Genomic DNA, 57,671 nt, shown 5'->3' on the forward strand with positions numbered 1-57,671 from the left:
CGCATCCACCATGTACCTGGTTCCTAATTTTGACGGAAACCTGCTCCATTTTGAAATGGATGTGGAAGGCGGCACTACGAATCCCCTGATCAGCCGTGGTCTGGGAGCCCTGGCCCTCAAGATTTATAATGATACCGCTCCGGCTGACATTCTGGCGGTGGACCCGAAGTTCTTTCAGGACATTGGTCTAAACGTTGGACTTTCACCTACAAGGTCTAACGGTTTTGCGAGCCTTGTAAAGCAGATTTATTTGTACGCCCGAGTCTTTGCTGCTCTGGCCAAGAAGTAGAAGAACGCGATTTATAAAAGTAAAGGATAAAGGAAAATGTCTTTTAGTTTCTTGAATGGAAAGAGCCCCTTTGACGAGGCTGAAGAACGCCTGGAAGCTGGCGAAACCGTTAACGGCAAGCCGAAGATGCCTGTGGCTCCTGTCATGGGTTGGCAGGATGGTGTTACCCTCCTGGTGATTATTGCCTTGGTTATTGGTGGCTACCAGTACTATCAGTATGCCAAGCGCACCAGTGCAGAAGCCTTCGCTACTTGCGAAACTCTTTATACTGCAGCTCAGACCGATGCGTCCAAGTATGTCGAAATGGAAAAGTGCTATGAGGCTACCTGGGATCTGGGTTTTGTAAGCGATACTCTGGAAGTGGTTCGCCAGAACCGCCTGGGCGAAGTGGAAGATATGCGTACTGCCCAGAAGGATTTGCTGGCTAGCGCCAATGCCGCTTTCGACAAGGGCGATACCGCCGCCGCAGTCAAGATCGTGACCGAATACAAGGGTGCTATGCTTCTGTACACGGGCGACCAGTCTGAATGGGATGAAATCGCAAAGTTTGCGACTGCCGCTCCTGCTGCCGAAAAGGTTGCAGAACCCGCCGCAGAAAAGGCTGCTGAACCTGCAGCTGATGCTCAGAAGTAATTCTTGTCAAAAGGTTTGCTGAACTGAAAAACACCGCAATGAAATGCGGTGTTTTTTGATGTCCACAATATTTTTTAGGACCGTCTATTTGAGGTTTTGCCTCAACGTTTTTCCAAGTGTATTTCCCGTTCGGTTTCGTTGAGAATGTCGATGCGGATCACGTGGGTGATGCCCGGGTCATTCTCTTCGAGACGTTCCGGCCATTCAATCAGGCTGACACCTTGTTCCAGGTAGTCGGGATCCAGACCCACTTCGTTCAGGTCGGCACCACCTTCCAGTCGGTAAAGATCGAAATGGAAAATGGGCGGATTGTTGGGGTATTCGTGGAGGATGGTGTAGGTGGGGGAGCATACGGCGCCCTCGAATCCGAGACCCTTGCAGACTCCGCGGCTAATAACCGTCTTGCCTGCACCCAGGTTGCCGAACAGGGCCACCTTGTCGCCTGGTTTCAGGGACTTGCCGAATTCCACGGCCCAAGCATAAGTGGTTTCTTCTGACGTAAACTTCATAATAGTGAACAGTGAAGAGTGAATAGTTTTGAGCGATGAGCAGTGAGTTATGAGTTTTGAGCTGTGAGTTAATAAGCCAGGCGCCTTTGGCGCAGTTATGATAACTCATGGCTCAAAGCTGAATACTCATGGCTGAACAAGGCGCCTTTGGCACGGTTATTAGAAGTTAGTAGGAAGTAGGAAGAGCCGCTGACAAAAAATGCTTACTGCCTACTGTCTACTTTCTAAAAGGAGCCGCAGGCCCCGCCCTCATACCTCGAACCTGAAAGTGAGCTTTGCGAGCGACCTGATACCTGCTACAGCTTGTCCTTGAACTGCTGGTAGGTGAACTTATGGAGCAGGTGGAACTTACCTTGTTCGTCAAACTTGCCTATGCTGGGGTGGCGCACACCGTTGAAGAATGTGGTCTTCACCATGGTATAGTGGATCATGTCTTCGAAGATGATTCGGTCGCCGACCTGCAGGGGTTTGTCGAAGGAGAAGTCGCCCAACTGGTCGCCGGCCAGGCAGGAATTTCCGGTCAGCTTATAGGTGTAGGGCTTTTCGCCGGGGAATGCGGAACCGGTAACGGCAGGGCGGTAGGGCATTTCCAGACAGTCGGGCATATGGGCGCTAATGGAGACGTTCAGTACGGCGATGTCCATTTCGTTGTGGACGATGTCGCCGACTGTGGCTACCAGTTCGCCGGTTTGCCAGCCGACCGCTTCGCCTGGTTCCATGATGACAGTCAGATGGGGGTAACGTCCCATGAAGTCCTTCAGGATGCGGACCAGCTCATCGCGGTGGTAATCCTTGCGGGTGATGTGGTGGCCACCACCGAAGTTGACCCATTTCATCTGGTTCAGATACTTGCCGAAGTGCTGCTCGAATGCCTTCAGTACGCCTTCCAGGGCGTCTGCATCCTGTTCGCAGAGGGCGTGGAAATGGAGACCTTCAATTCCGTCCAGAAGTTCCGGTTTGAACTCGGCTTCGGTGACTCCAAGGCGGCTGAACTTGCCGCAGGGGTTATAAAGGTCGGTTTCTACGGTGGAATACTGGGGATTGACGCGGATGCCTGCAGAAACGCCTGCCTTCAGGGTCTTTTCCTTGAATCGTTGCCACTGGCTGAAGCTGTTAAAGGTAATGTGGCCTGCACAGCTCAAAATTTCGTCGATTTCGTCGTCGTCATACACCGGTGCGAAGACGTGGACTTCCTTTCCCATTTCTTCCTTGGCCAGTTTAGCCTCGTTTAGGCTGCTGGCGGTGGCCCCGGCTAGATATTCGCCGATCAGGGGGAAGGAACGCCAAAAGCTATAACCTTTCAGGGCGCAGATGATTTTTACGCCGGTTTTCTTCTGGATATCGTCCAAAATTTCCATATTTCGGCGGAGACGGGCCTCATCGAGGACAAAACAGGGGGATGGAACTTGAGAATAGTCTAGCATAGGGCCAAAGATAGCCTTTTTTTACACCTTTTTAAACTTTTTTGCTTATGCTTTAACTACATTTAACGGTGATGAGATTTTCTTCTTATAAGCACGTTGTTATTTCGCTGTTGGCTCTGGCTTTTGCCGGAGTGGCAATGGCTCAGTCCGTTCCCTCCAAGGTTGAATCCCAGGTGGTGGCGGCTCCCCGTGGCGCTTCGACTCTTGATGAAATGATCCAGGCAAAACTGGATTCCATGAATCATGCTGTTCCCTCCGTCGGTCCCCGTAACTCTGATAGCCTCGCTAAGGTTCAGGCCGATAGCGTTCGCAGACTGATCAAGGAAGGCAAGTACGTCCAGCGCGCCAAGTACGACAAAAAGAACTTCGACCACTGGAACATCGATACCGTTCTCCAGAAGTCCATGAAGGAAAAGCTGGTGGGCGTGTGGCGCACTCCCATTGTGGCTCACGGTCATGCCTTCCGCGATGCTGAACTCCGTTTCTGCATGAACGATACCTTGATTGGTGTTACCCGTACTTATTCCGATTCCGGTCGTTATCAGATGACTGGTGAATATGTGTTCAAGGCCCGCTACCGCTTTGATTCTGACCGTTCTCTGGTCAGCCGCGAAGTGTTCAGCGACCGTAAGGTGGTCCGTTGGGACTTTATCACCTTCGATATTACCGATGGTGCTCTTGAATACAACCTGAACAAGCTGGAATTCCGTGACCTGAACGATAACTGGCTCAACGCTCTGCAGGGCTTTGATAACGTTCCTCCCGAAGTTTATAATCGCGACGAAAAGGGCTCTGCCGAAATGAAGCGCGAATACGAAAACAGCAAGAAGAAAAAGTAATTGCGGTTTGGGGCCAAGCGCCATGAGCCGAAATTCTTCGAAAATTTCTAGAGCAGTTGTTGGCTTTGTAGTGCTAACACTGCTCTTTCTGTTTTTTGCGGCCCTGACCTTGACCGCCGGTTCAACCTCCATCAGCTGGTCGGACCTGGGGTTCAGGAACGTTCCCTACCAGAATATGGCTGCCCAGATTTTCTGGGAAATCCGCTTCCCTCGACTGGTGGCGGCGGTTCTGTCTGGTGTGGCGTTGGCGGTTTCGGGCCTGGCTTTGCAGACCTTATTCCGTAACCCGCTGGCGGGACCTTTTGTGCTGGGTATTAGCAGCGGGGCTAGTCTGGGTGTTGCCCTTTCACTGTTGGCGGGTCTTAGCTTTGGACACTTTGGCGTGCTGGGGGCTGCGGCGGTGGGCGCTCTCGGTGTGACGTTCCTGGTGATGGCGGTGTCTACCCGCTTTAGAAATTCCACGGTGCTCCTTGTGGTGGGGCTGCTGGTAGGGTACTTCATCGACGCCGTGATTAGCCTCTTGATCGTGAACAGCGATGCGGAATCCTTGCGGGTTTACGTGAGCTGGGGCATGGGAAGTTTTGGACGTCTAACTTATGACGGGGTCTGGATTTTTGCGGCTGCGGTGGCGGTTGGACTTGGGCTGGTGGTGTGTGCCATGCGGTACTTGAATGCCGTGCGCCTGGGGGATGATTTTGCCCGAGGTCTGGGTGTGAATGTACGTTTGGGCCGCGGTCTTGTTCTGCTGGGAACTTCCATCCTGGCGGCATCGGCCACGGCTTTTTGCGGCCCGGTGGCTTTCGTTGGAATCGCGGTCCCTCACCTGGCTTTTATGTTGTTCAAAATCAGCAACCATCGCGTGCTGATTCCTGGGGCGGCCTTGTGCGGTGCTGTGCTTTGCCTGGCCGCAAGCCTCTTCATGACTTTGCCCTTGAATGCGGTTCTTAGCCTGGTGGGCGTTCCCGTGGTGCTGTGGGTGATTATCCGTGGTGGGAGGGGGCGCTGATGGCGGAATTGCTGAAGTGTGAAAATCTTTGCTTTGGGTATGGCGGTTCTGGTTTTGCGGCACCCCTGAATTTTGAACTGCAGCCTGGCGAAGTGGTGGCACTGATGGGCCGCAACGGTTCCGGCAAGAGTACCTTGCTGAAAACTTTGTGCGGTCGGATTCCCGCCCTGGGCGGAACTATAAAGGTTTGCGGGACCTGTCTGAAGTCCCTAAAAACTATGGATCTTGCAAAGCTGATCGCCTATATTTCCATTAGCAAGGCCGCTCCGGATCGGATGACCGTCCGTGAATTCGTGGGGCTCGGCCGCATGCCTTACAGCGGTTTTCTGGATGGCCGTACTGCCGAGGACGTGAAGATTGTGGATGAATCCCTGGAACTTTTGGAACTTTCCGGTTTTGGGGACCGCTATGTTTGCGAACTGAGCGATGGCGAACGGAGCCGCGTGTATTTGGCTATGGCCCTGGCCCAACAGGTGAAGGTCTTGTTGTTGGATGAGCCTAACGCGTTTTTGGATATTCCCTGGAGCCATCAGCTTTTTAGGACTCTGCGCACTATTGCGGCGGAACGTGGCGTGGGAATTTTGGTGTCGACCCATTCCCTGGATTTTGCAGAAAAATATTGCCAGCGCGTGATGGTCGTTGGGGACCGTAGCGTTTCTGTAGAAAATTGGGAAGGGGCGCGAGCCGGGGGCTTGCTGGACTGGACAAAGGGGGAATAGCTTATGGGGAATGCAAATTTTTTGAAGTGCGTTATTCTGGGCTGCTTATTTATTCTGGCGGGGTGCGCCGGGAACAAGGCCCCAGAGGTGTCCGCTGAAGTTCCTGCAGAAAGTTCCGTTTCGCCGGCTCTAAAGGGAATTGAGGAGCCTGCCGGGGAGAAGCATTTCTTCTGGAAAGTTTCCGACGAAAATTCCAGCGTGTGGGTTTTGGGTAGCGTTCATTTTGCGGACTCGACTTTTTATCCGCTGGATTCCGTGATTGAAACGGCCTTTGTCGCTTCAGAGGAACTGGCGGTAGAAATTAATCTGAATGACGATTCCACCAGCAACGAAGTTTCGTCGAAGATGATGCAGGACGGCTTGCTGCCTGCGGGGGTGACCTTGAATTCTGTGCTGCCCCGTAATGTCTGGAATTCCCTGGACAGCCTGTGCGCGGCCTGGAACTTTCCTGTGATGGCCTTGCAGCGTTTGCGCCCCTGGTTTGCGGCCACGACTTTAAGCGCCGTTGCCATTCAGCGGGCTGGCATCCAGGCGGAATACGGAATTGACGTCGTTCTGATGGACCGTGCCGCTACCGATGGGAAGGCCATTGTGGGCTTGGAAACTGCCGAGGATCAGGTGAGTGCCCTTTCTGGAACGGGGAAAGATTCCGATGAATCGCAGTCGGATTCCGCGGGCGTTTACTATCTGAAGACAACCCTGCGTGAAATTGCGGGGCTGGATTCTATGGTGGCGCAAATGATGCGTGCCTGGAAGACTGGCAATGATTCTTTGCTTCGTGTTGTAATGAATGCTGAATTCTGCGACGAAAAATCCGGTAATTGCGAAGGTGATTCCGAGTCCGAAAAGAAAATGAAGGCGGACTTGGAAGAACGAATTTATACCAGTCGCAATGCCAAGATGGCAGGCTCCATTGCACAGTTCCTTGAAGAAGACAGAAATGTATTTGTGGTAATCGGGGCTGCCCACTTGGCCTTGGATGAAGACAACGTGATAGAACTGCTTCGCCGTAAGGGCTTTAGAATCCAGCGATTCTAATTATTTTAAATCTTTCACATCGATGCCGAGGTGGCTCAGACGGTTGTAGAGGGCGGTGCGCAATAGGCCCAGCTGTTCGGCGGTGGCGCGTACAGAACCGTTGTTTTCGCGGATCTTGTTCCTAAGGAATTCCCGTTCCTGGTCCAGTTGCATTTCGCGGAATTCGTCATAGGTTTCGGCTGCGGGAAAATCCTGGATCTTGGGGAAATCCTGGGGTTCGTCCAACTGTAAATCTTCGGGAGAAATGAGGGTGGACGTTGCGAAACAGAGGGCTCGCTGGATGACGTTTTCCAGTTCGCGGATGTTGCCGGGCCAGGGGTGTTTTTGCAGTTTTTCCAGGGCGGCCCTGGAAAGGGTGAACTGCTCGCCGGGGGCCTGATACTGCTGGATGAAATAGTTGGCCAGATCCTCGATATCTTCGCGGCGTTCGCGGAGGGGTGATATCTTGAGGGGGATGACGCTGAGACGGTAGTAAAGGTCTTCGCGGAAAGTCTTGTTGCGGACGGCTTCCTTTAGGTCGCGATTGGTTGCCGCGATGAATCGCACGTCGATATGCTTTGTCTTGTTGGCTCCGATGGGGCGGATTTCCTTGTTCTGCAGCACTCGCAGCAGTTTGACCTGGGTGTGCAACGGCATATCGCCAATTTCGTCTAGGAAGATGGCGCCTCCATCGGCGGCTTCGAAAAGGCCGATGCGTTCGTTCTGGGCGCCGGTAAAGGCTCCGCGGGTGTGGCCGAACAGTTCGCTTTCAAAAAGGTTGTCGGGAATGGCGCTGCAGTTGACCGTTACGAACTTGTCGTAGACGCAGGAGACGGCTCGGGCAATCAGTTCCTTACCGACGCCGGTTTCGCCCTGGATCAGTACGGGGCCGGTGTGGATAATGGCGCGTTCTACAGATTTGCGCAGCTTTTGCATGGCGTCGCTGTTTCCTACCAGATGGCTCATGCGTTCGCTAAAGACTTTGCGGGCGTTGTAGATTTCCTTTAGTTTGGAAATCTTGCTCATCAGATGAAGCTTTATGGCTTCGACAGATAGGATGATATCATACAGTTTATTGGAAAGTTCGCTGTACCTGTCCAGCGATTCCCCATAAACAAGAATCAATGTGTCCGGATTCTTTTCGCGAATTTGGGTCAGAGCCTGTAAGTTGTCGCTAAAGGAATCCAGATCCCAGATGACGAGGGGGCTTAATTTGTCGACGGACTTTAAAAGAAAATCCGCACCCGCGTAGGTGTCGGTAATGTGCAGGTTGACATCGTAATTCACCGTGGAGAAAACGTCCTGGATGAACGAGGACGTCGGAGTCTCCTGGGTGAAAAAATCGATGAGCATGATTTAGCGTAAAGCGTAGAGCTTAAAGTAGAAAGAAACTCGCTTTAAACTCTTACCTTTAACCTTTAACCTTTATCCTTTATCCTTTAAACTTTACTTGCCCAGTTCCTTGCTGCGTTCGGTGCCTGCAACCACAGCCTTCATGACGGTGCTGCGGAATGCGCCTTCTTCCAGGGCGTTGATGCCTGCGATGGTGGTGCCTGCGGGAGAGCAGACCATGGCGCACAAGTCGCTGGGGCTCTTGCCGGACTGCTTCACCAGTTCGACGCTGCCTTCGATGGTGCCGAGGGCCAGCTTCAAGGCGACATCGCGGGTAAGGCCGGCCTTTACGCCACCGCGGGTCAATGCTTCAATGAATTCGAAGACGTATGCGGGAGCACTGCCGGAAAGACCGGTCACTGCGTCCATCAGGCTTTCTGCTACGCGGCAGGTAACGCCGATGTTGCCGAAAATCTTTTCTGCGGTAGCGAGGGTGGTTTCGGTAACGCCGTCGGTAGCGAGACCTACGGAACCCTTGCCCACAGTGAGGGGCAGGTTGGGCATGACGCGGAGAACCTGGTTCTTTGCGCCAAGAACGTCGGTCAGGGCGGCGCGGGTAACGCCAGCCATAATGCTGATGAAGGTCTTTTCGTTTGCGATGGCGTCGGCTGCAGCCTTCCATTCGGCGCTGACCAACTTAAAGATCTGGGGCTTTACGCAAAGGAAGGTGACATCGGCGTTGTTGACGCCTTCTGCGAAGCTTGCTACGCGGACGCAACCCAGTGCAGAAACTTCTGCGGCAGCCTTGTCGCTGGGATCGAAGAAGAAAATGGACTTGGGATCATTTCCGGCCTGGAGAAGGCCGCGGAGAATTGCACCACCCATATTGCCGGTGCCAGCGAAGAAAATTTTATTAACCATAGTTCGTTGTTTTTAAAAAAGTGAAAATTTTCAGTTATAAATTACGAATTATGAATTACGAGACGAATAATCGCGGCTCTGCCGCCTAGCTAATTTTAGTAATTCGTACTTTATAATTCATAATTAGGTAAAAATCAACTTCGTTGATTTTTACCTGACGCTGTCCTTGGCCTTGCGGAGGAATTCCAGCAGGTCGGCATTGCTCTTATACTGCTTCATCCACTTGATTAGCTTGTCCATGATGCCGTTTTCGGTATCGTTCTGCATGCTTTGACGAACGCTCCAGAGGATGTTCTGTTCGTACAGAGAAAGCAGACGGTCTTCCTTACGGGTGCCGGACTTAAAGATATCGATAGCGGGCCAGGTGCGCTTTTCGGCAAGGCGACGGTCCAGAACCAGTTCCATGTTACCTGTGCCCTTGAATTCTTCAAAGATCACTTCGTCCATGCGGCTGCCGGTTTCGATCAGGGCGGTTCCGATAATGGTAAGGGAGCCGTTCTTCTGGATGACTTCACGAACGGGTTCACCTGCGGAGGTGTAAATCATCTGACCGTTGGTGTCCTTCTGGAAATCGCCAAGCTTGTCGGCAATCTTACGGGCTGCACCAAAGAACTTCTTGGGGAACTGCATGGCCATGGCGTCCACACCGCCAGAAAGAATCTTGCCGGAGTGGGGAATCACTACGTTGTTGGCGCGTGCAAAGCGGGTAATGGAGTCCAGAAGCACAACCACATCCTTCTGCTGTTCCACCAGGCGCTTGGCCTTTTCCAGGACCATGGTGGCCACGCGGGCGTGATGGTCAGGAGGTTCGTCGAAAGTGGATGCAACGACTTCTGCCTTCAGGGCGGGGTTCTTTTCTACCAGCTTGCCTACGATTTCGCGCATTTCCGTCACTTCTTCGGGACGTTCGTCAATGAGCAACACCATGATGATGCATTCTGGATGGTTTGCTGCAATGGCGCGGGTCATGTTCTGCAGGAGGATTGTCTTACCGGTACGGGGAGGAGCCAGGATAATGGAACGCTGACCCTTACCGATGGGGCTGAACAAATCCATGACGCGGGTGGTCAATTCGTCCTGGTCCCATTCCAGGTTGATCTTTTCGTTAGGATGGATGGGAGTCAGGTATTCAAATGCTACGCGGCGCTTGATCTTTTCGGGATCGTCAAAGTTGACCTTGTCTACGCGGCGGAGGGCATAGAACTTGTCGCCATCGCGGGGGGGGCGTGCAAGACCTGCAACGGTGTCGCCAACCTTCAGGCCGAAACGGCGAATCAGGTTCTGACTCACATAAACGTCATCGGGACCCTGCTGGTAGTTGAATTCGGTATTGCGGAGGAAACCGTGACCCTGCGGGGTGACTTCCAAAAGGCCTTCGGCGTAAACGATGTTGTTTTCGTTTTCCAGGCTCTGGAGCAGAAGGCCCAGGGACTGCTTGCGGTAACGGCGGAAGTCCAGATTTTCTTTCTGGCTTGCCAGTTCCTGCAAGTCGCTCATGGTCATCTTGCGGTACTTGGCCCAGCAATCGCGAGCCTTGCACCAGGCTTCGGAATCCGGATCCGGCATCGGCACGGTGTCTTCCTGTTCTTCCTGCTGCTGGGGGCGGTTGTTGTTATTGTTGTTGCGGTTGTTCTTGTCGAACTTGTTAAACTTGTTCTTCTTGTCGTACTTGTTGAAGCGTTCTTTCTGCTGGGGTCTCTGCTGACCGTCTGCAGATGCGTTTTCGGAGGTGCCGTCCTGGGCTGCGCTAGGATCTGCGGTGGCCTGAGTTTCTGCCTGCTGACCATCTGCATTCTGTGCGGAATCCGTTGCGGGAGCGGTTTCTGCTGCGGGAACTGCGCTAATTTCTGCGGGAACGGCTGCCGGTTCGTTTTCGGCCTTCGCTGTTTCAACGGGTGCTGTGTCGGCCTGCTTTTCGGCGGAAACTTCCTGAACGTTGTTCTTTTCCTTTATCCGTTCGACTTTCCTGTTTGCTTTTTTCTCATCGTCATTCTTTGCTGCCTTTGCTCGAGGAGCCCGCTTTGCGGGTTTTCCTTCGGGAGCCGGTTCTGCCTGGACGGGGAGTTCAATGCCTTCGCGGAGTTCGGCAGGAACTTCCATGCCTGTGGATTCTTGGTCGGCCAAGTGGGTACTTTTAGTCGTTTTTTTGATGGGAGCCACGATTGTGTCCTATTAAATAAGAATTGACGTATTAAAATGCGACTTTATTCATCTGCAGTATTTGGATTATTCCCAAAATGGACGGATGAATAATTTTCGATATGAAAAATTTGAAAAAAAATATGAATGCGGCCGAATGTCGACCGAACGTCGCTAATTATAATTAATTATATGGGGATTGTCATAAAAAAGGTCAGATTTTATAAAAAAACTTTTTGGGGGTGCCGAAAAAATGGGGGTGTCAACTTAGTGACAATTTGAATAGTTATATTTACCAGCGTGAATTCACTAGAACGTGTATTTGTTGCCCTGGGGTCCAATTTGCCCAATCGTTCCGCTCACCTGAGTGAGGGGCGCGATATGCTCCGCAAGGTGTCTAAGGGTGGCTGGAAAGAAAGCCCGATTTATGAAACTCCGCCGGTTGGTCCGGAGGGGCAGGGTCCCTACCTGAATCAGGTTGTCTCGTTCTGGTATTCGGGAACGTCGGAACGTTTGCTGAATTATCTGAAAGGTTCAGAGTTCATTTTGGGACGTAAGTACCGTGGGCACTGGAATTCCAGGGAAATTGACCTTGACTTGCTCTACTTTGGAAACGAGGTGAGCCGGGGAATTCCTACATTGCCTCACCCGCAGATTGTTAACCGCCAGTTCGTGTTGGTTCCCTTGAATGATATTGCCCCGGAGTGGGTGGATCCCCAGATGGATTCCAAGGTTTCTGACCTTCTGACGAGACTTCTCCTGAAAGAGGAGAAAATTCCTTTCCGCGTAGTCACCTCGGAGGAAGCGTAATATGCTAGTAGAAAAAGGTGTGCATTTCCTGGCCATCGAAGGCGTTATCGGTGTGGGAAAGTCTACTCTCGCGAAGATTATTTCGGAGAGGTGGAATGCCATGTTCATCGAGGAAAATTTTGCCGAAAACCCGTTTTTGGAAAAGTTCTACCAGAACAAGTCGGCTTACGCCTTCCAGACACAATTGTTCTTCTTGCTGGAACGTCACAAGCAATTGCAGAATAGCGCCATGCAGAGCGACATGTTCCATGAACTGCGGGTCAGTGACTACACTTACGAAAAGGATCCGATTTTTGCTGCGCAGAATTTGACGGATAGCGAGTTTACCATGTACGAACAGGTGGCCATGGCCTTGAATAGGGACATTCCCCGCCCTGACCTGGTGGTCTACCTGCAGGCCAGCGTACCTACCTTGCTAAACCGAATTAAGGGTCGTGGTCGCCCCATGGAAAAGACCATCGAGGGGTCATACCTCCAGTCCCTGATGGACCGGTATGATCAGTTCTTTTGGAATTATCCCTATGCTCCGGTGTTGATCATCAATACCGACAATATCGATTTTGTACATAACGAATCCCACCTACAGCTGGTGCTGAATGCTATCGCAGAATGCCCCAGGCAAACGACTTATTTTGTTCCAGAAGGTAAATAATGCAAGTCATCACTTCAATCGATGTTCTACGTAAAACCCTGAAGCCGTTGGCTCAGCAGGGCAAGACTATTGGTCTTGTGCCCACCATGGGCGCTCTGCACGACGGTCACGGAGCCTTGATCAAGGCTTCGGTCAAGGATTGCGACGTAACGGTTGTCAGTGTATTTTTGAATCCCATCCAGTTTGGCAAGAACGAGGACTTGGACAAGTATCCCAAGCGTCTCGAAGCTGACGCCAAGCTGGCCGAATCTATCGGTGCCGACTATGTGTTCGCACCCTCCGTTGCAGAAATGTATCCGGATGGCGATCCTTTGACCATGGTCCGCGACGAAACTTTGGAAAGCATGTATTGCGGTGCCTACCGTCCGGGCCATTTCCGTGGCGTGCTCACCGTGGTTTCCAAGCTGTTCCTGATTTCCGGTGCCCATCACGCCTACTTTGGCGAAAAGGATTATCAGCAGGTGTTCCTGATTGAACGCATGGTGAAGGATCTGAACTTCGATATCCAGATTCACCGTGTGAAAATTGTCCGTGAAGAATCCGGCTTGGCTCTTTCTAGCCGTAACGAATACCTGAGCGAAGAAGAAAAGGCTCGCGCACTGGGTATTAGCGGTGGCTTGAAGCAGGCTAAGGACGCTTTCGATGCTGGTGAACGTAGCGTTGCTAAGCTTCGTGACTTTGTCCTGAAGTCCATCTTGGCCGCTCGCGGTACCGTGCAGTTCGTAGAAGTGGTGAACCAGAAGACTCTGCAGAAGTTCTCTGCAGGAATGCTGGCTCCCGAAGATAAGGTTGTCATCCTGGTTGCTGCCTTCTTCGGCAAGACCCGCCTCATTGATAATATTGAATTGAATTAGTCAGGAATCCGGCTGCGCCGGTAACTCAAACTTTCAAAAAAAAGACCTCGGTTTTAACCGGGGTCTTTTTATGCATAATGGGAATGCACTAAGCCTAGACGTTTACTTCTCTGTTGCTGTAAATACGCCGTCCCATTCTTCGCCTTCGGTGACAGGGGGGTGCTGCTTGTAGGCAATGCAACGTTCGATGTACACGTGGGAGGGGGTGGTCTTGCTTCCCGGGTCGCGGTCTGGGTGGTGGGGCTCCAGTTCTAGACACATATTGAACATCTGCAGGGCGGTGTCCCATTTCATGGCTAGGTAATATTGGCGGGCTTCTTCCCAGAGCTTTACCAATTGCTGCAGTTGGCTTTCGTTTTCGCAACCGACGTGTTCCAGCAGTTCGAAAGTCTTTACAGGCTGACTCTTACCCACAACGCGGATTGTATCCAGCGAACGGTAGATGAATCTGGACTTGTCCAGCTGCTGTTCGGTATCTTCGCTGATTTGAATGTAGGCTCCGTACTGCTTGGCTGCACTTTCTAGACGGGCGGCCAGGTTCACGGCGTCACCCATCATGGTGTAGTTCTTACGCATGGTAGAACCCATATTGCCGGTAACGATGTCGCCGGAATTGATACCGATTCTCATGTGCATGTCATGGACGATCTTTGGCCACTTGTTTCCTTCGCTGGCCCATTTCTTACGGAGCATCTTCAGTTTGCGCTGCATGTCCACGGCTGTATCGCAGGCGCTCTGGGCGTGGTTTTCTAGAGGCATGGGCGCTCCGAAGAATGCGATAATGGCGTCACCTTCATACTTGTCCAGAGTGCCTTCGTTCTGAAGGAGCGTGTCGGTCATGGCGGTCAGGTATTCGTTCAGCAAATCAACTAGTTTTCGCGGGTCGCCAATCTTTTCGGAGAAGGTGGAGAAGCTGGCGATGTCGGTAAAGTAGGCGGTAATGTTAGACTTTTCACCACCGAGGGTGGGCATAATTTCGTTGTTCACCATGGCGTCGATCAGTGCCGGAGAGATGTACTGCTTGAACGCATCGTTGATGAATCGTTTTTCCTTGTTTTCGAAATAGAACTGCACCACCAGCGTGGTAATGTTGATGAGCAGCATGGTCGATAGAGGTCTCGATACACCGATGTAAAGCCCGTGGTCAAAGAAATTGTAGGCGACGTAGGTGTAGATAATCATTGACAGCAAGGAAATCGGCACAGAAATGTTGCTCTTGAAGCAAAGGCCGATTAACAGGCTGAATACGGCAAGAAGCAAGACGATAATCTGCTGCTTGTGTTCGCTGAGGGTAGTGACGTAGTCCCCATCCAGAATGTTCTTGATGATGGTGGCATGGATCAGCACGGCGGGATAGTTTTCTTCGTGGGGGCCGGACACAAAGTCGAATAGGGCCGCCGCGGCAGAACCCAGGATGAAAATTTTTCCCTGGTAAAGTGAGGGGTCGACACGGCCGTTGGATACGTCATAATAGGAAAGGTGCTGGAAGGTCCTCTGGCCCACTGTTGTTTTGTAATGGCCTTTGTAGTTGACCTGGTAACGGCCGAATTTGTCGATTGGAACTCGCTTGACGGGGCCGAAACGCATTTCTTCGCCGGGGGCGAGGTTCTTGATGGCCAGATTTTCTGTAAGCTTGATGTCGCGGATGACTTCGTCGGACAGGATTAGCTGATTGGATTTCCACTTTTTGGTAGACCTGTCATATCGGATGTCCATATCCATGGAAAGGTGAATGGACCTGTTTGCGGGAATCCGCTGAATGGAGTCCTGGAAGTACTGGATTGTCTTGACGATGTATCGGTTGATGATAATGTCGTCGCCTTCTTCGGGGTCGTTTAAAATGAATCGATTTCCGGAATTGTCTTCGTCGTCAAAACTCAGGGTCATGCCGTAGTTCAGGTTTACGGGGGCGTCTTCCTTGACCATGGCCAAGGTTTCTTCTGAGATGTTCAGCAGTTCCTGGGAAAGTCTTTCGTTCAGGTACTGGCCCTCAAAAATTTCGAAGGTCAGCTGGCCCTGGCTATCCTTGCGGGCCACAATCTTGGACGAAATGTCGATAAAGTCCTTGGCAGCCTTTTTCTGGAAATCTGCATCGGCTAGGGCGCTGTGCAACGCCAGGAACATGGGGTAGCTGAAGTTGGGGTAGGTGGTGTGGTATATACCTGCAGAATCGCGGTAGATGCCAAAGGGCTTGCCTAGGTCGATGTATTGCCCCATCTTGATCTGGACGTTTTCGGGTTTTTGACCGAATAGATGGAGGATGGTCATCAGCGACATGGTGGAGTAAACCATGCTGGTGTCGTCGGGATAGAGTTCCGGACTGGGGAAGCGGTACAGCATGGAGACTCGGCGAACAACGCCATCAAGGTCCGGATAGGCGTTCACGGATCCTAGCTTGGTTCCTGCCTGTGCCAGTTCCGGGAAAATATTGTCTAGCAGTTCCTTGGGTTCTACCTGGTCAATTTTGTCAATCTGGTCGTTGCGGAATACCGAACTATATCCAACTTCGTCGGCACGTTCCTTGGAACTGAGGGGGCGCCACTGGGATTCGTGCTTGTAGGATTTGGCGTCATCGAACATGTCGCATACGATGGAGTTGCCGCCAGCCTTGATGGCTGCGACCAGCATGGAATCGTAGTTGAAGAAAGCCCTGATGCTAGGCTTTAGTGAATCCCAGTTGCTTTTGGGGCTAATGTTTGATAGGAGGGTGTTTACCTGTCCTGCCTTCTTGGATCCAAAGTCTGCACTTTTTAGCAAGATATCAAAGCCGATGGCCGAAGCGCCGCCTTCGTTCAGGTGGCGGACCACGTTGGCGTGGATGGAACGGTCCCATTCGTTATAAGGGCCAAGCTTTGCCAGGGAGGGTTCGTCGATATCTACGATGATGATGTTGGGGTCAGAATTGTTTTCCAGGGAAATCTTGTCGTCTACCTGTTCATCTTCTTCGTCCTTGGTATTTGTAACGCCCTTGAAGAATAAATCGTAAAAAATATTTTCAAGGGATTCTGCACCGTTGCGGGTCATGCCCGTAATGTCGTTCTGGGTGCTTCCGAAAATAAGAATGATAAAAACAAAGAAGGCCGATATCAAAAGGCCCGAGGCGACCTTCTTGATTCTCTTGGAAATCTTGATTTGTTTTTGTTCGTTCCTTGAATTTTTCTCTTCCATAGAAATAAAGATAATAAGATGGAAAGGATTGACACTTTTGTGTCATGAAAAGTGAGTATATTTTAGCGGTAAAATTTGCGGAGGCATTTTTGGCTACACAAAGAAAAACTTCTGGCTCTAAGAGGGGTTCCAAGGGGAATAAAAAGGGAAAGTCTAGTTCGACTAATCCGGTCGATGATGGTCAGGGCTTTGGCCTAGTTCTTGGCGGTTGGTTTCTTTTTGCCATAGGCGTTCTGCTTCTTTTGGGTTGCGTAAGTTCTGTCTATAGCGGAACACACGGTAACTGGTTGGGCCCTTATCTAGGCAAGATGATTCCGGATGGGGTGACTTTGCTGTTTGGCAAGGTCTCTGTGCTTTTCTTTACGGTGTCCCTGATTCTGTGGGGGCTTGGTCTTGCCTTTTCGGGAATTCGGGGCCGTTTGATTCGCTATGGACTTGGCCTGACATTGATTTCCCTGGATCTGTCGTTCCTGCTTGCTCTTAAAAACTATGGCCTTGCCCAGGTTTCCGAAGACGTGCTCGCCTTGAGTGGAGGCATACTTGGACAATTTTTTACCCAGAATATCGCCATTCCGGTTTTTGGTGCTGAGTCCTGCATTGCGCCCTTGATTATTCTGGCTGTAACGTTCTTGCTGATCCTTGTGCTTTCTTTTGGACTTCGCCCGAGGCATTTTTATTTCATTGTGCAGGGTACGAAATGGATCCAGAATACTTTCAGGAAAAAGGAACCGCTGGAAGGTGAGGTGGTGGATGCGTCAGGTACCCAGAGCAACATTTCCATGAAAAGGTCGAGGGGCGCTGATTTGGACCGCGCCGTAGATGCCGGGGTTTTGCCCAAGGGCGCCTATATGGACGACAACACGGTTATGCTGCAACCCGATGAATTTAAGATTCGCAGGAAGGGGAAGGTTGTTCCCTTTAGCGGCCGCAACAACTGGCTGGGAACGATGGATGGCGTGGCTCCCGTGCCCGCAACGCCCACCCAGGAAAATCCTGTTGTTCGTAATCCGGTGGAAATTGCTCCGGAACCTCTGCCAGAACCGACCATGAATGTGGCTGGTGAATACAATATGGACGAAGATCCTGAAATTCGCCGACTTGAGGAATATCTGCGTGTCAATGGACGCAATATGAACGCCCTTGAAATCGTAGAGGTGAAGGACCGTATTGCCGCTCTGCGCAGGGCCCGCGAAGTGATTGCCTGGGAAAAGGAACATCGCGGCCGCATGCAGGTAAAGGGTGATGTCCGTCGTGAAGACGGAAAGCCTTCCATGGCTACAGAAGCTATTGTGGATGTTCCTGTTGCTGATCCCGAACCGACAAGAGTGGCGGGCGTTGCTGCCGAAGCGGATGATGCTGCTGAAAAAACTTTGACTCCGTCTTTTGATCCGGAATCGCTGCTTGGTGGTGATGGTGGACGTGATGAAACCTGTGCCCCTGTAGTTTATGGTGCTGACGATGGCGCCGAAGACGATGGCGAGGGCTTTGTTGCGTCTGAAGACTCCTTGGGTGGAACATTGAACGGTTGTAAGGCAGCCCCTATTCCGCAGCCGGATCCCACAGAAGTTTATGACGAATATAAGGTTCCTTCCATTGGCGATATTCTTAATGATCATGAGGCTCAGACTGCGGATTATACCGAAGAAGAGTTGAATGCCATTGGTAAGATGCTGGAAGAAAAACTGGAAAACTTCAAGGTGAAGGGACATGTTATCGGTTGCGAAACGGGCCCCATGATCACTCGTTTTGAAGTGGAACCTGGGCCGGGTGTAAAGGTAAGCCGCTTTACTGCGTTGCAGGAAGATTTGGCCATGCCCCTGCGAGTGACTTCTGTTCGTATTCTCGCTCCCATCCCCGGTAAGGCTGCAGTGGGTATTGAAATTCCCAATCGCAAGTTCCAGACTGTTTTCAGTAAGGATGTTTTTGAAAGCGAAAAATTCAAGCCGTCCCCCGAAAAGATTTTGGTGGCCTTGGGTAAGGATATTACTGGCGAGGCCTTTACCATGGATTTGGCCAAGGCTCCTCATTTGCTGATTGCCGGTCAGACCGGTTCCGGTAAGTCTGTTTGCATTAACGCCCTTATGGCCAGTATGCTCTTCAGTAAGACTCCCGACGAACTCCGCATGATTCTTGTGGACCCGAAGGCGGTGGAATTGAAGATGTACGAAAGCATTCCCCATTTGCTGGCTCCGGTGATTACCAAGCCCGAAATCGCCATTCAGGCATTGCAGTGGCTGTGCTATGAAATGGACCGTCGCACCGAAGTTCTTGCGACAGCCAAGGTTCGTAACATTGGCGGCTTCAATGCCAAGTACGAAGCGGGTGAGCTGCCCGATGATATTCCTGAACAGGACAAGGGTCATCGTATGCCGTTCATTGTCGTTATTATCGATGAAATGGCAGACCTTATGATGGTGGCTGGTAAGGAAATCGAAAAGTCTGTAGCCCGTTTGGCTGCAAAGGCCCGTGCCGTGGGTATCCACCTGGTGCTCGCAACCCAGCGTCCTTCCGTGAAGGTGATTACGGGTATTATCAAGGCGAACTTGCCTACCCGAATTAGCTTTAAGGTGGCATCCCAGATTGACGCCCGTACCGTAATGGATCACGCCGGCGCCGAAAAACTTCTGGGCCGCGGTGATATGCTGTTTAAAGCTGTGAATGATCCGGATCCCGTTCGCGTTCATGGCGCCTTCCTGAGTGACGAGGAAGCCGAAAAGCTGGCGGATGCCTGCTCTAACCAGAATGTGTTCTTCCCGCAGGTGGAATCCTTTGACGTTTCTGAAGGCGTCGATGGAGACGATGATGGGGAAGGCGGCAAGCAACTTGGCAAACTTGACCCGTTGCTCTTTGACGTTGCATGCTGGGCTATTGAAGTGAGCGGTCTTTCCACTTCTGCGGTGCAGCGACACTTTAGTGTTGGCTACAGCCGTGCCGGTAAAATTGTAGATCAGCTTTATGGCCTTGGCGTTTGCGGCCCCAGCAAGGGAAACTCCAAACCCCGTGCGATGCTGGTCGGTATGGACGAACTAATGCAAATGGAACGCTCAGGAACCTTTAGATAAATAGTTACAAAGTACGATTTATGAATTACGAGAAGACAAATGGCGAGCTTTGCTCGCAAAATAAGAGGGCGGCAAAGCCGCGAAAAAAAATCTCGTAATTCGTAACTCATAATTCATACCTCGAACCTCATACCTCGAACCTCATACCTCGAACCTCAAACCTCATAATTATGCGTGAATATGCTCCTTCAAAAATCAATTTGTTTCTGGATGTCATCCGCAAACGCGAAGATGGCTACCATGATCTAGGTACCATTTTTCAGACTGTCGATGCCGGCGATACATTGAACGCCGAACTTCGCAACGATGGCGAGATTGTCCTGACCTACAACAAGCCTCAGGAATATCCGGTTCAGTCCGACTTGGTATTCAAGGCTGCCGTCGCTCTTAAAGCCTATGCGGTGGAACAGGCCGAAACCTCTGCAAAGGCTGCCGCAGAATCCCTGGGCGCCGACCTTTATCTAGAAAAGGTGATGCCCCTTGGGGCTGGCCTTGGCGGTGGTAGTGCCGATGCGGCTGCGGCCCTTCGTGTGCTGAATCGCCTGTGGAATCTGAACTATGCAGCCGAAGTTCTTGAAGGAATCGGTGCAAAACTTGGTGCCGATGTGCCTTTCCTGGTTCGGGGTGGAACCGCCTTTGCCGAAGGCATTGGTGAAAAGTTGACTTTTATCGACCCGCTGCAACTTTCCGAAGGGGAGTACCTGTTGATCTGCACGCCCCTGGATGCTGTCCCTACCAAGGATGCTTACGCCGGGGTGGCAAAGTCTGGTCCGGCTCGTTGGGATTCTTACAAGGCCGAATTCCAGTCTGCCGCTGACGATAAGACTCTCGTCTCCCGTCTTTCCTCTTTCATCTCGTTCAACGCATTTGAAGGATCCGTGTTCCCTCTGCATCCCCTGGTTGCCGAAATGAAGGCTGAATTTAGCCGTCTGGGGGCCAAAACGACACTCATGTCTGGTTCCGGAGCCTCTGTTTTTGGCGTTTTTGCCTCAAAGGAACTGGCTGAAACCGCTGCGGGCGCCATGAAATCCATCTCTAGATATCAAAAAGTGACTCGCTTTTGGGTGCCGACCCTTTAAAAAGTTGTCATTAATACTATATTTGCGCCACCATTGGGATATCGTCAAGTGGTAAGACAACGGATTTTGATTCCGTTATTCGCTGGTTCGAGTCCAGCTATCCCAATGTTTTTTTTAATCATAAACTCGAATGGAGTAAATTATGGAACTCACTAAGCTCGTAGCAACCTCGAGAGTACAGGGCAAGAGCGCTGATAGCAAGCGTCTCCGCAAGGCCGGTCAGATTCCGGCTGTCTATTATGGTAAGGGTCAGGAAGCAGTGAATGTTAGCGTTAGCGCTATCGACGTTCGCAAGGTCCTCGCCCCGGGTAAGCGTTATACGCTTCTCGACCTCGTCATTGATGGCAAGGAAGGCAACGCCGCTGTAGTTTACAACTATCAGAAGGATCCTCTGACTCAGGAAATCATCCACATCGACTTCCTGAAGATCGACGAAACCACCAAGGTTAAGGTTCGCGTTCCCGTTAAGCTGAACGGCCTTCCGGTTGGTGTTAAGACCCAGGGTGGTACCTTTGCTCAGCAGAATCGCTACATCCAGCTGGCTGCTGTTCCCACCAAGATCCCCACTCTGATCGAAATGGATATCTCCAACTATCCGGCTCCCACTACCTTCTACGCCAAGGATCTTCCGCTGACTGAAGGTGTGGAACTGGCTTGCACTCCGCGCGTCGTGATTTTCAACATCACCGCTAAGCGTGGCGCAAAGACTGAAGAAGCTCAGGGCTAATCCCTAGTTTCTACGGTTCTTTACCGAGATTAAAGACGCTCAAGTGAACTTCGGTTCCTTGGGCGTTTTTTTGTAATCAGGTGAAAACTTCCTGGCCTTATTTTTATATTTGAGTCGGATATAAAAAGTCTGACTTTTAAGAAAGGAGAATGAAATGAAAAAGTTTTTTGCTGTTCTGGCTACTGTAGCCTCTGCACTTATGATCTGTGCCTGCGCAAGCAGCGAATCCAAGCCTGATTATGATTCTACCCGTGCTAACGCTCAGTCTGCATATCAGGAATTGGATAACGACGCTGAATAATTATGAAGCAAATCCTGCTTTTGCCGCTGGCCCTGTGGCTTGTCTCCTGTTCCCTTTCGTCTGACGCAAAGACTTCTGCCTCGGATGTTTCCGCGGTCCGAAATTCCGCAAATGTCGCCTACTCCGATTTAGGTCAGACGTCGGGGCAGCCTTCGGCCCAAACTGCGAATCCGTCTGTAAATCCGTCTGCGAATCCGTCTGCAGATCAGGGGCAGGCCGCAATAAACGCACAGTCATCTGGAACGTGCCCTGATGACACGGACCTTCGTGGCGAGGGAATTGATGCCGATTACAATCAGGCTGTGGTTTTGGCTCAGAAGGCCATTGCCGCCCAGATCCAGTCGACAGTATCTGCCGCAACTCACACCAAGGTGTCTTCTACTGAAGATGCTGATGGTCACGAAATCATCAAGTCCAGTTTTGATATGGAGACCAAGGTCCTGGCTCATCTTGAAAATGCCCAGGATGCCAAGGTTGTCTTGAAGCAGCCGCACAATGGTAAGGTGAAGGTCGTTGCCTGCATGTCCCGAAACGATGCCATGAAACCCTTCCGCTTCAAGGCCGGCGTTTTTCAGGATTCCCTCCACTTGTATGCCAAGACTTATGAGGGTGCATCGCATCCCCTTCAGAAAAACAAGACTTACAAGTTGGGCCGTCAGGTGTATATCCGTTATGTAGCCAATCGGGAAATCCTCCGTAGTTTCGGGATGGTTGACGAAGCATCCTCTGCTGCCACCGATGCCGATTACGCCTACATGCACAATGATTTTTCCCAATTCCTTTCCACCTATGCCATGTACTTTGAGGCTCCCGAGAACGATGTGGAACGTTCCATTTTCTCGGTGGTTTCGCAGAACTTTAGCGTGGTCAGTGGACTGTGCAAGGGCGGCCTTGTCCTGAAGGCTGGCGTTCTTGACCAGAATTGTAAGGAAGGTAGCTTGGGTATCAAGTGCTCTGCGACTTTGACCCTTACCGGTTCTTCTTGTGAAGGTGAACGTTATTTTGAACTGCATGCCAGTGCTGCCGGTACCGGCAAGTACGATGAAGCCGAGGCCATGGATCGCCTGAACAAGAATATCGGCAAGGCTGAATGGTTTGCGGATTGGCGTCGCGAACTGAACCGCTGGAGAATGAAGTGAAATTAAAAAAATCATTGATTTTAGCTTTGTGCATCGTGTCTTTGGCTTTTGCCAAGTTCGCTCCCCAGCCCTCTGCGAATCCCTCTGCCAAATATGCCCCAGACGATGAATATGTGGAAGAGCCTGATGTACCGCCATCGGTAAGGCTGAAGATTCCTTCGGCCATTGCAGATTCCTTGCCCTGGTTTGCTGTACGCGAAGTGAGTGTCGCCAATACTTCTTTTACCAAGATGCACCTGACTAAGCTCGCCCAGAATAACGACCGTGTGGCCCTGGTCTACTTTGCCACCTGGTGTATTCCCTGCCGCGTGGGAGTCAAAAATCTGGCCGCCGCCGAAGCCCTGTTGACCCAGAACAAGACCGAAGTTGTTCTTGTGAATATCGGTGAAACTGATGAAAAGGCTATTGCACGTTGGGTCGAAAAGTTGGGTGCTAGTCGATTTAAGGTCGTTGTGGACCCCTTCAAACGTATGACCGAGAATTTCGGCATCACCCGTTCCGGTGAAGAGATGTCTTTGCCCAAGACACTGGTGGTGGATTCCAAGGTCAAACCGGTGAAACTCATTGGCAAGGAAGGCGGCGACTGGCCCCAGGCCCTTTGGACAAAGTAAATTAAAAGTTTGAGGTTAACATGTATCTGATTGTCGGTCTCGGAAATCCTGGAACTCAGTATTCTAACACCCACCACAATGCCGGTTTTATGGCTGTCGAAAAATTGGCTACTTCCGGTGACTGGAAATCTGAACACAAGGCACTGACCCAGAAGGTGGTTGTCGGTGGGCAGGAATGTCTGCTGGCCAAACCTCAGACCTATATGAATTTGTCTGGCGAGTCCGTTCAGGCTCTTATGACTTGGTATAAAATCAAGCCGGAACAGCTACTTGTTTTTAGTGATGATATTAATCTCGATGTGGGTCGCATCCGTTGCCGTGCCAACGGCAGTCATGGCGGTCAGAATGGCCTTCGTAATATCATCGAGAAAATTGGTGACAAGTTCCCCCGCATCCGCTTTGGTGTGGGTAAGTGCCCTCCCAAGTTTGACCTTTCCAACTGGGTCTTGGCGAAGTTCCCGCCCGAAGACCGCCCCGCTTTCGACGAGGCTCTCGAAAAAGTAAAACCTCTGGTGGAATGCTACTTCAAGTTCGGCATTGAAAAGTGCATGGAACGCTATAACGGCAAGTAATTCCTTTTGACGTGTCGCTCGGTTTTTTCTATCTTATCTTTGCAAAATAGAATGAGGTTCATTTATGAAAATTTTGCCTGAAGCTTTAACGTTTGATGACGTTCTTCTCGTTCCCGCAGCTTCCTCCGTTTTGCCGTCCCAGACAGACGTGAGCACTCAGCTTGCTCCGAACATTAAGCTCAACATCCCTGTGATCAGTGCTGCTATGGATACCGTTACTACGGCTCCCCTGGCAATCTCCATTGCTCTTCAGGGTGGTCTTGGCATTATTCACAAGAACATGAGCGTCGAAGAACAGGCCGAAGAAGTTCGCAAGGTCAAGCGCTGGCAGTCCGGTATCGTTAGCAATCCGGTGACCCTGGAAGCTGACCAGCCGGTTTCCGCTGCATTCGAAATGCGCGCTGCCCATAAGATTAGCGGTTTCCCCATTCTCAAGAATGGCAAGCTGGTGGGTATGCTCACTAGCCGTGACCTCCGCACTATCTCCGACTACAATGTGAAGATTGAAAAGGTGATGACCAAGAATCCGGTCACCGCAAGCCCGAAGATCAGCCTTGCCAAGGCTAAGGAACTCCTGGCCGAAAAGCGTATCGAAAAGCTCCCGCTGGTGGACAATGCAGGCAACCTCAAGGGCCTCATCACCATGACCGACATTCTGAAGCGCGAAAACAACCCCTCCGCAAGCCTGGACAAGAATGGCCAGTTGCTGGTGGGTGCTGCTGTCGGTACCTCTGCAAATACTCTGGAACGCGTTGCAGCCCTCGTTGACGCTGGCGTCGACCTGTTGGTGATCGACACCGCTCACGGCCACCACATCGGTGTCCGCAACATGGTGAAGACCGTCCGCAAGAAGTATCCCAAGCTCACCATCTGCGGTGGTAACGTTTGCACTCCGGAAGCTGTTACTGAACTTGCCAAGTGCGGTGCCAACATCGTCAAGGTGGGTATCGGTCCTGGCTCTATCTGCACCACCCGTATCGTGGCTGGCGTAGGTTACCCCCAGTTCTCCGCTGTTGTGGAATGCGGCAAGGCTGCACGCAAGGCTGGCGTCAAGATTATCGCTGACGGTGGTCTCAAGTTCTCTGGCGACATCGTGAAGGCTCTGGCCGCTGGCGGTCACGCCGTGATGATCGGTTCCATGTTCGCAGGTACCGAAGAAGCTCCGGGCGAAGTCATTCTCGCTGATGGCCGTAGCTTCAAGAGCTACCGCGGTATGGGCTCTCTGGGCGCTATGGCTGCAGGTTCTGCAGACCGTTACTTCCAGGGTGGCATCAAGGAACCCCGCAAGTTCGTTCCGGAAGGCATCGAAGGCCGCGTTCCTTACAAGGGACCGCTCCGCGATACCATTTACCAGATCATCGGTGGTATCCACTCCGCTATGGGTTACGCAGGTGCTGCAAACCTGAAGGAACTCTACGACAAGGCTACCTTCGTCCGTATCACTGGTGCAGGTCTCCGCGAATCTCATCCCCACGATGTGACCATCACCAAGGAAGCCCCGAACTACAGATCCGAAGGTTAATTTGGCCGCGGACTTTGGCCGCTCGCTAACCATTTGAAAATCCCGTTGCAGTTTTTAGCTGTAGCGGGATTTTTGTTTAGAAAGACTCTGTTTTGTTTGATGGGAAATTTTTTTTATATTCAGAATAACATATGAGGATTGGATGAAAAGAATTTCTTTGTTTGGTATTACGGCTTGTTTTGCCTTAGGGTTAGTCGCATGTGGTGATGATGGAAACAGCACAAACGCAGTTGATGAGGTGTCTAGTTCCTCGGAATCTATTACTTTGGAATCAAGTTCCTCAGACGAAATCACCAGTGGTTCCGCAAGCGGTAACACTACAAAGATTGCTTACACTCTCAAACCCTTTAAAGGTCCGCTGCCCAATCCTCATAAGGGCTTTACGCTCCTTACCGAAGGTGCCTGGAATTTCGTTCCCGAATTCAGGTACGGTCCCGATAAAAATGGCGCATGGGATTTGATTACCTACGGTTCCGGATATCAGCGTTGGGACAAATTGAATCCCGGCAAGGGAGTTTACGATTGGTCCGAACTTGAGGATCTGCTGAACGTACTTCAGGAACATGGTCTGGGTTACGCTTTGCGAGTGTTCCCTTACTCTCCCTGGTACATCACGGGTAACGATACGCCTACAAGTGAATACGACTGGACTCCTGACTGGGTTTACGAAGAGGGAGCCAAGAAGGATTACGCCATCTTTCAGGATAATGGTGCCCGTGCCCAAGTTCCCAGATGGGATGATCCTGTCTACCTGAAGGCCGCCAAGGATTTCGCTACGGCTATGGCAGAAAAGTATGATGGGGATCCCCGCCTTGAATACATTGATGTCCGTACCTTTGGTGAATGGGGCGAATGGCACGTTTCCCATCTGGATGGTAGCGATATGCCGCCCCTAAAGGTTCAGAAGGAATTGCTGGACCATTACGCTTCTGTATTCAAGAAGACTTTGCTTGCCTTGCCTTCTGATGCCTATGGCGAAATTTACACCTATGCGTTAAGCCTTGGGATTACCAAGCGTGACGACGGCTTTATTGGAATTCCCGGTACTGCAGATTCCTTGGTGCGTGCCTACGAGGCAGGGCTTCCGACTATTGCAGAAAATATTGGCAGCTACGAAAGAATGCTGACCTTTGACGATCGTGAGTACAAAAAGTGGACTCCGGAACGTTGGGTTCACGAAATTACCACAGCTCATTTGACCTACTATGTGCTGGAACAGGAAAGCGATTGCGGATTTAAAATCTACAGTGAACACAAGGACTTGGCAGATTCCCTGACCCATGTGATCGGTTACAATTTCATGGTGCAGCAGGCTGAACTTCTGACGGTTACGGGTGACAAGGAAACTACAAATACATTGAATATCACCGTAAAGAACACGGGCATTGCTCCCTGCTTCTTTGATATTTATATGGTGGCAGAATTGGTCAACGGCGAAGGCGAAGTTCTTGAACAGCTGGGTAAAACCATCAAGGTTTCCAAGGGTACTTTCAAGGACGAAATGGTTCGTGATTTTACTTTTGCTAACTCAGTTCCTGCAAGGCTGACCAATGTGGCGGCGCTGCCGGGAGTTTCTGTGGCGCTCTCTATCTACGAAAGTGAAGAAGCTTTCAAAAGCGGAAAGAATCCTACCGTACGTTTCGATAACGACGGCCTGCAGGCAAACAATAAGCTGTTGCTGAAACCGTAATTTTGACGAGATGAAATTAGCCTGCACGAGTCTTCGTGGCAGGCTTTTTTTATAGGTTGATTTTGTCGGCTGTTCCTAGGTGTTGACGCCTTCTCCGGAACTGCGCAAATCTCGCATGGCCTGGCTTGCCATGTCATGAACTTCCTTTTGGCGAGGGAACTTGTGGTAGGGGAGAATTCCGATTTCCACGTTCTCCGGCTTGGGGTAGTTTTGAATATACTGGACGTTGGAGAGGAATACGATTTTTTCGAAGGTGCCCGCGCGGTTTTTAGAGCTCGCTCGGTTTTCAGAGCTCGCGCGACATTCTGACGTACCGAACTTCTCCAGGACGTGGTCCATGGCCCTGTAAATCATCTGAAATTCCTTGGTGTTAAAGTCCGACGTAGTGTAGGTGTCCACGATTTTCCCGCCAACGCCATCCTTGGAATCGGTGGCGAAGGTTTCGGCAATGTAGGCCCCGCCGCCGGCCCGTTCCTTGTGGCCGTAATCGCAGCTGCCGCCTACCCAGACGTATAAAGTGTCTTTTTCGAATTTCATTTTATGGTGCGAAAGATAAATAAATTGAATGTTTGTGCTATCTTTGAATTCATGAGGTTAGTGAGATTCGTTCTTTTTTGCTTATTGATAATCGGGTTGCCTTGTCTGGCTTCAGCCAAGTATGTGGCGGTGCTTGAGACTGTCTGCAATGACTCCACGGTCATGCCCTTTCAAGAAAGGCAGTTCATCACTAACGTGTTGCGTGCCGGGGCTGTTAAGGCCTTGCCTGCGGATTTCGGATTTACCATTATGACCCGGGATAATATCAATGCCATGTTGCCTCCCGATATGTCTATCGAGGATTGCGAGGGTAGCTGTCTGGTTGAAACGGGGCGCAACATTTCTGCCGACTATGTAGCTCAGGCTCGCGTAGGTCTCTATGGTGAAAAGTTCACCCTGACAGTTGAATTGTACGAAACGATTTCTAGTAAACTGGTTTCCAGCTTTACTGGCCGCGGTGTCGATGCCGAGGAACTGCTTGGAATTGTAGAGTCTCGAGCCCACGATTTTTTTTTGATTTGCCGTGGTAATGAACCATCTCCTTATCCGTTAGACGCACCCGTCGACGAATCCCCTAAACCCGTCGATGAATCCACTAATATAGCGCCCCCGGATTCCGCACCCGAAACGGTTGAGGATTCCGAACCCAAGATTCTCGTTCCCCGTCTGTACACTTATGCCGAGGATTCCTCCATGGTGGCCCAGAAGGCCGCTCAGGAAAAGGCTAGTGCCGCAAGGAAGGTGGCACCTGCCATGGCTGAATCCAATGTGCGAACCACCTTGATTGTCGTTTCTGCGGTAACCACCGTGATTGGTGTCGTGGGGGCATTTTTTGCCGACTATTACGCTGCCGATGCTTACGACGAGATTCCCGATAACAAGTACCAATATCGAGACAACTTGAACGACATCCGTCTGGCACAGAACCTGCGTACGGTGGGAATCATCATGGGTGCCGTTGGCGCTGTTGGCTTGGGTTTCAGTATTTTCTTTTAGGCGGTAAAGATGAACGTTAGATTTTTTGTTTTGTGCTGCCTACTTGTTTTGCCTTTTGTCGCCTGCACGGATTATGTGGGTGATTATGAAGATTTGTACGGCCACCTGGAAAACGAGTCGTCCTCTAGCTTCGATAAAAAAAGCTTTGTGGCCGAGGGGTACAGTAGTTCCAGTTCCAGCTACAGGTATAGCTCTGGAGCGAGCAGTTCTTCCTGGTACAGCAGTTCCTCCTGGAGGTATTCTCAGGAGTCATCCGTAAGTTCCTCTTCTAGTATTTCCATACCTTCGTCCTCCAGTTTCGTTTCTGGGTTCAAGGGCTCCTATGGAGTCATGGTGGATTCTCGAGACGACAAGGTTTATAGGACCGTTTCTATTGGCGACCAAGAGTGGATGGCCGAAAATTTAAGGTATACCGGGGTGGAGCACGAGTGCCGTGATGATAAACCGTCAAATTGTGATATTTATGGGGCTTACTATTGGACAACTTCTGTACAAATTTATAAGGTATGCCCGGAAGGGTGGAGTGTGCCTACTTTGGGGCAGTGGGAACTTTTGGTGAATTATGCCAAGGCGAAGAAAGGTTCAATCTATTATGATGACGCACTGAAGAGTGATACGTTGTGGTCTTTGAAACGGCAGGCCGACGTATATAATTCCCTGGGATTTGCCGCTCTCCCGTTGGGGATGGCTGATGATTGGGGGTCCCCGATGGGTATGAAAGCTCATTTTTGGACATCTTCGGCTGTTGGGACCTACGATTTAGATGATATGGATGTCTGGATCTATACCATCGAAAATACGGCTGAAGCCCTGCTTTACCGGACCAAGGATATTAGGATGCCGGTTCGTTGCATTAAGAATGATATGCGGATGGGGCAAATGTTAGACGAACGAGACAGCACCATATATAAGACCGTAAAGATAGGAAGTCAAACTTGGATGGCCGAGAATCTGAATTACGAAGATCCCGATGGGGAAAGCTACTGCCGTGATTTCAACCTTGATTCTTGCCTCGTGTATGGTCGTCTATATAGCTGGAATGCTGCCCAGAAAGCCTGCCCGACAGGCTGGCGTCTTCCCGAGAAAATGGATTTTGAATCTCTTCTCGATACCGTCAAGGCTCATGCTGGCGATTTCGGGGTAGGCGAGGGTTTGATGGCTGTTGGCAAGTGGGGACGTCTGAATGCCCGTGATTTCTACGGCTTTAACGCCATACCCGCTGGGTTCCGTAGGCACGACATTTTCAGTAAGACGGATTATGCCCTGTTCTGGGGTTCTACGAATTCTGTTGCCGACGACGGAGAGACCAGTGCCCACGTTGGCCTGTATCTGAGCAATCAAAACAAGGACGTGAATTTGGATCCGTTTGCAGATGACCTGTATGAAGCCAGTGTCCGCTGCATAATGGAATAACTGTTTTTTGTCAAAAAATCCATAAGTATTTGTTTGTGGAGGGGTGATTGAGGCTGGCGAAATTATAAAATTCGTTACGTTTCTGTATAAAATGAAAACCCCAGCTATGCTGGGGTGTTCAAGTAAAGCCTTCTGGCGATCATGAAAAAAGAAATCCTTTGGCTAAATTGATGGTGCGGTCTGCCAACTGCATCACAATAAAACCAAAGGATTAATATGAATAATAGAAATACAACTGCACATACAACGTGGAATTGCAAATATCACATTGTGTTTGCCCCAAAATTTAGAAGGAAGGTTTTCTACGGGGAACAGTTAGGCCTATTCGGAAAGAAATAACCCGTTTACGGGTAGCCGGGTAAGGACCATCGCAGGTGGCAGACTGCGTACGCGTGTTAGCGCGTGCCGTAACATAGGGCTTTGCCCGTCTATGAAGAACCACCGGCCGGTGGGTTCCTTTTTTCTGGTTAGATTTTTTATATTTGCGTCAACCAAAATATAGGGGTTAAAATATGAAAATCAAATTGTTCTGCTGCATGGCCGCTGTGGCCATGGCATTTACTGGCTGTGCCAAGAAACCCACATTCTTCGTTGATCCGGAATGGACCGAAAAGCCCACATCCGTAACCGTTGAATTCACCAAGCCCATGGTCGAAAATCAGGATGACGTGAAGGATGACCTGGAAGAATACGCCGACAATTTCAGCGCCTGGTTCAAGGCTGAATTGACCAAGGATCTGAATCTGGTGACCAAGAATTCCGTGGCTTTCGACGTTGTTGAAGTGAATGCAAGTGACCTGGTCCACGAAAAGGATAGCATCCAGACTGTGGAATTCAACATGATGAAGCCCATGGCCATGGATGGCGAAGGTTATTACCTGGTGCTTTCTAATGTGAACTTCAGCCGTCGCGAAGATTCCTACGAAAACTGGGCATACATCCAGAATGTCTCTCAAAATGGTTACGGTGCTCCTGCTAACAACAGCATGGCAACCGCAGGCCCCACCATCGCGGATAACGGTCTGTGGCTTTACGCTGACTACGCTTATTATAGCGCCAAGACTGGTAACCGTGTCGCCTTTGGACATTGGAATATCAAGAGCAAGTTTGCCTACGCCATGACCAGGGGTGATTGGGAAAAATGCGTGTTGGCTCTCGTGAAAAAGACTCTTGCAAGAACTCCAATCTTGAAAAATAAATAGAATTCGCTGTGCGATTTTAGAACCACATGCGTTATTGAAAAAGACTTGTTCTGTATTGAACAAGTCTTTTCCTTACTTTGCGGCGGGATAAGTTAGCGGCGTGTTTTCAAGGATTTCTTCTATAGAAGTCTGGATTAATCGTTTCCAGCTGTCGCGCCCTAAGTTGCGGACATATTCTTCGTTGGTGTTGAATTCGCCGTAGCCAAGAATCTTTTGGGTTCCCGTGTCGTAGAAGGCGTATCGGCCTGACATGGATATGAAGTAATTGGTGGACGATGTTGTTGGGGTGCCCGCCGCTATATTATGGGTATAGTACGAGGTCCTTTGAGTTCGTCCAAACCAGAGATTGTTCAGAACGACGTAGATTTCGGCGTCGCTGTTAAATGTCTTGGGCTTGCCGACCGTGACGGGATTTTTCCCTAAGGTCACTTTTTCTTCTAGCATTTCTTCCTTAGAAATTCTTTCGGCAGTGAAGTCAACATGGTTGGAATAGAACTTCACATTTTCTTCGAGCTGCCTTGCAAACCATACCGTGAAGTTTTCATCTTCCACAAGGACATCATCTAGATCCTCTTGATTTTCTACAACTCCGGTAGAAAAAATAAATTTTGCTTTTGCCGGTTTATTGGTCCATTGGGAATCAACAAAAAAACGGGGGCTGGAACAGCCAACGAATAAAAATGCAGCTATGGCTGCACCCAGTAAAATCTTTAAGTTCATCTTCTTAACCCTTAAAAATGAAGCTCACATGAGCGGCGAGAAAGGTAGTAAATGCTTATGCATGTGAAGGTTGGGACAGATTTACATTAGCAATGATTTTGTCATTTGCTCTACGTAAGGGATGTTCAGGGGAAGATCCGTCGTCTCGGTGGTGGCGATAAAGTTTATTCCTGGAATGTAGCCAGCGGCAGCGTAGCTTCGTTGTTTTTCTATAGCGTTTCTGGCGTAATTGGGATTGTCCATCATGCCAAAATGTTCCCAGATGAATTCCTGACGGGTGCGCTTGTTTAAGCAGGTGAAGTCGGGATAGAATGTGACTGCCTTGCTTTGCATGAGGTCGGCGTCTTGATTGAGGGTGCGTCGGCGAATGTTGTTCGTCGGTGTTTCGGCGGTTATGCTTGACGTATCCCCGATGATTAATTCCAGCGGGGCTTCGTAACGAAACGGAATGTTGTGGCGGGCGAGGCATTCGGCGATAATCACCTCAGATTTGGAACGGACCCGTAATCCGCTATTAGTGAAATGTTCTGGAGTATCCTTTGCGAAAAATTTTCCACTGTATGGCTTGGCTTGCCATTGCGCTGCAAATTCCTCGTCGGTTAAGAGCAAAGGCGTTACGAATCTCCTTTTGGCTTCCGTAAGGTTTGTATGAACCGCAATGATGTCTTCGGGATGAAAATCCTTTAGGAATCGGGCTAGCGCCTTTTGTTGCCTTTCAATAATACGGTTGCATTTTTCGAGGTACTCTTTTTGCGCAAGTGATGAAATCAGCTTGGAGTCAGACTTTGGAATGTATTTTCCGTTAGTATCTCCTTTCGTTGTGATGTGATAGTATTGAGGAGTGCCCTTGTTGATGGCGATGCGTAAGGATCCTTGCTGTTTTTTGGCCTTGCTTCGGAAAATTCGCTGAGAAAGAGCGGATAGTTGAACAACGACATCTTCCAGGATGTTGCGAATTTGGGTAATTGGTGTTTTGACAAGATGATTTTGCATTTTTTACCTATAAATTGGAATGTATTTGGTGTATTATGGGTATAATTTGGGTCGGAACCTGGTTATTTGTAAAGATGTTTTTTTGAATTACCTATAACAGACTTGAATACTGGTTTTGTTATAGGTAGTGTAGGGCTTTTTTCCCAGATTTGGTCAAATTTTGTGTTAGTTTGTTTGTAATTTTACCTATAAGAATTGAAAAGGATCATTTTTTATGGGTATAAATTCTGTTTAGTATCTTCTTTTCGTTGTAGCGAACCTCCAGAAACAAAAAAAGGATCCACCCCGAGGGGCGAATCCTTAATAAATTATGTGTACTGCGCTTTTTAGAGGGGGCGACCCATGCAGGCTCTTTGTCCCGCGTAAACATGCAGGTGAGGCGAGCTGCTTGCGAAGGTCTGCGGCATTAATCGCGGCGCTTCCTCGTGCAGGCTCACTTTGCAAGCTTTTGACGCCTTTGGCGTCCGCTGCTGCGTTCGGTCATGCCGACAAATTTGCTTGTCGGCGCGACTCTCACTTTGCAAGCTTCTCAGTTGCAGCAGCGACGCTGAGCAGGTCGGCTTCCTGGAAGGGCTTGCCGATCCACTGCAGGCCAACGGGCAGGCCGCCAGCCATACCGCAAGGAACGCTTACGCCGGGGAGACCGGCCAGGTTCAGGCTAACGGTGTAGATGTCGCTCAAGTAAACGGCCATGGGGTCGCTTTCGTTCATGCCACACTTCAGCGGGAGACCCGGCATGGTGGGGCTGGCGATTACGTCGCATTCTTCGAAAGCCTTGTTGAAGTCGTCGGTAATGAGGCGACGGACCTTCTGAGCCTGAACGTAGTAGGCATCGTAGAAGCCTGCGGAAAGCACATAGCTACCCAGGAGGATACGGCGCTGCACTTCCTTACCGAAAGCTTCGCTGCGGCTCATGGAGTACAGGTCGATCAGCTTGCGGGCGTCCTTGCTGCGGTAACCGTAGCGAACGCCGTCGTAGCGGGAAAGGTTGGAGCTAGCTTCTGCAGTTGCAATGATGTAGTAACTGGAAACTGCGTTGCCGATGTTGGGGAGGCTTACTTCCTTGATGGTGGCACCTTCGGCTTCCAGCTTCTTCAGCATGGCTTCGATGGCTGCCTTGCATTCAGGATCAAGACCTTCGGCGAAGTATTCCTTAGGAACGCCAATGACCTTGCCTTTCACGCCAGCGTCCAGCTTTGCAGTAAAGTCTTCTGCGGGGCGGGTGCTGGTGGTGTTGTCATGGGGGTCAACGCCAACAATAGCGTTCATCAAGATTGCAGCGTCCTTGACGGTAGAACCGAAGGGGCCGATCTGGTCCAGGGAGCTGGCGTAGGCCAACAGACCGTAACGGGAAACGCGGCCGTAGGTGGGCTTCAGACCCACGACGCCAGTGCAGGCGGCGGGCTGACGGATAGATCCACCAGTGTCGGAACCAAGTGCGCAGGCGACGGTACCGCTGGCAACAGCTACGGCAGAACCACCGGAGGAACCACCCGGAACGCGGGTTTCATCCAGAGGGTTCTTAACAGGACCGAAATAAGAGGTTTCATTGGAAGAACCCATGGCGAATTCGTCCATGTTGGTCTTACCGATGATGATGGCGCCTGCAGCTTCCAGCTTTTCGACAGCGGTAGCGGTGTAGGGGGCCACGAAATTTTCAAGAATTTTGGAAGCGGCGGTGGTGCGGGTTCCGACCAGGCACATATTGTCCTTGATGGCGACGGGGATGCCGTCAAGAGCACCCAGGGTCTTGCCTTCGGCGCGACGCTTGTCGGATTCAGCAGCCTTTTCCAAAGCACGTTCGTTGAGAACGGAAATGTAGGCGTTCAAATTCTTAGTAGCTTCGACCTTAGCCAGAGCTTCTTCAGTGAGCTTCACAGAAGTTGTGGCGCCGCTAGCCAATTGAGCTTGCAATTCTTCAATAGTAATCATTACCTTTCTCCGGACCATTTCATAATGTAGATGCCGACAACCATGCCGATGATGCTGGCGAAGTTAATCTTGAAGCCAACGCCAAAGGCAATCTTGATCATGTACAAGTCAAGAACCACGGGTTCCGGCTTGTCGGGAAAACCGATATTAAAGGGAAAAGCTGTAACAAACACGTTGTGAACGATATTGTTGTAACCACCCGCATTCATCAATTCACCGAGTTGACCGAACAGCACTCCCAGGCATTCTCCCAGGACACCGCCGATAATCAAGCCCAGTACAATAAAAAGCACGAGACGTGCAAATGTATTCTTATGACTCATGAGCTCAAATATAAAAAAAGGGGAGAGATAAGGGCAGCGAACAATGAAGAGTGAACAGTGAATAATTACGAATTACAAGATATGATATAACGTTAGGCGTCGTTGGCACGATAAAAAAACTCCCATCTACCTACTGTCTACTTCCTACTACCCAATCGACCAGTCAATGGGTTCCAGCCCTTTACTTTGCAGGTAGGCGTTTGCCTTGCTGAAGTGCTTACAACCAAAGAAACCGCGGTAGGCCGAAAGGGGGCTGGGGTGGGGTGCGGTCAAGATCAGATGCCCGCGGCCGGGAGCCACCAACTCCTGCTTCTTGATGGCGAAACTGCCCCACAAAAGGAACACCAGGTTTTCGCGGGTGGCCGAAAGCCTCTTGATGATGGTGTCAGTAAATTGCTGCCAACCGATTCCCGCGTGGCTTGCGGCCTGGTGGGCGCGAACTGTCAGGGATGCATTCAAAAGCAAGATCCCCTGCTGAGCCCAGGATTCTAGATTGCCATGGGGCGGCGGGTTGATTCCCAGGTCGTCGTGCAGTTCCTTGAAAATGTTGATCAGCGAAGGGGGCGGCTCGATTCCCATGGGTACAGAAAAGCAGAGGCCATGGGCCTGACCCGGGTTGTGGTACGGGTCCTGTCCGATGATAACGGCCTTGACCTTGTCTACAGGGCAGAAGTCCAGCGCTGCGAAAATTTTAGAGGCCGGCGGATACACCACATGCTGTTTGGCGCGTTCGTCTAAAAGCGTATTCTTAATTTGTTTGAAATAATCCTGCTCAAATTGGTCGCTGAGCAGGTTCAGCCAGGATTCTTCGAGTTTTACAGCCATAACTACTTGTGGAAATTAACGTTAAACCAGCCGGTCTTTCCGTCTGAGGATTTTGCGATGCCGCAGGCGACGGAACTGTACTTGGTACTGCTCATGTTGAGATAATGACCGATGTAGGAGTAGTCTTCCGATTTGTTGGGGTCGCGCTGGCCGCTTTCCACCAACTTCTTTTCGTTCCACATCATTTCTAGGTAGTAGTCCACGATTTTCTCTTCGGTTCCCATCCAGGAAAGTGAGATGTTGGGGCCGGAGTTCTGGGCAAATTCACCGCAGTCCCCGAAATGACCATGGGCCGAGTTTGCCTTAAGGTCGGCTGCGGCCTGTTCTTCGACACAAGTCTGCTTTGCTTCGGGGGCAAGAACTAGGGACGTCAGACCTTCTGTGGCGCGGTACTTGTTAATTACGTCTAGGCAGTAACTGCGCCAATCCGATGCTTCTGCAGTTTCACTGCTTGCCGGCGTGGAGGCCTGGCTGCTGGAGGAATTGCTTGTCAAGGATTCGCTGCTTGCCGGAACGGTCGTTGACTCGCTGCTTGCCGGGGTTGCGGAAGATCCGTTGTTGGATGAACTGCTTGCGCTAATATTTCCGTCTTCTTTTGGGGAACTGGAGGATGTTTCCGCAGACTGATAATTAGAACAGGATGAGGTTTCGTCTTGGACAGAAACGCTGGAGGAATCGTCACCGCAGGCAACGAACATCAATGCTGCAGAAACTGTAAAGATAGGGAAAAGCTTGAACATACAAGAAAAAATAATATAAGAACGCCGGAATGTCACAACAAACCTTCTCGCCGTGGGTCGTTCTGAACTTGTTTCAGAATCCCATGGTCGCACGAGACCCTGTGCTCCCTCTGGGTGACATTAGGCGTCATCGGCGCGATAATAAAAACTCATATCTGATATCTCATATCTTGTATCTGATACCTAGCCATGAAAACATGGAAATGTTTTGTATAAAATGTAAAATCGGAGTTTTTTTTGTGACCATTGATAATTAAATATGGCTTTTCGGCCTATCCGACGGGTTTCTATAAAAGTTATGGAAACATTTTCACGGGGAATGGCGATTCGCTAAAAAATAAGCCTCCGAAGTTCAAAAACTCCGGAGGTCTTTTTTAAACTCGTTCTGCCAGGATTGCGATTTTCTCGCCTTTGTGACGGGTGTAGAAAAGTATGGCTTCTTTCTTGCCCTTGGGCTTTAGCCTCTTGATTTCTTCGGTGGGGTCTACCTTTACACCGCGAAGCTTTAGGGTCAGCTTGCCGATGTTATGTCGCTTGAGCATATCGCGGACGGCGCTGGTGGCGATTTCACAGTTGTCAAGAATCTTGAAGTTGGCAAAGGCGGGGGAGGGGAGCGGACTTTCGCTTGCCACGTAGGCGATGCCTTCTGAAATCAGGTGGGCGTCTGAGTTTGCGGCCTGGGCCACGCTTCCAAAAAGGTGGCTGCGGATCAGCAGTGCCGTCGGTTCTGCCAGGTATTCCGAAACTTCGCCGACGGGCAAGTCGCTTTCGCTGGTGGCGTTGCGGAAACTTCTTTCGCAGCCGGGCAGATCGTGTTCGGCGTCCTTGTTGGAGGCAGCCTGTATCTCGGTTAGCGTTCCCTGCCAGATTGCATCCGTACCATCTGCGGCTTTTACAACCTCGCCATTTTTATCCACCATGATGGCCCGAACTTTTCCGGGGTTCTTTGCCAATGCGCCAAACAGCACCAGCAATTCGCGGCAGTCGGCGTGGCTTCCTAGGTAAACCAGTTCTGCATCCTGGGGAATTTCGTTGGTGGGGTAGCCGGGAGGAAGTTTTGCCATGCCGCCCTTGTAGTGCCTTGAAATTTCAAGAACCTCTTCGAAGGTGGGGGTGAGATTGCGGAGGTCACGCTGGTTTTCGCCTTCTACGGTACGGCGGGCAGGGTCGATGGTAAAGAAGTCTGCTTTTTCTTGTGCGGGGGAGTCGCCATTTTTGCGGGCGATTTCTCGAACGTCCCCGGAGATCGTCGAACTGGATTCACCGCGGAAATTTTCTGTGTTGTAGGCGTACATCTGCAGACGGTCGGGGTCCAGGTCTACGCCAGTCACTTTGAAATTCTGGGGAATAAAGAAACTGTCGCCGCCCATGCCGCAGCAGAGGTCGTGTACCCGCGGGCTTTCGCCAATGTTTTCGGCTCCCGCTTGCCACAGGTTTGCCTTGTAACGGCCGATATCCTGGGCGGTACTCTGTTCCAAAGCTAGGCGGTCGCATAGCAAAAAGGCGTCGTTGCCTGATTTCTTGCCGGCTTCGCCAAAAAACTTTTCACGAAATTTGGGGACCAACATCATGTAGTCCATGATGGCGGCCCGTTCTTCATTGCTGTATCCGGCCTTGTTCAGTGCTGTAGAAATTTGCAGGGCATCCATCTTCTTCTTGATGGAGCTGAGGATGAATTCTTGTACGGCAGGGGATATGAGCAGGTCGGAATAAAGCATTGTTGCAAATTTAGCTTTTGTTGAAAGGGATTTGTGCTAGAAAAATGTTTTTAAAAGTAATCTAAAAGTATTGAAAAGTTGTTGATATGTAGTAAAAAAGTAATCGTTGACACCCTCGCAACGAATGTTAAGATTTTTTATCTTTGCCGCCAGATTTGATTCAGTGGGATTGGTGAGTCAAATTTATTGTTTTGGTAGTTGGATTCCCAATCTTAGGTAAGTGTATGAATGTACATGAGAAAATGAAAGCATTTGATGCTTTTCAGTTTTTCGGCCAGTTCACCTTTAACCGATTCTTTAAACAAGATAAGGCTAACAGGTTTAATGATCAATACAAAGCCGTCGTTGCCCCCCAGGGGCGCGATGGAGGTTCCAGTCGGTATCGCTTTGATGCTTTCTGGGGATCTCGCCCTTACGATATGGGCGTTGTCTCTAGGGATATCGATGGAAACCTGGTTGCTCCGACGTGTGTTACTTTGTCGGAAAGTGGCGCCAGCCTAAGATATTTGCAGCTTGATAACGGATCTGTAGACGTAAGGCTTTACCCTGCAAGAACGGATACCGATCGGGCCGATTCCGTACAGTTTATCCGATTGGGCTTGTATAAGAATCCCAGAATGCTTTTGAACAGTACAATCCTGCGCAAACATTGGGATGCCATGTACACGGTCATGGAAAACACGTCTATCTTGGGCAGCCCTTCCTTGGTATCTCAGGCAAAGATGTTCTGGTTGCTCCATGGCAAGGTATACTACAAGGATGGTTCCCTCCGTGCGCCCAGGGATCTTGTTTATCTCAAGAAGGTCCTTAACTACGTTTCGACGATTGTGTTTTGCGCCATGACGTTGAAAGTGGTTCTGTAAAACGATAAACCGCTGACTTTTTACCAACAGTTAACGAATGTTGCCCCGTAAAAAGGGTAAATTTAACTGTATGGGAAAGATTAAGGGTATTATTGGGCTTGCTGCACTGGCTTTGATCGGGTGCGGCGGCAGTTCCACTGAGGCGTTGCCTGATGAATTGGGCAATGAACCTTTGCCGGAAAGTTCTTTTGAGGTTCTTCCAGAAAGTTCAGCTGACGATTTTTTGACCAGTAGTTTTGTTGACGTGTCCGTCAGCAGTTCTGCCGACGAAATTCCTCTGAGTTACTCGGATGAACCTTCTGTAAGCAGTTCTTCAGACGGACCCATCAGCAGTTCCGCAGACGGACCCATCTGCAGTTCCGCAGACGAACCTGTCAGCAGCTCTTTGGATGAACCGCTTCCCGGTTCTTCTTCCAGTTTGCGTTCTCATCCCGAGTATTCCAAAATCCTTGGTGCCGATGTTTCCCAGATGCAGGAATATGAAGCCAAGGGGATCCGTGTTTTGGATGTGGATGGAACGCCCAAGGATATTTTTGATTTGCTCTGGGATCACGGTTTCAATTATATCCGCCTAAAGACTTTTGTGGACCCCAGCGCTAGGTATGGCTATGCCGCTCCGGGTTGCAATCAGGGGACTGGTGAATTCCCCCAAAATGTGGAAGCGTTTGGCGACAAGGATCATGTGGTGGCTTACGCAAAGCGGGCCAAGGCGGCGGGTTTCAAGCTGCTGCTGGATTTCCATTATAGCGACAACTGGGCCGATCCGGGCAAGCAGATTGTTCCGGAACGTTGGCGTGGTGTAAGAACTTCTGACGCCATGGCCGATTCCGTTTATGCTTACACCAAGGATGTTCTGTTGGCTTTGCAGGCTGCAGGTGCCTTGCCCGAAATGGTGCAGGTGGGTAACGAAATTACCAACGGCATGCTCCGCGAAATTCCCAAGAGCAATACGGATTGCTGGGGCAATAACGTTCAGGCGGCCGATGGGGCCGTTAGCGGTGTCATGAGCAATGCAACAGGAATCGCCAATACGGCGAAATATCTGGCCGCAGGTTCCCGGGCTGTCAAGGAAATTTCGAACAACATAAAAGTTGTGTTCCATATCGAAAGTCCCCACAAGACAAATACCGTAGATTGGTGGATGTCTTCGATCATCAAGAATTCCAAGGTGTCGCCGGATGTAATGGCTTTCTCCGCCTACTCCGCTTACGAGCATGGCAATCCCGATTCCTGGAAAAACTTGATGACCAACTTGGGCAAGACTTACACGAATCTGGAATTTCTTATTGCCGAATACAATGGTTCCTCAACGCCTGATAATTACGGCTTTGACGGATCCCGTGTAAAGACCCATCAGGTGATGGAACAGGTGCCCCGCGCTCTGGGCGCATTCATCTGGGAGCCGGAACGTTCCGGTGCCTGGGGCACTGCGTTGTTTGACTGGGTGGGCGGCGATTTGAAGGCCAACAAGCGGGCTTTTGACGAATACGAAGTTCTTTTTTAGAGCGGTCTCCTCTTGATTGCTCCAAATATTCAAGGGGAGATTTTCTACATTCTTCTATATGAAGATTGAAGATTGGCGTAATCGTATTGATGAATTGAACGGAGAGCTGATTGCTCTTCTGAATAAGCGTGCCACCTATGCAACCGAGATTGGCAAACTGAAAAAGGAATTGGGCTTGCCCGTTCTGGATGCTTCTCGTGAACAGGCCGTTTTGGACCGTGTGGGCTCTATGACCGAAGGCCCCCTTTCTTCTGATTCCATCAAGAGAATCTTCCAGGTGATTATGGAAGAGACCCGCAAGGTTGAGGACTAAAAAATGCAACGCATTACTCTCGTTGGTTTTGGTTTGCTGGCCAGTTCCGTTGCCGCAGCCATTAAGCAGGCGAAGTTGCCCACTATCGTTCGTGCCGTCAGTTCCCCCTCTACTTTGGAACGCGCCCGCGAAGTAAAGTTGGCCGATGAATTTTTCGGTTACGATGATACCGCATCCTGGGCCGAAGGCTCTGACTTGATTTTGCTGTGCAGCCCCATTCTTCACATTCTGAAGACTATCGACGCTCTTTCTAAGGTGCTGTTGCCGGCCGGCCATAAGAAGATTCTGGTCAGCGACATTGGCAGCACCAAGGTTGAAATTTGCAAGGCGGGTGCCAAGCTGCCTGAACCTTTCTGTTTTGTGGGAAGTCACCCCATGGCCGGTTCCGAGAAGCGCACCATGGAATATAATGATCCCAGCATTTTCGAGAACGCATACTGGTTTGTGTGTCCGCCCGATGGTGTCGAAGAATCCGCCTATGCCGACTTGCTTCAGCTGATTTCTTTTGTGGGTGCCCATTCCGTTGTGTTCCCGCCGGAACATCACGACCGTACCATGGCCTGGGTTAGCCATATGCCCCAGATGCTCAGCTCCACATTGGCTGCCAGCATGCCGGAACGTCTGCTCAAGTACAACTACCAGCATTACGCCGGACGCGCCTTTAGGGACATGACCCGTATTGCAGCCAGCGGCTGGAACATGTGGCATGACATCGCCGTTACCAACCGCAACGAAACGGCGCTTGCCCTCCGCGAAGTCCGCGATGGCCTCGACAAGACTATCGCCGCCATGGATAGCTTGCAGGTGGTTTCTGACGGAACTCCCGCCGCTGCCGACTGCTCCGAAAATCTGGAGTCCATCTTTAAGGCCGGAAACGATGGTCGCGCCAGCCTGTTTGCTCCTGGCCGCAATGCTGCCGCCGCCTTCTCCGAAATTACGGTTCCCCTGAAGGATGAACCCGGTGCCTTGCTCAGCGTGCTGAAGCCCTTGGCCGAATGGGGGCTGAATATCCGCGATATCGAACTGATGAAAGTCCGCGAAAACGTGGCCGGTACTTTGCTTCTGGCTTTCAAGACGCCCGACGAAGCCCGCCGCGCTATTCAAATTCTTACCGCCTTGGATTACGACGTTAAGGAACGCTAATGGAATTTTTGCTGAACCCCGACCGCGAGCGCATGGAGCTCACTCTGGTGATGGCCCTCTTGGTAAATGGCCGTACCGTTCTGGAAGACTTCGCCTGGGCCGCAGGCTCCGAAAAATTTGCACAAGCCCTTAAGGAATTCGGACTGAACTACGAACAGCAGGGCCACCAGCTGGTTCTTGAAGGCAAGGGCTTTCAGTACAGTCTGCCTTCCATGCTGCCTATGGATTTTGCCGAAGACGCCAACGTTCTTCTTTGGACGTTAGCTTCTAAGGATGCAGAACAGATTTACACCTTTGCTGCCGAAGCTGACGAGGCCGGTATTGCCCAGGTGGCTTCTGCCAAGGAAACGCTGCAGAAGTATTTCAAGGTAAAGCCCGTTACCGATGAACCCGCCAAGTTCGTATTCACCTTCTGCGCCGACGAAATTGTAGCCAAGAAGGATTCCCTGGGGAATTTTACTTACCCCATGCGCAACCGCTTGCTGCTTCGCGCCTTGATCCGCAACGACTATACCACTTTCGAAGAAAAGGGTACGGTTCACGATCAGTGGACCAAGATGCTCATGTACTTTGGCGTGAACCTGAAGTACGAAACCCGCGGCATGGAACAGCTGACCGAACTGGAACGTCGTATGATGATGGCCCGCGGTCAGAAGATTGAACGCACCCAGTTTACGGAACTTTCCGAGACCAAGGTGATTACGGGTCGCGATTATTTTGTGCCCGGCGATTCCACCGAGGCCATTGCCTTTATTTTGCTGGCGACTATTGGTACGCTCCCCAAGAACACGCAAATTGTTTTGAAGAACGTGGAATTGAATTCGTCTCGCGCCGGGGCATTGACCTGCCTGAAACGCATGGGCGCAAGCTACGAAGTGACCAGCCGTCGCGAACGTTATGGTGACGTGTACGGTGACATCGAAATCTTTACGCTGGCTTCTGGCAAGCGCTTGCAGGGACGTCGTTTTTCTGAAGATGTGATTGCCACGGGGCTTGAGGAATTTCCCTTCTTGGCGGTGGCGGCTTGCTATGCCGAAGGCGAAACCATTTTGCGTCTGCCTAAGGAAGTCCGCAAGCAGATGCGCCCCGTTAACGAAAAGCTGGCTGAAAACCTCCGTAAGACCGGTGCCGAAGTTGGCGTCTACGATGACGGCCTGGTAATCCGCGGTCTAGAAACCATCGTGAACGGTTCTGACTTTGACGGCGGAGACGTTCCTCAGAATGGCTTGGCCTTGAGCGTTCTTTCGCTGGCCTTGCAGAACGATGAACCGGTGGCTAATAGCGACGTGATTGAAACGGCTTATCCTGGCGTTCTCGAAAAGTTGAACCGCGTTATCGAAGAAGCTAACAAGAAGCCTGAGGCAGAAACCAAGTAAGGTGTTTTATGTTCAAGACTATCGGCATTATCGCTTGGAAAGAAAAGAGTACGGACCTGGCTCTTGCGCTGAAGCAGATTCACGCATGGGGGAGTGAACACCCCGAAGTCAAGTTCCTGGCTCTTGAAAACCTGAAGGAACTGGTTCGCGCTCCTGTAAAGGTTGTTTCTGAAAAGGCCTTGCTGAAGTCCGACTTGCTTTTGGCCATTGGCGGTGACGGTACCGTGCTTTCGGCGGCCCATATGGCTCTTGGTCATAACATTCCCATTCTGGGTGTGAACGCTGGCCGCGTCGGGTTCCTTGCCGAGACCCGCGTCAAATGCCTTTCCCAGACCCTTGATGACTTGCTGGCCGGGGTGTATTCTACCCGCGACCGCATGATGATCGACGCTTCTGTGTATCACGGTAAGAAGTGCATTGCCAAGCAGACCGTCTTGAACGAAGTCCATTTCCGCGCCCACGCTCCCGAACGTATGGTGAATGTGAACGTGGAATACAATGGTACCGACTATACGGAATACTGGGCCGACTCCCTGCTGGTTTCGACTCCCACGGGCTCCACTGCATACAACCTTGCGGCAGGTGGCCCCATTATCCATCCGGCCACATATGCCGTGGTGCTGACTCCTGTGGCTCCCGGTAGCCTTTCGGTACGTCCGCTGGTCATGTCTCTTACAGATAAAAAACTGGTGCTGCGTCCGGCCGCAGGCAAGACCCTGGACTTGGTTTTCGATGGCCGCACCTGTATTCCCCTGGAACCGGATGATTATGTCGTTCTGACTCAGAGCAAATCCTTTACCACCTTCCTCCGCATGCGTCATACGGGTTTCGTGGGCGCTCTCCGCGAAAAGCTGGGTTGGACAGGCTCTCCCAAGAAAGCCTAAGGTTTTTCTAGATAAATAAAATTTTCCTACCGCTTTTCTATATTTATGCATATGAGTGAATCTTTGCATAATGGTAGTCTTTGCCCGGTTGTTCCCCAGACTTTTAACAAGGATTATGGGGATCAAGGTTTTTTGCTTGAGAATGGCAAGACTCTTCCTGCTTTGGAAATTCGTTACGAAACTTACGGCAAGTTGAATGCCGAAAAGAATAATACCGTTTGGGTCACCTCTCCGCTGACCGCCGATGCCCACGTGGCCGGTTATTATTCCCCCGAAGATAAGAAGCCCGGTTGGTGGGATGCTCTCATTGGCCCGGGTAAGCCTGTGGATACGGATCGTTTCTTTGTGGTGTGCAGCAACATTCTGGGTGGCTGCAAGGGCTCCACTGGCCCCGCAAGTATCAATCCTCGCACCGGCAAGCCCTACGGCAGCACTTTCCCCACCATCACCATCGGCGACATGGTCCACGCCCAGAAGGAACTGGCTGACTATTTGGGAGTCAAGGAACTTTACTGCGTCATTGGCGGTTCCATGGGTGGCTTCCAGGCCATGAAGTGGGCGATCTACTATCCTGAACTGGTAAAGCGTTGTGTTCTGATTGCAACGTCTCCCCGTTTTAGCAGCCAGGCTCTCGGTTTTGAAATTGTGGCCCGCGACGTGATTACCCAGGACCCCAATTACAACAATGGCGATTATTATGAATCCGCTCACCCGGACGTCGGACTTTCCAATGCCCGCAAGCTGGCTCACATTACCTACCTCAGTGCCGTAGGAATGGAAAAGAAGTTCAAGCGCGCCCAGGATCATGAGCACAAGAATCACGCCATTACTTACAGCACTCCCTTTGACCTGGATCTGCCGCTGGAAAGCTACCTGCGCTACCAGGGTGCGAAGTTTGTGGACCGCTTCGATGCCAACAGCTACCTGCATATTGCCCATGCAACCGATAGCTTCGACCTGGAAACGGAATACGGTTCCCTGGAAAAGGCTTTTGAGAATGTGCAGGCCGAAGTGCTGAACGTGAACCTTTCTACGGACTGGTTGTTCCCGCCCCACGAATCCCGCCGTATTACGAGCGCCTTGCTGAACGATCGCAAGGTCGTGACTAGCCTTGAATTGGATACGCTGTTCGGTCACGATGGCTTCCTCATCGAAGATGAAGATCTGGGTAAGGCGGTAGGCCGATTCCTGGATAGCAAGTATGGAGCCTTGACTGGCAAGCAGACCATTCCTGTTTTCCACGACCAGAAGGATTTTGAACTGCTGGGTTCCATGGTCAAGGAAAATAGCCGCGTGCTGGACCTTGGTTGCGGTAGCGGCGACTTGATCGATTACCTCCGCCGTACCAAGAATGTGATTGGCCTTGGTATCGAAAAGCGCATGAAGGACATTATGGACTGTCTGGAAAACGACGTCCCCGTGGTCCAGCGCGATTTGGATGAACGCGGTATTTCTGATATTGAAAGCGACAGCTATGACTACGCCATTATCAACCGCACCATCCAGGAAATTCGCGACCCGGTGGCCTTGCTCAGCGAAATCCTCCGCGTGGCCAAGCGCGTTATCGTGACTTTCCCCAATTTCGGTCATTGGTCTGCCCGCGGTTCCCTGATGCTCCACGGTCGTATGCCCAAGTCCAAGGAACTGCCTTACGAATGGTACAACACACCCAACATTCGTTTGCTCACCGTTAAGGATTTCTACACCCTTTGCGAAAAGGAAGGCCTTAAGATCGAGAAGATGGCGTTCCAGAATGAACAGTGCCTTAGCAAGTTCCTGACCGCCGTTGGCCTCAAGAACTTCGGCGCCGAACACGTAATTGCAATGGTAAGTAAGCAGTGAGTTGTGAGGCGTGAGTTCTGAGCTGGAGAATGGCGCCGTAGGCGCAAAATTATAAAAACGCGTAAGCGTCAATTGTTTAACCTCAAAGCGAGCTGTGCGAGCGACCTCTTTCCTGAAAGTGCGAAGCACGAGCTCGGTACTAATTATGGCTATTTTATCGATGACTGGTTTTGGCAAGAGTGAGTCCATGTTCCAGGGCGCACCTTGTGTGATTGAAGTTCGTAGCGTGAATAACCGTTTTTTGGACATCAGCTGCAAGCTTCCCAAGAACCTGGCTTATCTTGAAAATTCCTTCAAGAATCAGATCAAGGAAAAGCTGGTTCGCGGTTCTGTGATCTTTAGCGTTACTCTTGGTGCAGGCTCTGGCGGTAATGTTCCCGTTTCCTACAACGAACAGGCCATTGCGAAGTTTGTGGAAATCACAAAGGCAATGCAGACCAAATTTGGAATTGCCGGTGATATCAAACTGGAAAACATCATGGCCCTGCCTGAAGTTCTGCAGTTTACCGACAGCGGTGCCGATACCGAAGCTCTTGAAAAACACTTGGCCGACGAACTGAACAAGGCCCTGGACAAGGTGAACGAAATGCGTGCCAAGGAAGGTGCTAACCTGGCAGCCGACTTGACAAACCGCGTGGACCATCTGAATGCCGTTCTCGAAAAGGTTGAAGTGCTGGATCCCAAGCGCATCGAAAACTGGAAGGTCAAGTTCCGCGACCGCATCAACGTGCTTCTGAAGGATTCCGAAATCGACGAAGTCCGTCTGCTGCAGGAAGCCTGCATCATGGCAGACAAGTTGGACATCAAGGAAGAAATCACCCGCTTCAAGAGTCATAACAAGTTGTTCCTGAACGCCCTCAAGGAAGGTGGCGCCCAGGGAAAGAACCTTGGCTTTATCCTTCAGGAAATGGGCCGCGAAGCAAACACTTTGGGGACCAAGTGCCAGGATGCTGAAATTGCCGCTCTCGCTATTGAACTGAAGAACGAAGTGGAATGCATCCGCGAACAGTCTCTCAATATCGCCTAAGCAGAACATTTTTTTTGAGCAAAATAGAGCTTCAGGAGTGATCCTGAAGTTTTTTTTACTATAAATTATGGGAAATTTGCGGGTTATCTTCCCCAAAATTGAATTCCTGTTCTATATTTAAGAACGAAGAAGGAACAAGTTGCGTCGTTTGACGTTTTTAGACTAAGTTCAAAAGATTTTTTGCTAAATGATTGCATTAAAGAGCTCCTCCTAACCCCCCTGGGTTGGATACCGTAAGGTGTCCAACCCTTTTTTGTTTGCGGTACTTACTGCTTTTTACACACTTTATTTTTTTATTTGGATTCAACTCTGTAATTTTTTAGTAATAAGAATTAAATTTTATCCGTGTTTTGGTTTTAAGCACCATCAAATTCATGAGGATTCTGTGAAATACATCCCCACGATTCGTTCTGCGTTGACCGCCGGTGCGTTCTCTCTGGCCGCAATGCTTTTTTCCGCCTGCCTTGATACAACAGAAGTTGTTGAAACGGTGGATCCCGAAACCATTCCCGTTTCTCGAGTGGACACCTTGGTCATCAGGGACACCCTTGTTGTCAAGGAAATGCCTGGCGAAACCTTGAAAGATACGTTGGTCGTCAAGGACACTTTGGTTGTAAAAGATACTTTAGTTGTAAATGATACCTTAGTCGTTAAGGACACTCTTGTTGTAAAGGATACCCTTGTCAATAACGATACTCTGGTGGTTGCATCCGACACATTGGTGGTTTACGACACCTTGGTTCGGCTGGATTCCGTTTTCCATGTGGATACCCTTTATCAGCTGGATACCTTGGTGGTTCTGGATTCCATTTTTAGCAAGGATACCATCTATTCCATTGACACTGTTGTCCAGAAGGATACACTTTATGTAAAGGCTCAGGCTCCCATGGCGTATTTTGTTCGCGTCGAGGACGTTCTTGAAAGCCTGAAGGATAATGAAAAGGCAACCTTGATCTTGCGCCACGCCGAACGAGGCAACGACTATTCTGCGTCGGGTGGTCTGAACGATAACGGCATGAATCAGTCTCGAGAATTTGGTCAAAAACTGAAGAACTTTACGGACGTCCATTTCTATAATACCGAGATCAAACGTTCCTATGAAACTTGTGCCTACATTGCTGAGGGGATGGGCTTGTCTTCCTTCGAAAACGACACCTTGGCTGAATTGAAGGATTCCTGGCTGATCAAGGATGAGGAACTGTATGTGCAGAAGAAAGGCGATGTCAGCAGTTGGATTGTCTTCTCTCGCTGGGCCTATTCCGGGGGCTACACGGGCGTGTTCTACGATCTCAACGAAAAGATGGTGGAACTGCAGAACTTGCTGGCCGGGGATTACGATAGCATGAGCAAGCTGAACGTGGCCATTTCCCATGACCTGCTGGTGGTTCCTCTGGTGGCATGGGCTACAGATCGACAGCTGAATTTGCGTTTTTATGAAACCCAAAGCAATAAGCAGTGGATTAATTACCTGGCTGGTGTCGCCTTTATAGTCAACGACAAGAATGAGGTCCGCATTATTCCCGTTTGCGGCAGGAGCAAGGGGACCATGGAATAGCTGGTTTCTTTTGTGAACAAAATTACTTGATGAAATTGCCCTTTTCTTTAAAGAAAAGGGTATTTTTTATAAAAACTTTAACAGGGATCGGGTCCTAATGGAAAATTTCAACTTTTATAGTCCTACGGAATTTGTATTTGGCCGCGACCGCGAAAATGAATGCGGTGCATTGGTAAAAAAGCATGGCGGTTCCAAGGTCTTGCTTCATTTCGGTGGCGGTTCTGCCGTTCGTTCCGGATTGATTGACCGCGTTAAGGCAAGCCTCGATGCCGCAGGCGTTCCTTTCGTAGAACTGGGTGGAGTTCACCCTAATCCGCTGGATACCAAGGTCTACGAAGGCATTGAAATTTGCCGCAAGGAAGGAATTGACTTTATTCTCGCTGTAGGTGGCGGATCTTCTATCGATAGCGCCAAGGCTATTGCCATGGGCGTTCCCTACGAAGGGGACTTCTGGGATTTCTATTGCGGAAAGGCCGCTCCGGCTGTTGCCTTGCCGGTGGGTACAGTGCTGACCATTGCCGCTGCAGGTTCCGAAGGTTCCGGCGACTCCGTCATAACCAAGGAAGATGGCATGCTGAAGCGCGGTGCCGGTGGCGATTGCATCCGTCCCCGTTTTTCTGTGCTGAACCCGGCTCTCACTTGCACATTGCCGGCCTATCAGACTGCCTGCGGTGCAACCGATATCATGGCTCACGTTTTTGAACGTTACTTCACCAACACTACCGAAGTGGAAGTTACCGACCGTCTTTGCGAAGCGGTTCTCATGACCATGGTGAAGGAAACTCCCCGCGTTATTGCTGACCCAAACAACTACGAAGCCCGCGCCAACATCATGTGGGCAGGCATGGTGGCTCATAACAATATCGTCGGTGTTGGCCGCGGTCAGGACTGGAACAGCCACGCCATCGAACATGAACTTTCTGGCATGTATGACTGCGCCCACGGTGCAGGTCTTGCTGTCATTATGCCCTCCTGGATGGAATACGTCATGGACCACAATGTGATGCGTTTCTGCCAGATGGCTACTCGCGTATTCGGCTGCGCCATGAATTTCGAAAAGCCCGAAGAAACGGCTCGCGCAGGTATTCGCGCATTCCGCAGTTTCCTCAAGAGCATCGGCATGCCCATCAACTTTGCTGAACTTGGCGCCAAGGAAGAAGACATTCCCGAAATGGTGCGTAAGCTGAATCCGGGTAATGGCTGGGGCTTTAAGCCGCTGAATGCCGACGACGTGACTAAGGTTTATCAGATTGCCGCCAAGGCAACAGTTTAATTTAGCTGTGAGGTATGAGGCAAATTTTCTCCATAGATACCTCATACCCCAAAGCTCCCCTGTAAGGGGAGCGACCTCTCACCTGAACTTTAACAAACTCATATTATGCGCGCATTATTTATCGGTGGAACAGGAACCATCAGCATGGCCATTACACGCCTTGCTGTGGAACTGGGATGGGAAATCTATTTGCTGAATCGCGGAAATAGAAACGCCGCGGATTTGCCTATGGCTGTGTTGGCGGACGGAACCCCCGCAATAAAGCAGATTACCGCTGACATTTACGATGAAGCTGAAGTGGCTTCTAAAATTGCGGACTTGCAGTTCGATGTGGTTTGCGATTTTATTGCCTTCCATTACAGCGCCCTGGAACGTGACTACCGATTGTTCAAGAACAAGACCAAGCAGTTCATGTACATCAGTTCCGCCAGTGCCTACCAGAAGCCTCTTTCTGACTACCGCATTAACGAGGGAACTCCTTTGGCTAACCCTTACTGGGAATACTCCCGTAACAAGATTGCGGGGGAGGTGTACCTGATGAAAATGTACCGCGAAGAAGGTTTCCCCATTACCATCGTGCGCCCCAGCCATACCTACGACGAACGCAAGATTCCTCTGGGCGTTCACGGCAAGAAGGGAAGCTGGCAGGTGGCCAAGCGCATACTTGAAGGTAAACCTGTAATTATTCACGGAGACGGAACCAGCCTCTGGACCATGACCCACAACAGCGATTTCGCCAAGGGCTTCGTGGGACTGATGGGAAACATTCACGCCATCGGCGAAAGCTTCCAGATTACCAGCGATGAAACCGTCACTTGGAATCAGGTGTACCAGAGCATTGCCAATGTGCTGGGCGTAGAACTGAAGGCGGTCCATGTGGCATCTGAGTTCCTGGCCGCTGTGGGGGACCCGTTTGGCTATGACTTTACGGGAAGCCTCCTTGGTGACAAGGCCAATTCCGTGATTTTCGACAATTCCAAACTGAAGAAGGCTGTGCCTGGTTTCTGCGCCACCACACGCTTTGATCAGGGAATCCGCAAGACCATCGAGAATGTACTGACCCATCCGGAATTGCAGGAAGAGGACCCGGAATTCGGCGAATGGTGCGACAAGGTAATTGAGGCCGTGGAACGGACGAAGAAAAGCATATTGCAAAGCAAGTCCTAGCCGCGCCAAGGGTTGGCATGCCCGTTTAAGCGAATATTTTACTATATTTGAGATACCTTGAGAGGAGGTTTTCAACTCTCTGGGTCCCCCAACGGGGGTGCTTTCTGTCCTTTGGACAGTAGCACCTGCGGCTCGGTCATGAAAATGAACAAGTTCATTTTCGCGACACTCACCTGGGGGTGCTCTGGTTTCGACAGGGTTACTGAAGTGTTAGTTGCAAGCCGGGGTCTCAGACGAGGGCACCCGTAAAAAAGTCTGAAAAAAAATAAGTGCTGAAGAAAACTACGCACTCGCAGCCTAATTAGCGGCTACGCCGGGCCTCGACTCACTCCCATTGGGTAGTACGTCCGGACGCAATATGGGATGGGGGACTGTAATGCCTGGGTGCAGTTCCCGAGATTTACTAGGCTGGTCAAAGTTCGCGCCGACCTTCTTGGGCGTGGATTAGACGAGATCTCAAATGCGAAGGGAAAGCTTGTAGGAATGGACAGGGATGAAATCTTGGACAGGGGTTCGACTCCCCTCACCTCCACTAAAAAAGGCCTCGCTTTAAAAAGCGAGGTCTTTTTCATATACAAACGGCGCTAGGTGATTTGCAGATTACAGCTCGGGCTGCTTGCCGGTTGCATAATGAATCGGTTATGGGGTTCTCTCTTGACATCTTTTTTTAGATGTGTATATTGCTGCTGGAATGTGAAGCCCGACGTAAGGAATGGTATTCCTGGATTCTCGTTGATTTCACTGTTATTATATGTTTTAACAGTTTTTTAGGGGAAAAGGAATTTACTCATGAGTCAACTCTCTGTTGATTGTGTTTTGCCGGCTGTTGAAAAACGTTTGGCGGAATTGAATTTGTATGCGGAACGTCTTCGTAAAAAGTTAAAGAGGGCCCCCGCGGGAAGGCTTCGTCTTGGGAAAAGCAATGGAGCTGTTCAATATTTTTGGGTGAAATCAAATAAAAAATCGGAAGGCGAGTACATCTCAAAGGAGAAACTTGCTCAGGTGAGGTCTCTTGCGCAGAAACGCTATGATGAGCAAATGTTGAAGGAGATTTTGGATGAAATCAAGGTCCTTGAACTTGTTCGGAAACGGTATCATCCATCGACTTTGGAAAAAATCTATTCATCGATGGGCCATGATAGGATGTCGCTTGTGGAACCGGCTGTGTTGCAAGAGGATGCTTTTGCAGAGCGTTGGCTTTCGGTCCCTTATGAGGGGAAGGCTTTTTTGGAAGATTCGGCTGAACAGGTGACTTCTTCGGGAATTCGGGTTCGGTCAAAGTCCGAAGCGATTATTGCAGAGACTTTGAATCGTCTTGGAGTTCCGTTTCGCTACGAATGTCCGCTAAATATGGGGGCGGAATCTTGCTGGTATCCTGATTTTACTTGCTTGAATATGCGAACCCGCGAGGAATTTTTGTGGGAACATTTCGGCTTGATGGACAAACCTGATTATGTGCAGGGATTTGTTTCCAAGGTTGTCAAACTTAGTTCCAAAGGGTTTGATGTGGGGCGAAACTTGATTATTTCGGTGGAAAATTTAAACCATCCAATGACTCCGGCTTATGCGGAACGGTTAATCAAGCGCTTTTTACTTTGAAAAAGGGGCTTTTACTAACTAAGTTGGCGAAATAGCCTGGTTTGATTAGTAAAAATCCGTTTTTTTGGAGTGTGCTGAGTGCCGGTGAAAATAAAACTACTAACCAAAAAGAATGGAAATCAATTTTGGTTAGTATCTTTCCCTGACTGGATATAAAAACCTTTATGAATAAACTAAAATACTACTAACCAAATCTATGGGGAGGGAGTGTTTGGTAAGTAGGCGTTTGGGATACTACCTACCAAATGTGCAAAAAACTCAATTTGGTTAGTAAAATTATCGTTGGCCCAAGGTTTAATCCGTGTCCCCGTCAAAAAAGAAAAAGACCTGTCGTGACAGATCTTTTTCATAAGTCAATGCCGATTGGATTCGGCCTGACTTCTGGAATTACAGTTCCGGCTGCTTGCCAGTGAGACGTACGTGTCATCCCGGACTTGATCCGGGATCGTCCTGTTGATTTTTCAACAGGACAGATTTTTGTTAGAGTTCGGGCTGTTTTCCTGTGAGTCTAACAAAAATTTCGATGTACTTGTCGAGAGTGTTCTTCACAACGTCTGCCGGAATTTCGGGACCCGGATAGCACTTGCCCCAGTCCAGAGTTTCCAGCCAGTCACGGATGTACTGCTTGTCGAAGCTTTCCTGGTTCTTGCCGACCTGGTATTTGTCTGCGGGCCAGTAGCGGCTGGAGTCCGGAGTCAGAACTTCGTCGATAAGAACGGTTTCGCCGTCGATTTCGCCAAATTCGAACTTGGTGTCTGCCAGGATGATGCCCTTGGATGCGGCGTAGTCGCGAGCCTTGGTGTAGATGTCGAGAGACATGTTCTTCAGATCGGTTGCAACCTTTTCGCCGACGATGTCGAAGGTCTGTTCGAAGCTGATGTTTTCGTCGTGGCCTACATCCGGCTTGGTGCTGGGGGTGTAGAGAGCGTTTTCAAGCTTGTCGCAGAGCTGCAGGTTGGAGGGGAGCACATGACCGCAAATGCGACCAGTCTTCTGATAATCCTTCCAGCCGGAACCCACGATGTAACCGCGGACGATGCATTCCACGGAATGACGGTGAGCCTTCTTCACGATCATGGAGCGACCGCGGAGGTAGTCGGCGTGCTTCTTCAGCACTTCCGGATATTCGTCCACGTTTGCAGTGATCAGGTGATTCTTCATGCCAAGCTGCTTGAACCAGAACAGAGAGAGCTGGTTCAGGATCTTGCCCTTACCCGGAATGGGGGTGGGGAGAACCACGTCAAAGGCGGAAAGACGGTCGCTAGCAACCATCAGGAAGCTGTCGCCCAGGTCGTACATATCACGTACCTTACCCTGGTGGAACAGCGGGACTTCAGTAATCGGGGTTTCGAATTTTAAGCTCATAGTAGCCATAATTTAGTAAAACGGCCGGTTTTTGTTTAGTGATTAAAATCTTAAGTTGCTCCTTAAAATTGAAATGTCTTAAGACAAACCATGGATGTTGTTTGACAAGATTACGGAAAAAACTAATTTTGGGCCATCAAGTACTACCGTAAGGTTTTTGTATGAACAAGAAAAGTATATTGGCTGTGTCTACTCTGGCTTTTTTGGGCCTGCTAGGTTTAAACGCCTGTTCTGATGACGGTAGCTCCTCCACCGGGGCTGAAAATGGCGAAGAAACCATCGTTTCCAGCGAATCATCTGACGAAAAACCTGCTAGTTCCGACGTTGCAAAAAATTCATCAAGTTCCTCTGTTGGTAATCAGCAGAAGAAATCTTCCTCCAGCGCAAAGGAAGAATCTCCCAAAAGTTCTGCAAAGGAAATAGAATCTTCTGTAAGCGAAACTGAAAATGCTAAAAGTTCCGCAGAAGAACAGTCTTCTAGCTCTGCCGAGGTCAAGGAATCGTCTAGTTCCAGCACTCCCGCTGTGGAACACACCCCGGCATTCAAGGAAGACTTCCGTAGTGAATGCACCATTGGTGAAATTCCCACTTCCCTGAAAAACGCTAAATTGCCTGACCCGTTTAAGACTTTGGCTGGCACACGAATTTCCTCCAAGGCCGAATGGACCTGCCGCCGCGAAGAAATCGGCGCTATGTACGAAAAGATTATGTACGGTGACAAGCCTCGTAACCCCGAAAAGGTGGAAGGTAAACTTGCAGGAAGCACATTTTACGTGACCGTAACCGACAAGGGAAATACAGCTTCCTTTGCTGTGGTCATCGATAATGCCGGTACCAAGGATAATCCGAAGCCCGCCATGATTGGCTTTGGCGGTGGCTTTATGGGCAATACCTGTGGAAGTCTGGGAGAATCACTCGATGGACTTGATATTGCCCAGATTATTTTTAACCCCGATAACGTGGCTCCCGAAAGTAATCGTGGAAGCGGCAAGTTCTACGACATTTACGGATCCAATGCCAGCGCCGGTACCATCATGGCCTGGGCATGGGGCGTTAGCCGCTTGATTGACGCTCTTGAAAAATATCCGGAAGCCGGTATCGATGTCAAGCGTCTTGGTATTACCGGTTGTTCTCGCTGGGGTAAGGGGGCTTTGGCCGTTGGCGCCTTCGATACCCGTATCGCCCTCACCATTCCCCAGGAATCCGGTTCCGGTGGCGCCTCCCTCTGGCGCGTTGGCGCACAGGTCAATAAGCAGAAGGGTAAGCAGTTTGTTCAGGGCCTGAACAGTGCCGGTTCCGAAGGCAACTGGATGAAGACCACCTTCAAGAACTACGACGGTCGCGAAAACACTCTGCCCTTCGACCAGCACATGCTTGTGGCTATGGTGGCTCCTCGTCCCTTGCTGATCATTGACAATGCCGGCCAGGAATGGCTTGGCGAAGTTCCCTCCAACTATTGTGGCCAGGCTTCCAAGGAAGTGTACGACGCTCTTGGCGCAAGCGACAACTATACCTATAGTCAGGAAGGCGGCCACGCTCACTGTGCACTGCCTAATGGACAGTTTGACGAAGTCAAGGACTTCATCAACAAGTTCCTGGTTGGTAAGGAAGGTATCAAGACCGGTAAGATCGACTACACCAAGAATTCTGAGTTGATCAAGTGGAATAAGTCCGAGTGGATCGACTGGGAAACTCCAGACTTGAATTAGCTTGGATGTGGATGCAATTTGTATATTGTATTCCATGAAGTTTGTACAAGTAGCATTTTTTTCCCTATTGTCTGTTTCTCTAGTTTTTGGTCAGAAGGCTCCGACGAAAGCCGCTCCTATTGACCCCAAGGCGTCTGCGCCCACTCCTGCGGCGACCATGCCCGCTTTTGAAATTACCGAAGAGGATATGGCCATGATCCGTATGCTCTTGAATAACGAAATGTTCAAGAACTCCTTTACCGAACAATGTACCGCAGAATCGGCAACCTTGCTGGGTGCCGATCAGGCGGCCAAATCTTGTAGTTGCGCTTACGACGGACTCATTAAAAATGATAAGCTGCTGTATGCCTTGGCCACAACCGACAACGACGATGGCTTTGACAAGTGGGGCTTTGATGTAATTGAACCCTGCTTGCCGGAGAAGTTTACAGCCGAAATGGGAAAGGCTTTCGTGAACCAGTGCGTCGCCGAAAGTGGTGAGGCCGCCCGCAGCGTCTGTGAATGTACCTACAAGGAAATTACCAAAAAGTATACTGTAAAATCCCTGGTGAAGTCCGCTTTCGAAAATCCCGAAAAAATGCAGATGGATCTGGTGATGATCGCTGGCGGGTGCGCCTTGAAATAATATTTTTTTCTGCAAATTGGGAACGTCATATTTTTAATTAAAAAAGGTTGGGTGATTCATGTCTCAAAAATTTTCATATCTGGTTATTGTGGCCTTGGCTGTCCTGTGTTTCATTCTTGTGAACCAGAAGAGTGCTGCCGATAATACAGTCCCTGTTGCGGTGCCGGGAAATGCTCCTGTCAACACTCAGATGGTAACGCCGTCCATCGAAGTGAATGCCACGGAATTCAAGAAATTCCAGGCGAATCAGTTTGTGGTTTACGCCTCCATTCAGATGGCCAACAGAGACAAGAGCGTTCTTTCTCAGCAGATGGGGGAACGTCGCAATAAGATTTTTGCCATTGCGAAAGAACTGGAAATTCCCGAGAGTGACGTTCAGCAGAACAGCGTTGAACTCCGTAAGGAATGGTCCTATCGCGAAGGCGTTCGCAAGTTTGTTCAATATAACGGCACTCAGAATTTTTCCATTACCGTAGACGATAAGCAGAACGCTGCTAACCTGGTGGAAGCCTTGTCTATCGAGTTTGATATTGATGTGGGCCGTACCATCGCCACGCTGAAGAATACGGATTCTCTGCAGAAGTCCATCGTCGATGCCGCCGGCAAGAAGGCCATGGAAAAGGCTGCTATGTATGCAGGCAGCGTTGGTGCCAAGCTGGGCAAGATCATCAATGTCGGTACCGGCTATAGTGATGGTGTGGTTATGCATGATGCCGGCGATGTGATGCTTTTGTCTAACGGTCCCATGATGAAGGGCGCCCGCTTAAACCGTTCCGCCGACATGAACGCCATTGCTGATTCCGTAACGCTTTCCGCAGAAATCAGGTTGGTGGTAGAAATCAAGCAGTAGCTTATTTCGGCTCATGTCTTTTTTAACTCCTCTGCGTTTGCGGGGGAGTTTTTTTATAACGCAAAAAAGTGACCCGCCGGCGGTTCTTCATATACGGGCGTAGCCCTACGATACTAGCGGCGTGCAAGGGCACGCACGGTAAACTGCCACCTGCAAGGGTCC

At 50.3% G+C, this 57,671-nt stretch carries 51 protein-coding genes, 1 tRNA gene, 1 other RNA gene and 1 pseudogene (1 of these 54 only partly in view); 39 read left to right on the plus strand and 15 right to left on the minus strand.

All coding sequences use genetic code 11. From position 1 onward, the window contains the following. Both BUB38_RS05270 and BUB38_RS05275 read left to right on the plus strand, forming a co-directional pair. A protein-coding gene (locus BUB38_RS05270) for a SufE family protein (RefSeq protein WP_073158103.1) crosses the window boundary here: on the plus strand, window positions 1-289 show its 3' portion. 158 nt of this gene lie to the left of the window's left edge; only the last 289 of its 447 coding nucleotides appear in the window; the start codon falls outside the window, past its left edge; the stop codon is at window positions 287-289. A 36-nt stretch (window positions 290-325) separates the two neighbouring features. Then, a complete protein-coding gene (locus tag BUB38_RS05275; protein WP_073158106.1) occupies window positions 326-922 on the plus strand; it encodes a hypothetical protein in 597 nt (198 codons plus the stop codon). 101 nt (window positions 923-1,023) lie between these two features. On the opposite strand, the gene tsaE is transcribed toward BUB38_RS05275, so the two are convergent. Together tsaE and nspC are read right to left on the minus strand one after the other, a co-directional pair. Then, window positions 1,024-1,431, minus strand: coding sequence for a tRNA (adenosine(37)-N6)-threonylcarbamoyltransferase complex ATPase subunit type 1 TsaE (tsaE, locus tag BUB38_RS05280; protein ID WP_073158109.1), 408 nt, complete (start codon window positions 1,429-1,431; stop codon window positions 1,024-1,026). A 296-nt stretch (window positions 1,432-1,727) separates the two neighbouring features. Further along, a complete protein-coding gene (nspC, locus tag BUB38_RS05285) occupies window positions 1,728-2,855 on the minus strand; it encodes a carboxynorspermidine decarboxylase (protein WP_073158112.1) in 1,128 nt (375 codons plus the stop codon). 71 nt (window positions 2,856-2,926) lie between these two features. On the opposite strand from nspC, the gene BUB38_RS05290 reads away from it, so the two are divergent. From BUB38_RS05290 to BUB38_RS05305, 4 genes are read left to right on the plus strand one after another with little or no spacing between them, the layout of a single operon-like run. Continuing rightward, entirely contained in the window at window positions 2,927-3,694 is a 768-nt protein-coding gene (locus tag BUB38_RS05290; RefSeq protein ID WP_073234867.1) for a hypothetical protein, read from the plus strand. Window positions 3,695-3,716: 22 nt separating this feature from the next. After that, window positions 3,717-4,700: a FecCD family ABC transporter permease gene (locus tag BUB38_RS05295; RefSeq protein ID WP_073158117.1), complete on the plus strand. Its 984-nt coding sequence runs from the start codon at window positions 3,717-3,719 to the stop codon at window positions 4,698-4,700. Continuing rightward, the gene (locus BUB38_RS05300; RefSeq protein WP_139258264.1) at window positions 4,700-5,419 is read left to right on the plus strand and encodes an ABC transporter ATP-binding protein; all 720 of its coding nucleotides are present in this window, start codon (window positions 4,700-4,702) and stop codon (window positions 5,417-5,419) included. The genes BUB38_RS05295 and BUB38_RS05300 overlap by 1 nt, the downstream gene beginning before the upstream one ends. Before the next feature lie 3 nt (window positions 5,420-5,422). Then, window positions 5,423-6,457, plus strand: coding sequence for a TraB/GumN family protein (locus BUB38_RS05305; RefSeq protein WP_073158120.1), 1,035 nt, complete (start codon window positions 5,423-5,425; stop codon window positions 6,455-6,457). Here the strand turns inward: BUB38_RS05305 and BUB38_RS05310 are convergent, their stop codons facing one another. The 3 genes from BUB38_RS05310 to rho form a co-directional block, all read right to left on the minus strand. After that, window positions 6,458-7,789 carry a sigma-54 interaction domain-containing protein gene (locus tag BUB38_RS05310; RefSeq protein ID WP_073158122.1) on the minus strand — a complete coding sequence of 444 codons (1,332 nt, stop codon included), beginning with the start codon at window positions 7,787-7,789 and terminating at the stop codon, window positions 6,458-6,460. It abuts the gene before it with no gap. 93 nt (window positions 7,790-7,882) lie between these two features. Continuing rightward, entirely contained in the window at window positions 7,883-8,689 is an 807-nt protein-coding gene (proC, locus tag BUB38_RS05315) for a pyrroline-5-carboxylate reductase (protein ID WP_073158125.1), read from the minus strand. 150 nt (window positions 8,690-8,839) lie between these two features. Beyond that, the gene (rho, locus tag BUB38_RS05320; RefSeq protein WP_249505797.1) at window positions 8,840-10,849 is read right to left on the minus strand and encodes a transcription termination factor Rho; all 2,010 of its coding nucleotides are present in this window, start codon (window positions 10,847-10,849) and stop codon (window positions 8,840-8,842) included. A gap of 279 nt (window positions 10,850-11,128) precedes the next feature. Between rho and folK the strand changes: the two genes are divergently transcribed. Genes folK through panC form a run of 3 tightly spaced genes read left to right on the plus strand, consistent with a single transcriptional unit; the run spans window position 11,129 to window position 13,144 of the window. After that, window positions 11,129-11,638: a 2-amino-4-hydroxy-6-hydroxymethyldihydropteridine diphosphokinase gene (folK, locus tag BUB38_RS05325; RefSeq protein ID WP_073158128.1), complete on the plus strand. Its 510-nt coding sequence runs from the start codon at window positions 11,129-11,131 to the stop codon at window positions 11,636-11,638. A 1-nt stretch (window position 11,639) separates the two neighbouring features. Further along, window positions 11,640-12,290, plus strand: coding sequence for a deoxynucleoside kinase (locus BUB38_RS05330; protein ID WP_073158131.1), 651 nt, complete (start codon window positions 11,640-11,642; stop codon window positions 12,288-12,290). Further along, entirely contained in the window at window positions 12,290-13,144 is an 855-nt protein-coding gene (gene panC, locus BUB38_RS05335) for a pantoate--beta-alanine ligase (RefSeq protein ID WP_073158134.1), read from the plus strand. Before BUB38_RS05330 ends, panC begins: the two co-directional genes overlap by 1 nt. 102 nt (window positions 13,145-13,246) lie before the next feature. Here the strand turns inward: panC and BUB38_RS05340 are convergent, their stop codons facing one another. Beyond that, the gene (locus tag BUB38_RS05340) at window positions 13,247-16,312 is read right to left on the minus strand and encodes an adenylate/guanylate cyclase domain-containing protein (protein WP_073158137.1); all 3,066 of its coding nucleotides are present in this window, start codon (window positions 16,310-16,312) and stop codon (window positions 13,247-13,249) included. An 89-nt stretch (window positions 16,313-16,401) separates the two neighbouring features. Between BUB38_RS05340 and BUB38_RS05345 the strand changes: the two genes are divergently transcribed. From BUB38_RS05345 to BUB38_RS05385, 10 genes are all read left to right on the plus strand, one after another. After that, window positions 16,402-19,374, plus strand: coding sequence for a DNA translocase FtsK (locus BUB38_RS05345; RefSeq protein ID WP_073158139.1), 2,973 nt, complete (start codon window positions 16,402-16,404; stop codon window positions 19,372-19,374). A gap of 170 nt (window positions 19,375-19,544) precedes the next feature. Continuing rightward, complete coding sequence (ispE, locus tag BUB38_RS05350) at window positions 19,545-20,453, plus strand: 4-(cytidine 5'-diphospho)-2-C-methyl-D-erythritol kinase (RefSeq protein WP_073158142.1); 909 nt, start codon at window positions 19,545-19,547, stop codon at window positions 20,451-20,453. Window positions 20,454-20,487: 34 nt separating this feature from the next. Beyond that, a tRNA-Gln gene (locus tag BUB38_RS05355) sits at window positions 20,488-20,559 on the plus strand. Window positions 20,560-20,595: 36 nt separating this feature from the next. Next, entirely contained in the window at window positions 20,596-21,180 is a 585-nt protein-coding gene (locus BUB38_RS05360; protein ID WP_073158145.1) for a 50S ribosomal protein L25, read from the plus strand. Window positions 21,181-21,334: 154 nt separating this feature from the next. Beyond that, on the plus strand, window positions 21,335-21,481 hold the full coding sequence (locus tag BUB38_RS16270; protein ID WP_158236659.1) for a hypothetical protein: 147 nt from the start codon (window positions 21,335-21,337) through the stop codon (window positions 21,479-21,481). A gap of 2 nt (window positions 21,482-21,483) precedes the next feature. After that, entirely contained in the window at window positions 21,484-22,620 is a 1,137-nt protein-coding gene (locus BUB38_RS05365; RefSeq protein ID WP_073158148.1) for a hypothetical protein, read from the plus strand. Continuing rightward, the gene (locus tag BUB38_RS05370) at window positions 22,617-23,231 is read left to right on the plus strand and encodes a TlpA disulfide reductase family protein (RefSeq protein ID WP_175547646.1); all 615 of its coding nucleotides are present in this window, start codon (window positions 22,617-22,619) and stop codon (window positions 23,229-23,231) included. Before BUB38_RS05365 ends, BUB38_RS05370 begins: the two co-directional genes overlap by 4 nt. 20 nt (window positions 23,232-23,251) lie before the next feature. After that, window positions 23,252-23,803: an aminoacyl-tRNA hydrolase gene (pth, locus tag BUB38_RS05375; RefSeq protein WP_073158154.1), complete on the plus strand. Its 552-nt coding sequence runs from the start codon at window positions 23,252-23,254 to the stop codon at window positions 23,801-23,803. Between the two features lie 64 nt (window positions 23,804-23,867). Beyond that, window positions 23,868-25,325: an IMP dehydrogenase gene (gene guaB / locus BUB38_RS05380; RefSeq protein ID WP_073158156.1), complete on the plus strand. Its 1,458-nt coding sequence runs from the start codon at window positions 23,868-23,870 to the stop codon at window positions 25,323-25,325. 142 nt (window positions 25,326-25,467) lie between these two features. Next, entirely contained in the window at window positions 25,468-27,015 is a 1,548-nt protein-coding gene (locus BUB38_RS05385) for a beta-galactosidase (protein ID WP_139258266.1), read from the plus strand. A 75-nt stretch (window positions 27,016-27,090) separates the two neighbouring features. Here BUB38_RS05385 and BUB38_RS05390 read toward each other — a convergent pair whose 3' ends face one another. Further along, window positions 27,091-27,552, minus strand: coding sequence for a hypothetical protein (locus BUB38_RS05390; RefSeq protein WP_073158161.1), 462 nt, complete (start codon window positions 27,550-27,552; stop codon window positions 27,091-27,093). Window positions 27,553-27,714: 162 nt separating this feature from the next. Here BUB38_RS05390 and BUB38_RS05395 point away from each other — a divergent pair, with 162 nt between their 5' ends. The 4 genes and pseudogenes from BUB38_RS05395 (at window position 27,715) to BUB38_RS05410 (ending at window position 31,163) form a co-directional block, all read left to right on the plus strand. Then, on the plus strand, window positions 27,715-28,548 hold the full coding sequence (locus BUB38_RS05395) for a hypothetical protein (RefSeq protein ID WP_073158163.1): 834 nt from the start codon (window positions 27,715-27,717) through the stop codon (window positions 28,546-28,548). A 9-nt stretch (window positions 28,549-28,557) separates the two neighbouring features. Continuing rightward, window positions 28,558-29,961: an FISUMP domain-containing protein gene (locus BUB38_RS05400; protein WP_083541953.1), complete on the plus strand. Its 1,404-nt coding sequence runs from the start codon at window positions 28,558-28,560 to the stop codon at window positions 29,959-29,961. A gap of 216 nt (window positions 29,962-30,177) precedes the next feature. Beyond that, window positions 30,178-30,273, plus strand: a pseudogene (locus BUB38_RS16735) (transposase); the annotation flags it as partial. A 200-nt stretch (window positions 30,274-30,473) separates the two neighbouring features. Continuing rightward, window positions 30,474-31,163, plus strand: a complete 690-nt coding sequence (locus BUB38_RS05410) for a hypothetical protein (RefSeq protein ID WP_073158168.1) — start codon at window positions 30,474-30,476, stop codon at window positions 31,161-31,163. A gap of 72 nt (window positions 31,164-31,235) precedes the next feature. Here the strand turns inward: BUB38_RS05410 and BUB38_RS05415 are convergent, their stop codons facing one another. The 7 genes from BUB38_RS05415 to BUB38_RS05445 form a co-directional block, all read right to left on the minus strand. Further along, the gene (locus BUB38_RS05415; RefSeq protein ID WP_073158170.1) at window positions 31,236-31,883 is read right to left on the minus strand and encodes a hypothetical protein; all 648 of its coding nucleotides are present in this window, start codon (window positions 31,881-31,883) and stop codon (window positions 31,236-31,238) included. Between the two features lie 81 nt (window positions 31,884-31,964). Continuing rightward, window positions 31,965-32,876, minus strand: coding sequence for a hypothetical protein (locus tag BUB38_RS05420; protein ID WP_073158173.1), 912 nt, complete (start codon window positions 32,874-32,876; stop codon window positions 31,965-31,967). Window positions 32,877-33,389: 513 nt separating this feature from the next. After that, window positions 33,390-34,808 (minus strand): Asp-tRNA(Asn)/Glu-tRNA(Gln) amidotransferase subunit GatA, encoded by a 1,419-nt coding sequence (gatA, locus tag BUB38_RS05425; protein WP_073158175.1) that lies wholly within the window; start codon window positions 34,806-34,808, stop codon window positions 33,390-33,392. Next, window positions 34,808-35,131 carry a DUF4321 domain-containing protein gene (locus BUB38_RS05430; RefSeq protein WP_073158178.1) on the minus strand — a complete coding sequence of 108 codons (324 nt, stop codon included), beginning with the start codon at window positions 35,129-35,131 and terminating at the stop codon, window positions 34,808-34,810. Before BUB38_RS05430 ends, gatA begins: the two co-directional genes overlap by 1 nt. A 147-nt stretch (window positions 35,132-35,278) precedes the next feature. Then, on the minus strand, window positions 35,279-35,956 hold the full coding sequence (ung, locus tag BUB38_RS05435; RefSeq protein WP_073158181.1) for a uracil-DNA glycosylase: 678 nt from the start codon (window positions 35,954-35,956) through the stop codon (window positions 35,279-35,281). A 2-nt stretch (window positions 35,957-35,958) separates the two neighbouring features. Continuing rightward, on the minus strand, window positions 35,959-36,696 hold the full coding sequence (locus BUB38_RS05440) for a CAP domain-containing protein (RefSeq protein WP_073158185.1): 738 nt from the start codon (window positions 36,694-36,696) through the stop codon (window positions 35,959-35,961). A gap of 374 nt (window positions 36,697-37,070) precedes the next feature. Then, window positions 37,071-38,414, minus strand: a complete 1,344-nt coding sequence (locus BUB38_RS05445; RefSeq protein WP_073158188.1) for a class I SAM-dependent methyltransferase — start codon at window positions 38,412-38,414, stop codon at window positions 37,071-37,073. Between the two features lie 242 nt (window positions 38,415-38,656). On the opposite strand from BUB38_RS05445, the gene BUB38_RS05450 reads away from it, so the two are divergent. From BUB38_RS05450 to BUB38_RS05510, 13 genes are all read left to right on the plus strand, one after another. Continuing rightward, window positions 38,657-39,277, plus strand: a complete 621-nt coding sequence (locus BUB38_RS05450; RefSeq protein WP_073158190.1) for a hypothetical protein — start codon at window positions 38,657-38,659, stop codon at window positions 39,275-39,277. Between the two features lie 70 nt (window positions 39,278-39,347). After that, the gene (locus BUB38_RS05455) at window positions 39,348-40,781 is read left to right on the plus strand and encodes a glycosyl hydrolase 53 family protein (RefSeq protein WP_073158193.1); all 1,434 of its coding nucleotides are present in this window, start codon (window positions 39,348-39,350) and stop codon (window positions 40,779-40,781) included. Between the two features lie 58 nt (window positions 40,782-40,839). Beyond that, window positions 40,840-41,094, plus strand: a complete 255-nt coding sequence (locus BUB38_RS05460; RefSeq protein WP_073158195.1) for a chorismate mutase — start codon at window positions 40,840-40,842, stop codon at window positions 41,092-41,094. A 3-nt stretch (window positions 41,095-41,097) separates the two neighbouring features. Next, the gene (locus tag BUB38_RS05465; protein WP_073158198.1) at window positions 41,098-42,237 is read left to right on the plus strand and encodes a prephenate dehydrogenase/arogenate dehydrogenase family protein; all 1,140 of its coding nucleotides are present in this window, start codon (window positions 41,098-41,100) and stop codon (window positions 42,235-42,237) included. After that, window positions 42,237-43,613, plus strand: a complete 1,377-nt coding sequence (locus tag BUB38_RS05470; protein WP_073158201.1) for a 3-phosphoshikimate 1-carboxyvinyltransferase — start codon at window positions 42,237-42,239, stop codon at window positions 43,611-43,613. The genes BUB38_RS05465 and BUB38_RS05470 overlap by 1 nt, the downstream gene beginning before the upstream one ends. 8 nt (window positions 43,614-43,621) lie before the next feature. After that, window positions 43,622-44,497 (plus strand): NAD(+)/NADH kinase, encoded by an 876-nt coding sequence (locus BUB38_RS05475; RefSeq protein ID WP_073158203.1) that lies wholly within the window; start codon window positions 43,622-43,624, stop codon window positions 44,495-44,497. Between the two features lie 51 nt (window positions 44,498-44,548). Further along, the gene (locus tag BUB38_RS05480; protein ID WP_083538131.1) at window positions 44,549-46,339 is read left to right on the plus strand and encodes a homoserine O-acetyltransferase MetX; all 1,791 of its coding nucleotides are present in this window, start codon (window positions 44,549-44,551) and stop codon (window positions 46,337-46,339) included. 145 nt (window positions 46,340-46,484) lie between these two features. Beyond that, on the plus strand, window positions 46,485-47,366 hold the full coding sequence (locus tag BUB38_RS05485) for a YicC/YloC family endoribonuclease (protein ID WP_073158209.1): 882 nt from the start codon (window positions 46,485-46,487) through the stop codon (window positions 47,364-47,366). A 385-nt stretch (window positions 47,367-47,751) separates the two neighbouring features. Then, a complete protein-coding gene (locus BUB38_RS05490; protein WP_139258268.1) occupies window positions 47,752-48,921 on the plus strand; it encodes a histidine phosphatase family protein in 1,170 nt (389 codons plus the stop codon). Between the two features lie 97 nt (window positions 48,922-49,018). Continuing rightward, on the plus strand, window positions 49,019-50,194 hold the full coding sequence (locus tag BUB38_RS05495) for an iron-containing alcohol dehydrogenase (protein ID WP_073158214.1): 1,176 nt from the start codon (window positions 49,019-49,021) through the stop codon (window positions 50,192-50,194). A gap of 105 nt (window positions 50,195-50,299) precedes the next feature. Continuing rightward, window positions 50,300-51,361, plus strand: coding sequence for an SDR family oxidoreductase (locus BUB38_RS05500; protein ID WP_073158216.1), 1,062 nt, complete (start codon window positions 50,300-50,302; stop codon window positions 51,359-51,361). 175 nt (window positions 51,362-51,536) lie between these two features. Beyond that, window positions 51,537-51,896, plus strand: a transfer-messenger RNA (tmRNA) gene (gene ssrA / locus BUB38_RS05505). A gap of 254 nt (window positions 51,897-52,150) precedes the next feature. Next, window positions 52,151-52,960, plus strand: a complete 810-nt coding sequence (locus BUB38_RS05510; RefSeq protein WP_073158219.1) for a hypothetical protein — start codon at window positions 52,151-52,153, stop codon at window positions 52,958-52,960. Window positions 52,961-53,440: 480 nt separating this feature from the next. Here BUB38_RS05510 and BUB38_RS05515 read toward each other — a convergent pair whose 3' ends face one another. Then, a complete protein-coding gene (locus BUB38_RS05515; RefSeq protein WP_073158461.1) occupies window positions 53,441-54,325 on the minus strand; it encodes a phosphoribosylaminoimidazolesuccinocarboxamide synthase in 885 nt (294 codons plus the stop codon). 161 nt (window positions 54,326-54,486) lie between these two features. Between BUB38_RS05515 and BUB38_RS05520 the strand changes: the two genes are divergently transcribed. Genes BUB38_RS05520 through BUB38_RS05530 form a run of 3 tightly spaced genes read left to right on the plus strand, consistent with a single transcriptional unit; the run spans window position 54,487 to window position 57,509 of the window. Beyond that, window positions 54,487-56,034, plus strand: a complete 1,548-nt coding sequence (locus BUB38_RS05520) for a glucuronyl esterase domain-containing protein (RefSeq protein WP_139258269.1) — start codon at window positions 54,487-54,489, stop codon at window positions 56,032-56,034. A 34-nt stretch (window positions 56,035-56,068) separates the two neighbouring features. Next, window positions 56,069-56,659, plus strand: a complete 591-nt coding sequence (locus BUB38_RS05525) for a hypothetical protein (RefSeq protein WP_139258270.1) — start codon at window positions 56,069-56,071, stop codon at window positions 56,657-56,659. A gap of 58 nt (window positions 56,660-56,717) precedes the next feature. Next, window positions 56,718-57,509, plus strand: coding sequence for an SIMPL domain-containing protein (locus BUB38_RS05530; protein WP_073158227.1), 792 nt, complete (start codon window positions 56,718-56,720; stop codon window positions 57,507-57,509). Window positions 57,510-57,671 lie beyond the last annotated feature (162 nt).

This window comes from Fibrobacter sp. UWH5 (assembly GCF_900142505.1).
In the GTDB taxonomy this organism is placed as follows: domain Bacteria; phylum Fibrobacterota; class Fibrobacteria; order Fibrobacterales; family Fibrobacteraceae; genus Fibrobacter.

Excerpts from the sequence above, each read along its gene's own strand:
- BUB38_RS05525 (WP_139258270.1), top strand. The coding sequence starts at position 56,069 with ATGAAGTTTGTACAAGTAGCATTTTTTTCCCTATTGTCTGTTTCTCTA.
- BUB38_RS05515 (WP_073158461.1), bottom strand. The coding sequence starts at position 54,325 with ATGAGCTTAAAATTCGAAACCCCGATTACTGAAGTCCCGCTGTTCCAC.
- tsaE (WP_073158109.1), bottom strand. The coding sequence starts at position 1,431 with ATGAAGTTTACGTCAGAAGAAACCACTTATGCTTGGGCCGTGGAATTC.
- pth (WP_073158154.1), top strand. The coding sequence starts at position 23,252 with ATGTATCTGATTGTCGGTCTCGGAAATCCTGGAACTCAGTATTCTAAC.
- BUB38_RS05430 (WP_073158178.1), bottom strand. The coding sequence starts at position 35,131 with ATGAGTCATAAGAATACATTTGCACGTCTCGTGCTTTTTATTGTACTG.
- BUB38_RS05275 (WP_073158106.1), top strand. The coding sequence starts at position 326 with ATGTCTTTTAGTTTCTTGAATGGAAAGAGCCCCTTTGACGAGGCTGAA.
- BUB38_RS05385 (WP_139258266.1), top strand. The coding sequence starts at position 25,468 with ATGAAAAGAATTTCTTTGTTTGGTATTACGGCTTGTTTTGCCTTAGGG.
- gatA (WP_073158175.1), bottom strand. The coding sequence starts at position 34,808 with ATGATTACTATTGAAGAATTGCAAGCTCAATTGGCTAGCGGCGCCACA.
- BUB38_RS05295 (WP_073158117.1), top strand. The coding sequence starts at position 3,717 with ATGAGCCGAAATTCTTCGAAAATTTCTAGAGCAGTTGTTGGCTTTGTA.
- BUB38_RS05340 (WP_073158137.1), bottom strand. The coding sequence starts at position 16,312 with ATGGAAGAGAAAAATTCAAGGAACGAACAAAAACAAATCAAGATTTCC.
- BUB38_RS05485 (WP_073158209.1), top strand. The coding sequence starts at position 46,485 with ATGGCTATTTTATCGATGACTGGTTTTGGCAAGAGTGAGTCCATGTTC.
- BUB38_RS05450 (WP_073158190.1), top strand. The coding sequence starts at position 38,657 with ATGAAAGCATTTGATGCTTTTCAGTTTTTCGGCCAGTTCACCTTTAAC.
- BUB38_RS05455 (WP_073158193.1), top strand. The coding sequence starts at position 39,348 with ATGGGAAAGATTAAGGGTATTATTGGGCTTGCTGCACTGGCTTTGATC.
- BUB38_RS05415 (WP_073158170.1), bottom strand. The coding sequence starts at position 31,883 with ATGAACTTAAAGATTTTACTGGGTGCAGCCATAGCTGCATTTTTATTC.
- BUB38_RS05395 (WP_073158163.1), top strand. The coding sequence starts at position 27,715 with ATGCCCTTTCAAGAAAGGCAGTTCATCACTAACGTGTTGCGTGCCGGG.
- BUB38_RS05290 (WP_073234867.1), top strand. The coding sequence starts at position 2,927 with ATGAGATTTTCTTCTTATAAGCACGTTGTTATTTCGCTGTTGGCTCTG.
- BUB38_RS05530 (WP_073158227.1), top strand. The coding sequence starts at position 56,718 with ATGTCTCAAAAATTTTCATATCTGGTTATTGTGGCCTTGGCTGTCCTG.
- BUB38_RS05420 (WP_073158173.1), bottom strand. The coding sequence starts at position 32,876 with ATGCAAAATCATCTTGTCAAAACACCAATTACCCAAATTCGCAACATC.
- BUB38_RS05440 (WP_073158185.1), bottom strand. The coding sequence starts at position 36,696 with ATGTTCAAGCTTTTCCCTATCTTTACAGTTTCTGCAGCATTGATGTTC.
- BUB38_RS05400 (WP_083541953.1), top strand. The coding sequence starts at position 28,558 with ATGAACGTTAGATTTTTTGTTTTGTGCTGCCTACTTGTTTTGCCTTTT.
- BUB38_RS05410 (WP_073158168.1), top strand. The coding sequence starts at position 30,474 with ATGAAAATCAAATTGTTCTGCTGCATGGCCGCTGTGGCCATGGCATTT.
- guaB (WP_073158156.1), top strand. The coding sequence starts at position 23,868 with ATGAAAATTTTGCCTGAAGCTTTAACGTTTGATGACGTTCTTCTCGTT.
- BUB38_RS16270 (WP_158236659.1), top strand. The coding sequence starts at position 21,335 with ATGAAAAAGTTTTTTGCTGTTCTGGCTACTGTAGCCTCTGCACTTATG.
- BUB38_RS05365 (WP_073158148.1), top strand. The coding sequence starts at position 21,484 with ATGAAGCAAATCCTGCTTTTGCCGCTGGCCCTGTGGCTTGTCTCCTGT.
- BUB38_RS05480 (WP_083538131.1), top strand. The coding sequence starts at position 44,549 with ATGAGTGAATCTTTGCATAATGGTAGTCTTTGCCCGGTTGTTCCCCAG.
- nspC (WP_073158112.1), bottom strand. The coding sequence starts at position 2,855 with ATGCTAGACTATTCTCAAGTTCCATCCCCCTGTTTTGTCCTCGATGAG.
- ispE (WP_073158142.1), top strand. The coding sequence starts at position 19,545 with ATGCGTGAATATGCTCCTTCAAAAATCAATTTGTTTCTGGATGTCATC.
- BUB38_RS05495 (WP_073158214.1), top strand. The coding sequence starts at position 49,019 with ATGGAAAATTTCAACTTTTATAGTCCTACGGAATTTGTATTTGGCCGC.
- BUB38_RS05390 (WP_073158161.1), bottom strand. The coding sequence starts at position 27,552 with ATGAAATTCGAAAAAGACACTTTATACGTCTGGGTAGGCGGCAGCTGC.
- BUB38_RS05445 (WP_073158188.1), bottom strand. The coding sequence starts at position 38,414 with ATGCTTTATTCCGACCTGCTCATATCCCCTGCCGTACAAGAATTCATC.
- BUB38_RS05305 (WP_073158120.1), top strand. The coding sequence starts at position 5,423 with ATGGGGAATGCAAATTTTTTGAAGTGCGTTATTCTGGGCTGCTTATTT.
- panC (WP_073158134.1), top strand. The coding sequence starts at position 12,290 with ATGCAAGTCATCACTTCAATCGATGTTCTACGTAAAACCCTGAAGCCG.
- BUB38_RS05500 (WP_073158216.1), top strand. The coding sequence starts at position 50,300 with ATGCGCGCATTATTTATCGGTGGAACAGGAACCATCAGCATGGCCATT.
- BUB38_RS05300 (WP_139258264.1), top strand. The coding sequence starts at position 4,700 with ATGGCGGAATTGCTGAAGTGTGAAAATCTTTGCTTTGGGTATGGCGGT.
- BUB38_RS05470 (WP_073158201.1), top strand. The coding sequence starts at position 42,237 with ATGGAATTTTTGCTGAACCCCGACCGCGAGCGCATGGAGCTCACTCTG.
- BUB38_RS05360 (WP_073158145.1), top strand. The coding sequence starts at position 20,596 with ATGGAACTCACTAAGCTCGTAGCAACCTCGAGAGTACAGGGCAAGAGC.
- BUB38_RS05330 (WP_073158131.1), top strand. The coding sequence starts at position 11,640 with ATGCTAGTAGAAAAAGGTGTGCATTTCCTGGCCATCGAAGGCGTTATC.
- BUB38_RS05310 (WP_073158122.1), bottom strand. The coding sequence starts at position 7,789 with ATGCTCATCGATTTTTTCACCCAGGAGACTCCGACGTCCTCGTTCATC.
- BUB38_RS05465 (WP_073158198.1), top strand. The coding sequence starts at position 41,098 with ATGCAACGCATTACTCTCGTTGGTTTTGGTTTGCTGGCCAGTTCCGTT.
- ung (WP_073158181.1), bottom strand. The coding sequence starts at position 35,956 with ATGGCTGTAAAACTCGAAGAATCCTGGCTGAACCTGCTCAGCGACCAA.
- proC (WP_073158125.1), bottom strand. The coding sequence starts at position 8,689 with ATGGTTAATAAAATTTTCTTCGCTGGCACCGGCAATATGGGTGGTGCA.
- BUB38_RS05510 (WP_073158219.1), top strand. The coding sequence starts at position 52,151 with ATGAGTCAACTCTCTGTTGATTGTGTTTTGCCGGCTGTTGAAAAACGT.
- BUB38_RS05475 (WP_073158203.1), top strand. The coding sequence starts at position 43,622 with ATGTTCAAGACTATCGGCATTATCGCTTGGAAAGAAAAGAGTACGGAC.
- BUB38_RS05520 (WP_139258269.1), top strand. The coding sequence starts at position 54,487 with ATGAACAAGAAAAGTATATTGGCTGTGTCTACTCTGGCTTTTTTGGGC.
- BUB38_RS05460 (WP_073158195.1), top strand. The coding sequence starts at position 40,840 with ATGAAGATTGAAGATTGGCGTAATCGTATTGATGAATTGAACGGAGAG.